Origin of the sequence: Pseudomonas cavernae, assembly GCF_003595175.1 — a bacterium.
Classification (GTDB): domain Bacteria; phylum Pseudomonadota; class Gammaproteobacteria; order Pseudomonadales; family Pseudomonadaceae; genus Aquipseudomonas; species Aquipseudomonas cavernae.
On record NZ_CP032419.1, the window covers coordinates 4325837 to 4383507 of the forward strand.

Annotated in this window: 46 protein-coding genes, 1 tRNA gene and 1 pseudogene (2 of these 48 running past the window's edge); 29 read left to right on the plus strand and 19 right to left on the minus strand. The window is 67.8% G+C overall.

Going from position 1 to position 57671, the window contains the following annotated elements; all coding sequences use genetic code 11:
• Window positions 1-643, plus strand: partial view of a 3-oxoacyl-ACP reductase gene (locus D3880_RS19690; protein ID WP_119895110.1) — the end only. It extends 713 nt beyond the left edge of the window; 643 of the gene's 1356 nt are visible here — the last part of the coding sequence; its start codon lies off the left edge, out of view; the stop codon is at window positions 641-643.
• 165 nt (window positions 644-808) lie between these two features.
• Here D3880_RS19690 and D3880_RS19695 read toward each other — a convergent pair whose 3' ends face one another.
• A complete protein-coding gene (locus tag D3880_RS19695; RefSeq protein WP_119895791.1) occupies window positions 809-1807 on the minus strand; it encodes an AraC family transcriptional regulator in 999 nt (332 codons plus the stop codon).
• A gap of 172 nt (window positions 1808-1979) precedes the next feature.
• On the opposite strand from D3880_RS19695, the gene D3880_RS19700 reads away from it, so the two are divergent.
• The 9 genes from D3880_RS19700 to D3880_RS19740 all read left to right on the plus strand — a co-directional run bounded on the left by D3880_RS19700 (window position 1980) and on the right by D3880_RS19740 (window position 7699).
• Entirely contained in the window at window positions 1980-2831 is an 852-nt protein-coding gene (locus D3880_RS19700) for a MaoC family dehydratase (RefSeq protein WP_119895111.1), read from the plus strand.
• A 380-nt stretch (window positions 2832-3211) separates the two neighbouring features.
• Window positions 3212-3517 (plus strand): nucleotide pyrophosphohydrolase, encoded by a 306-nt coding sequence (locus D3880_RS19705; protein ID WP_119895112.1) that lies wholly within the window; start codon window positions 3212-3214, stop codon window positions 3515-3517.
• Window positions 3514-4263, plus strand: a complete 750-nt coding sequence (locus D3880_RS19710; RefSeq protein WP_119895113.1) for a methyltransferase — start codon at window positions 3514-3516, stop codon at window positions 4261-4263. Before D3880_RS19705 ends, D3880_RS19710 begins: the two co-directional genes overlap by 4 nt.
• Before the next feature lie 19 nt (window positions 4264-4282).
• Entirely contained in the window at window positions 4283-4897 is a 615-nt protein-coding gene (locus D3880_RS19715) for a DUF4136 domain-containing protein (protein ID WP_119895114.1), read from the plus strand.
• Window positions 4898-4986: 89 nt separating this feature from the next.
• Entirely contained in the window at window positions 4987-5550 is a 564-nt protein-coding gene (locus D3880_RS19720) for a DUF4136 domain-containing protein (RefSeq protein WP_119895115.1), read from the plus strand.
• Window positions 5551-5577: 27 nt separating this feature from the next.
• Complete coding sequence (locus D3880_RS19725; protein WP_119895116.1) at window positions 5578-6090, plus strand: GNAT family N-acetyltransferase; 513 nt, start codon at window positions 5578-5580, stop codon at window positions 6088-6090.
• Complete coding sequence (locus D3880_RS19730) at window positions 6077-6451, plus strand: DsrE family protein (RefSeq protein WP_119895117.1); 375 nt, start codon at window positions 6077-6079, stop codon at window positions 6449-6451. The genes D3880_RS19725 and D3880_RS19730 overlap by 14 nt, the downstream gene beginning before the upstream one ends.
• Window positions 6448-6909 (plus strand): glycine cleavage system protein H, encoded by a 462-nt coding sequence (locus D3880_RS19735; protein ID WP_119895118.1) that lies wholly within the window; start codon window positions 6448-6450, stop codon window positions 6907-6909. Before D3880_RS19730 ends, D3880_RS19735 begins: the two co-directional genes overlap by 4 nt.
• A 124-nt stretch (window positions 6910-7033) precedes the next feature.
• Window positions 7034-7699: a M15 family metallopeptidase gene (locus D3880_RS19740; protein WP_119895119.1), complete on the plus strand. Its 666-nt coding sequence runs from the start codon at window positions 7034-7036 to the stop codon at window positions 7697-7699.
• Between the two features lie 35 nt (window positions 7700-7734).
• Here the strand turns inward: D3880_RS19740 and D3880_RS19745 are convergent.
• Window positions 7735-7830, minus strand: a tRNA-Sec gene (locus tag D3880_RS19745).
• A 279-nt stretch (window positions 7831-8109) separates the two neighbouring features.
• Between D3880_RS19745 and D3880_RS22895 the strand changes: the two genes are divergently transcribed.
• The gene (locus D3880_RS22895; RefSeq protein ID WP_177412185.1) at window positions 8110-8637 is read left to right on the plus strand and encodes a hypothetical protein; all 528 of its coding nucleotides are present in this window, start codon (window positions 8110-8112) and stop codon (window positions 8635-8637) included.
• 167 nt (window positions 8638-8804) lie between these two features.
• Here the strand turns inward: D3880_RS22895 and selB are convergent, their stop codons facing one another.
• The 6 genes from selB to fdnG all read right to left on the minus strand — a co-directional run bounded on the left by selB (window position 8805) and on the right by fdnG (window position 18303).
• Window positions 8805-10706 (minus strand): selenocysteine-specific translation elongation factor, encoded by a 1902-nt coding sequence (selB, locus tag D3880_RS19755; protein WP_119895121.1) that lies wholly within the window; start codon window positions 10704-10706, stop codon window positions 8805-8807.
• The gene (selA, locus tag D3880_RS19760) at window positions 10703-12109 is read right to left on the minus strand and encodes an L-seryl-tRNA(Sec) selenium transferase (RefSeq protein WP_119895122.1); all 1407 of its coding nucleotides are present in this window, start codon (window positions 12107-12109) and stop codon (window positions 10703-10705) included. Before selA ends, selB begins: the two co-directional genes overlap by 4 nt.
• A gap of 139 nt (window positions 12110-12248) precedes the next feature.
• Entirely contained in the window at window positions 12249-13184 is a 936-nt protein-coding gene (gene fdhE / locus D3880_RS19765; protein ID WP_119895123.1) for a formate dehydrogenase accessory protein FdhE, read from the minus strand.
• Window positions 13185-13555: 371 nt separating this feature from the next.
• A complete protein-coding gene (locus D3880_RS19770; protein WP_119895124.1) occupies window positions 13556-14191 on the minus strand; it encodes a formate dehydrogenase subunit gamma in 636 nt (211 codons plus the stop codon).
• Window positions 14192-14284: 93 nt separating this feature from the next.
• The gene (fdxH, locus tag D3880_RS19775; RefSeq protein WP_119895125.1) at window positions 14285-15217 is read right to left on the minus strand and encodes a formate dehydrogenase subunit beta; all 933 of its coding nucleotides are present in this window, start codon (window positions 15215-15217) and stop codon (window positions 14285-14287) included.
• Between the two features lie 11 nt (window positions 15218-15228).
• Entirely contained in the window at window positions 15229-18303 is a 3075-nt protein-coding gene (gene fdnG / locus D3880_RS19780; RefSeq protein WP_162935023.1) for a formate dehydrogenase-N subunit alpha, read from the minus strand.
• 411 nt (window positions 18304-18714) lie between these two features.
• Here fdnG and D3880_RS19795 point away from each other — a divergent pair, with 411 nt between their 5' ends.
• Both D3880_RS19795 and D3880_RS19800 read left to right on the plus strand, forming a co-directional pair.
• Complete coding sequence (locus tag D3880_RS19795) at window positions 18715-19974, plus strand: DUF1835 domain-containing protein (RefSeq protein ID WP_119895129.1); 1260 nt, start codon at window positions 18715-18717, stop codon at window positions 19972-19974.
• 177 nt (window positions 19975-20151) lie between these two features.
• Entirely contained in the window at window positions 20152-20601 is a 450-nt protein-coding gene (locus D3880_RS19800) for a DMT family transporter (RefSeq protein WP_119895130.1), read from the plus strand.
• 92 nt (window positions 20602-20693) lie between these two features.
• Here the strand turns inward: D3880_RS19800 and D3880_RS19805 are convergent, their stop codons facing one another.
• From D3880_RS19805 to D3880_RS19820, 5 genes and pseudogenes are all read right to left on the minus strand, one after another.
• Window positions 20694-22397, minus strand: coding sequence for a carboxylesterase/lipase family protein (locus D3880_RS19805; protein ID WP_119895131.1), 1704 nt, complete (start codon window positions 22395-22397; stop codon window positions 20694-20696).
• 429 nt (window positions 22398-22826) lie between these two features.
• On the minus strand, window positions 22827-23564 hold the full coding sequence (locus tag D3880_RS23460; RefSeq protein ID WP_420800883.1) for a methyl-accepting chemotaxis protein: 738 nt from the start codon (window positions 23562-23564) through the stop codon (window positions 22827-22829).
• Between the two features lie 174 nt (window positions 23565-23738).
• Window positions 23739-24758: pseudogene (locus D3880_RS23465) on the minus strand (cache domain-containing protein); the annotation flags it as partial.
• 300 nt (window positions 24759-25058) lie between these two features.
• Window positions 25059-27386, minus strand: a complete 2328-nt coding sequence (gene pbpC, locus D3880_RS19815) for a peptidoglycan glycosyltransferase PbpC (protein WP_119895792.1) — start codon at window positions 27384-27386, stop codon at window positions 25059-25061.
• A gap of 29 nt (window positions 27387-27415) precedes the next feature.
• Window positions 27416-27931, minus strand: coding sequence for a GNAT family N-acetyltransferase (locus D3880_RS19820; protein ID WP_119895133.1), 516 nt, complete (start codon window positions 27929-27931; stop codon window positions 27416-27418).
• A 92-nt stretch (window positions 27932-28023) separates the two neighbouring features.
• On the opposite strand from D3880_RS19820, the gene D3880_RS19825 reads away from it, so the two are divergent.
• Window positions 28024-28317: a hypothetical protein gene (locus D3880_RS19825; RefSeq protein WP_119895134.1), complete on the plus strand. Its 294-nt coding sequence runs from the start codon at window positions 28024-28026 to the stop codon at window positions 28315-28317.
• A gap of 231 nt (window positions 28318-28548) precedes the next feature.
• On the opposite strand, the gene D3880_RS19830 is transcribed toward D3880_RS19825, so the two are convergent.
• Together D3880_RS19830 and D3880_RS19835 are read right to left on the minus strand one after the other, a co-directional pair.
• Window positions 28549-28899 (minus strand): endonuclease domain-containing protein, encoded by a 351-nt coding sequence (locus D3880_RS19830; protein ID WP_119895135.1) that lies wholly within the window; start codon window positions 28897-28899, stop codon window positions 28549-28551.
• Between the two features lie 192 nt (window positions 28900-29091).
• Entirely contained in the window at window positions 29092-33996 is a 4905-nt protein-coding gene (locus tag D3880_RS19835; protein WP_119895136.1) for an alpha-2-macroglobulin family protein, read from the minus strand.
• Between the two features lie 445 nt (window positions 33997-34441).
• On the opposite strand from D3880_RS19835, the gene D3880_RS19840 reads away from it, so the two are divergent.
• Together D3880_RS19840 and D3880_RS19845 are read left to right on the plus strand one after the other, a co-directional pair.
• Entirely contained in the window at window positions 34442-35779 is a 1338-nt protein-coding gene (locus D3880_RS19840; protein ID WP_119895137.1) for an MATE family efflux transporter, read from the plus strand.
• Between the two features lie 161 nt (window positions 35780-35940).
• Entirely contained in the window at window positions 35941-36402 is a 462-nt protein-coding gene (locus D3880_RS19845; RefSeq protein WP_119895138.1) for a DUF2214 family protein, read from the plus strand.
• Window positions 36403-36684: 282 nt separating this feature from the next.
• Here the strand turns inward: D3880_RS19845 and speA are convergent, their stop codons facing one another.
• The 4 genes from speA to D3880_RS19865 form a co-directional block, all read right to left on the minus strand.
• Window positions 36685-38598: an arginine decarboxylase gene (speA, locus tag D3880_RS19850; protein WP_119895139.1), complete on the minus strand. Its 1914-nt coding sequence runs from the start codon at window positions 38596-38598 to the stop codon at window positions 36685-36687.
• 119 nt (window positions 38599-38717) lie between these two features.
• Entirely contained in the window at window positions 38718-39089 is a 372-nt protein-coding gene (locus D3880_RS19855; RefSeq protein ID WP_119895140.1) for a translation initiation factor Sui1, read from the minus strand.
• Window positions 39090-39395: 306 nt separating this feature from the next.
• Window positions 39396-39926, minus strand: a complete 531-nt coding sequence (locus D3880_RS19860; RefSeq protein ID WP_119895141.1) for an NUDIX hydrolase — start codon at window positions 39924-39926, stop codon at window positions 39396-39398.
• A 3-nt stretch (window positions 39927-39929) separates the two neighbouring features.
• Window positions 39930-40988 (minus strand): DUF2333 family protein, encoded by a 1059-nt coding sequence (locus D3880_RS19865; RefSeq protein WP_119895793.1) that lies wholly within the window; start codon window positions 40986-40988, stop codon window positions 39930-39932.
• Window positions 40989-41236: 248 nt separating this feature from the next.
• Between D3880_RS19865 and D3880_RS19870 the strand changes: the two genes are divergently transcribed.
• The 13 genes from D3880_RS19870 to D3880_RS19930 all read left to right on the plus strand — a co-directional run.
• Entirely contained in the window at window positions 41237-42853 is a 1617-nt protein-coding gene (locus tag D3880_RS19870) for a response regulator (protein ID WP_119895142.1), read from the plus strand.
• Between the two features lie 995 nt (window positions 42854-43848).
• On the plus strand, window positions 43849-44892 hold the full coding sequence (locus D3880_RS23470) for a methyl-accepting chemotaxis protein (protein WP_420800884.1): 1044 nt from the start codon (window positions 43849-43851) through the stop codon (window positions 44890-44892).
• A 288-nt stretch (window positions 44893-45180) separates the two neighbouring features.
• Window positions 45181-46917, plus strand: a complete 1737-nt coding sequence (locus D3880_RS19880; protein ID WP_119895144.1) for a protein-disulfide reductase DsbD — start codon at window positions 45181-45183, stop codon at window positions 46915-46917.
• Between the two features lie 112 nt (window positions 46918-47029).
• Complete coding sequence (gene aroQ, locus D3880_RS19885; RefSeq protein ID WP_119895145.1) at window positions 47030-47473, plus strand: type II 3-dehydroquinate dehydratase; 444 nt, start codon at window positions 47030-47032, stop codon at window positions 47471-47473.
• Window positions 47474-47533: 60 nt separating this feature from the next.
• A complete protein-coding gene (gene accB / locus D3880_RS19890) occupies window positions 47534-47986 on the plus strand; it encodes an acetyl-CoA carboxylase biotin carboxyl carrier protein (protein WP_119895146.1) in 453 nt (150 codons plus the stop codon).
• Window positions 47987-48003: 17 nt separating this feature from the next.
• Window positions 48004-49353 carry an acetyl-CoA carboxylase biotin carboxylase subunit gene (accC, locus tag D3880_RS19895; protein WP_119895147.1) on the plus strand — a complete coding sequence of 450 codons (1350 nt, stop codon included), beginning with the start codon at window positions 48004-48006 and terminating at the stop codon, window positions 49351-49353.
• A gap of 133 nt (window positions 49354-49486) precedes the next feature.
• Window positions 49487-50365, plus strand: a complete 879-nt coding sequence (prmA, locus tag D3880_RS19900) for a 50S ribosomal protein L11 methyltransferase (protein WP_119895148.1) — start codon at window positions 49487-49489, stop codon at window positions 50363-50365.
• A gap of 71 nt (window positions 50366-50436) precedes the next feature.
• On the plus strand, window positions 50437-51732 hold the full coding sequence (locus D3880_RS19905) for a DUF3426 domain-containing protein (RefSeq protein ID WP_119895149.1): 1296 nt from the start codon (window positions 50437-50439) through the stop codon (window positions 51730-51732).
• Window positions 51733-51900: 168 nt separating this feature from the next.
• The gene (dusB, locus tag D3880_RS19910) at window positions 51901-52899 is read left to right on the plus strand and encodes a tRNA dihydrouridine synthase DusB (RefSeq protein ID WP_119895150.1); all 999 of its coding nucleotides are present in this window, start codon (window positions 51901-51903) and stop codon (window positions 52897-52899) included.
• Window positions 52896-53216, plus strand: coding sequence for a DNA-binding transcriptional regulator Fis (gene fis, locus D3880_RS19915; RefSeq protein WP_119895151.1), 321 nt, complete (start codon window positions 52896-52898; stop codon window positions 53214-53216). The genes dusB and fis overlap by 4 nt, the downstream gene beginning before the upstream one ends.
• Window positions 53217-53305: 89 nt before the next feature.
• Window positions 53306-54913 carry a bifunctional phosphoribosylaminoimidazolecarboxamide formyltransferase/IMP cyclohydrolase gene (gene purH / locus D3880_RS19920; RefSeq protein WP_119895152.1) on the plus strand — a complete coding sequence of 536 codons (1608 nt, stop codon included), beginning with the start codon at window positions 53306-53308 and terminating at the stop codon, window positions 54911-54913.
• Between the two features lie 214 nt (window positions 54914-55127).
• The gene (purD, locus tag D3880_RS19925) at window positions 55128-56417 is read left to right on the plus strand and encodes a phosphoribosylamine--glycine ligase (protein ID WP_119895153.1); all 1290 of its coding nucleotides are present in this window, start codon (window positions 55128-55130) and stop codon (window positions 56415-56417) included.
• A 117-nt stretch (window positions 56418-56534) separates the two neighbouring features.
• Window positions 56535-57671: the 5' end (the start) of a hybrid sensor histidine kinase/response regulator gene (locus tag D3880_RS19930; protein ID WP_119895154.1), read on the plus strand. It continues 1647 nt past the right edge of the window; 1137 of the gene's 2784 nt are visible here — the first part of the coding sequence; it begins with the start codon at window positions 56535-56537; its stop codon lies beyond the right edge, outside the window.

Genomic DNA, 57671 nt, shown 5'->3' on the forward strand with positions numbered 1-57671 from the left:
CGCCGAGGTGGTGCTGCTCGACGTGCCGGCGGCCAAGGCCGGCCTCGAGGCCCTCGCCGCCAGGCTCGGCGGCCGCAGCCTGGCATTGGACATCTGCGCCGAAGACGCCGCCGCGCGGCTGATCGAGGCGCTGCCGGATGGCCTCGACATCCTCGTGCACAACGCCGGCATCACCCGCGACAAGACCCTGGCGAAGATGAGCGACGAGCTGTGGAGTTCGGTGCTGAACGTCAACCTGCGCGCGCCGCAGGTGCTGACCCGCGCGCTGCTGGACGCCGGCACCCTGCGCGACAACGGCCGCGTGGTGCTGCTCGCCTCGATCAGCGGCATCGCCGGCAACCTGGGCCAGACCAACTACGCGGTGAGCAAGGCCGGGCTGATCGGTCTGGCGCAGGCCTGGGCGCCAGCGCTGGGCAAGCGCGGCATCAGCCTCAACGCGGTGGCGCCGGGCTTTATCGAAACGCAAATGACCGCGGCCATTCCCTTCGCCATTCGCGAGGCCGGCCGGCGGATGAACTCCCTGGGCCAGGGCGGCCTGCCGCAAGACGTCGCCGAAACCGTGGCCTGGCTGGCCCAGCCAGGCTCCGGGGCGATGACCGGCCAGGTGCTGCGGGTCTGCGGGCAGAGTTTGTTGGGGGCGTGAGCGTAGCCCGTCTGCAATCCGGGGCAACTGTGGTCTTCCCGGATTGCAGACGGGCTACCACTTGTTTCGGTCTTGCCGTGTAGGAGCGAATTTATTCGCGATGACGGCAACGCGGAATTGCCCCGGTTCGCGAATAAATTCGCTCCTACAGAGGCATGGGCCAACCTACGCTTCGGCTTTCCCGCGCTTGCGAAACTCAACCGGGGTTTCGCCGACCCAGCGTTTGAACGCGCGGTAGAAGGTGCTCGGCTCGGAGAAGCCGGTGCGCTCGACTATCACCTCGATGCGCTCGTCGGTCTTCAGCAGCAGGTCCTTGGCCAGCCGGCAGCGGTAGTCGGTGATCAGGTCGTTGAAGCGCACGCCGGCCACGGCCAGGCGTTCGCGCAGGCGCCGCGGCGGCATGTGCAGGCGGCTGGCGACCTGCTCGAGGGTGGCGCCGCCGTCCACCAGCAGCTCGGCGATCAGCTCGCGCACCTGGCGCACCAAGTCCAGGCGTTCGACTTCGGCCAGTTGCCGGCGCGCCAGCGATTCGTGCATGCGCAACAGTTCCGGCGCGGCATGCCGCGAGGCCTTGCTCAGCACGGAGGCATCGAAGACCAGGGCGTAGCGCCCGGCGCCCAGCTCGGCCGGGCAGCCGTAGACCGCGGCATAGCGCTCCGCCGTGGCGCCGCTGTGGTGCATGAACTGCACGGCCCGTGGCTTGAATTCGCCTTCGGTCAACGCGCCGAACAGGCGGATCACCGCGCCGGCGAGCATCTCCGGGAAGTGCCGCGGCACGCCCTCGTTCAACCCCAGCAGCAGAATGGCCTGCTCGCCGGCAACTTCGAGGCGCGCATTCAGGGTATCGGAGAGCAGGCGCACGTAGCGCAGGGCATGGCGCAGGCCGTCACCGAAGGTTTCGCTGGAGAGGAACAGGTATTCCAGCAGCAGGCCGTGGAACGCCGGCAAATGTCCGGCCAGATGCAGGCCTACATGCTCTTCGCCGCATTCTTCGGCGGCGGCCTTCCAGAACTGGGCCTGGGCGGCATGGGGAAAGCGCCCGGCGGGCAAGCCACCTGGCGGCAGGCCAACACGCACCAATACGCGGTCCGGATCGGTTCCGCTGGCACGCAAGGCGTCGATCACCGGGCGCATCAGCGCCACATCATCGGTCAGATCACGCAGCATTTCTTGAAGTTCTTATTAGCCGTGGGCGCGGCCATCTTAGGCAGTTTTGCCGCTTTGGCTCAAGGCATACGGGGTGCAATTGACCACTCCGCCGCCACTGTGCGCCGCCCAGCCAATGCACGCCGGCGCCGGGGCGCTAAGCTGCTGGCAATTGCCCAAGGAGATTCCCATGGCCACCGACTGGCACGACCTGCCTGCCCCGACCGCCCTGCCTGGCCTGTTCCTGCGTGCGCTGCTGCGCCGCGGGGTGCAGGGCAAGAGCCTGCCGGACTTCGGCCTGCGCTGCCCGGTCAGCGTCGAGCCTCAGCACCTGGCACGTTACCGCCAGCTGTGCGGCGCCAGCGACGATGGCCTGCTGCCGCCGGCCTATCCGCACCTGCTGGCGTTCCCCTTGCAGATGCAGCTGCTGACCGACAAAGGCTTTCCGTTCCCGCTGCTCGGCCTGGTGCATCTGGAAAACCGCATCCGCGTGCTGCGCCCGCTCGGCGGTCTCGGTCCGTTCCAGGTCGGCGTGCGCCTGGACCACCTGCAGGCGCATGCCAAGGGCGCGGTGTTCAGCCTGATCACCAGCCTCGAGGACCAGCTCGGCCTGCTCTGGGAGGGCGACAGCCACTTCCTCTGCCGCGCCGTGCGTCTCGACGGCACGCCGGCCGAGCACGCCGAGCCGGCGCCGCTGCCGCTCAGCGCCATCGCCGACTGGTCGGCACCCGCCGACATCGGCCGCCGCTATGCGCGGGTGGCCGGCGACTACAACCCGATCCACCTGTCTGCCGCCAGCGCTCGCCTGTTCGGCTTCCCGCGCGCCATCGCCCACGGCCTGTGGAACAAGGGCCGCGCCCTCGCCGCCCTCGGCGAGCACCTGCCGGCGGCCGGTTACGCAGTGGCGGTGCGTTTCCACAAGCCGCTGCTGCTGCCCAGCCATGTCGGCCTGCTGGCCAGCGCCGCGGGCGAGTCCGGGCAGTTCCAGCTACAGGGTGAAGCGGACGTGCTGCATATGAGCGGCAGCTGGCAGCCGCTCTAAGAACCTGTCTCGGATCTCGCGAGCTAGAGTCAAACAAGGCAAAAACGGCTGAGGAAGCGGAGTTTACGAGTTGTAAATGAGCATTCCGAAGCCGTTTTTAACGCCGTTTGGCCGACGCGCAGCAGATCCGATACAGGTTCTAAGCACCTACGATCACGCCTACTCCCGTAGGATGGGTTGAGCAACGCGATACCCATCGGACGCCTGAGATTTATGGGTATCGCTGCGCTCAACCCATCCTACGATGCTGCTTCTCCCCTCTCCCATAAATGGGAGAGGGGAGTTCCGAGAGCGCAAACGGGCGCTAAGAGCCTGCCGTCCCGCGCGGCTTGCACCGCGCGGCAATGCGGTCGAAGCTATGCGGCTGAAAGGAGCGCCGCATGAACCTCACCGAACTCACCGAACGCCTGCACGCCATTCGCGATCGCAACGACTGGCGGCAGTTCCACAGCCCGAAGAACCTGGCCATGGCCGCCAGCGTGGAGATGGCCGAGCTGGTGGAGATTTTCCAGTGGCTGAGCGAAGAGCAATCGCGCCAGTTGCCCGCCGAGCAGCTCGAACACGCCGGCCAGGAAGTCGGCGACATCGTCCTCTACCTGCTGCTGATGTGCGCCGAGCTGGGCATCGACATGGAACAGGCGGTGCGTGCCAAGCTGGCCGACAGCGAACGGCGGTTCAGCTCATGAGCGACCGGCATTTCGACGAACTGGCGACGCGCTTCGCCGAGAAGATCTACGGCGGCGCCAAGGGCACGATCCGCCTCGCCGTGCTCCAGACCGACCTCGCCGAGGTCCTGCCGGAACGTCCGCTGCGGGTACTGGATATCGGTGCCGGCCTCGGCCACATGGCCCTGTGGCTGGCCGAACGCGGCCATCAGGTGACCCTCGCCGAGCCGGCCGAACCCATGCTCGCCGGCGCCCGCGAGCGCTTCGCCGCCGCCGGCCAGCAGGCGACCTTCATCCTCGCGCCCTGGCAGGAGCTGCTCGGCCAACTCACCCAGCCCTATGACCTGGTGCTCTGCCACGCGGTGCTGGAATGGCTGGCCGAACCGCATGCGATCCTGCCGGTGCTGCACCAGCTCACCACGCCCGGCGGCTGGCTGTCGCTGGCCTTCTACAACAAGGATGCGCTGATCTACCGCAACCTGCTCAAGGGCCACTTCCGCAAGCTGCGCAAGCAGCAGTTCGCCGGCGAACGGCAGAGCCTGACCCCGCAGCGCCCGCTCGATCCGCGCGAGTTGGCGCTGCAACTTGCCCACGACTGGCAGGTCGAAAGCACTAGTGGCGTGCGTGTGTTCCACGACTACATGCCCGCCGAGTTCCAGGCCAAGGCCGAACTGCACGATCTGCTGGAAATGGAGCTGACCTACCGCCGCCATCCGAGCTTCGCCGGCCTCGGCCGCTATCTGCACTGGATCTGCCGGCCGCTCTAGGCCGGCTCGGGAGAGCGCCATGAAGTACCGCTTCGGCCTGTCGCTACTCTGTCTTTCACTGCTGGGCCTGGCCCTGGCCGCCTGCCAGAGCCCCAACCCCTACAGCGCCAGCTCCGCACCACTGCCGCCGGCCCCGCCCCAGGCGGCCAACCAGCTCGACCTCAGCGCCTATCCGGCTGCGCCGATCGACTACGCCCGCTACCGCAGCTGGAGCTGGTTGCAGCCCCCCGTCGCCGCTGGCGGCAGCAGCCCCGAACAACTGCAGGAAGTGCTCGAAAACGGCCTCGAACAACGCGGCCTGCGCCGGGCCCAGAGCGGCAGCCCGGCCGATGTGCAGGCAAGCGCCAGCCTGCGCCTGGAAACCCGTCAGTATCAGGTGCAGGACGATGTCGGCGGCTTCTACGGCCGCGGTCCCTACTGGGGCGATGCCTATGGCATGTATGGCAGTGTGCCGCTGCTGCGCACCTACGAGCGTCAGGTACTGGTGCTGCGCATCGATTTGTACGACGCCCGCAGCGGCCAGCCGGTCTGGAGCGGCGGCGCCGAAGCCGATGCCAGTGGCAGTCAAGCGCAGCGCAGCGAGGCCCTGCGCCAGGCCGTGGGCGACGCCCTCGGCAGCTACCCGCCGCGCTGAACCCAGGGGCGGCGCTGACGCCGCAAACAGCGCTTGCCGTCGCCCCCGGCTTGCGCTTGGATAGAGGCTCTAGCATCGGAGATTCGACCATGTTCCCGCGTCTTGCATTACTGCCCGCCCTGCTCCTGCTGAGCGCCTGCCAGACCTACGACCTGCAACGCGATTACGACACCAGTCGCGACTTCGGCGCTTACCGCAGCTGGAGCTGGAAACAACCGGCCCTGGTCTACCGTCCGGACGATCCGCGGATCAAGAGCGACCTCACCGAGCAGCGCATCCGCCAGGCCACCGGCCAGCAACTCGACCAACGCGGCCTGCGCCCGGCCGCCGCCAGCGGCCCGGCCGATCTGCAGGTGCAGGCTTCGCTGATCGTGGAAAACCGCCAGGACACCTACACCACCAACTATGGGGGTGGGTATTGGGGTGGCTACTGGGGCGGCTACTGGGGCGGTCCCGGCTACAGCGAAACGCGCAGCGTCGACTACAAGGTCGCGACCATCCAGATCGACATGTACGACGGCAAGGACGGCAAACTGGTCTGGCGCGGCAGCGCCGAGCAGATGATGCGCAGCGCGCCGCCGAGCCCGGCGGAACGCGAAGCGGCGATCCGTGAAACAGTAGGCAAAGTGCTATCACAGTATCCGCCACACTGAGGTTCCCGCGCTTTGGAGCAGGTCGCCATGGAGTCGCAATCGTCGCGTTTCAGTCACCGCCCAGCCAGCGCCGCCGACCTCGGCGAGCTCGTCGGCTTCCCGCAAAGCCCAGAGGAACTGTTCTTCTGCTACCCCAAGGCGGTCTGGCCGCTGACCGTCGGCCAGCTCGCCGCGGCCATGGCCGGCCGGCGCGACAGCACGGTGTTGCTGCTCGATGGCCGGGTCGCCGGCTTCGCCAATTTCTACCAGTGGCAACACGGCGAGTCCTGCGCCCTCGGCAACCTGATGGTCGCCCCTTGGGCGCGCGGCCAGGGCGTGGCCAGCCAACTGGTGACGGTGATGGAACAGCTGGCCCGCACGCACTACAAGGCCAGGACCATGCAGGTGTCCTGCTTCAACGCCAATGCCGGCGGCCTGCTGTTGTATCCCAAGCTCGGCTACCGGGTCCGCGGCATAGTCGAGCGTCAGGATCCGACGGGCCGGCGCGTGGCGCTGATCCAATTCGACAAACCGCTGGAGCCGCCCCATGCCGCCGAGTGAGCCGCAACGCGTGCTGATCCTGGTCAGCAGCGGGCCGAGCACCCCGGCACGCTGCGCCGCGCCCTTCCACACCGCCACCCTGCTGGCCTGCATGGATGCCCAGGTCACCCTGTTCCTCAGTGGCGAGGCGGCGCAGCTGGCGCGCCGCGAAGTGGCCGACACCTTATATGCCGCGCCTGGCGGCGAACCGCTGCTGCACTTCATCCAGCAAGCCAAGGAAGCCGGCGTGCGCCTGCTGATGTGCCGTGCGCCCGGCGTGGTCATCGACGAGCAGGGGTTGATCGCCGAGCTGGACGAGATCGCCAGCGGCGGCGAGCTGGCGCAGATGATCCTCGAATACGACCGCGTGCTGAGCCTATGAAGCTGCATGGCCTGGAGTTCCCCGAAAACCTGCTGTATGCGCCGGACTACAACCTGTGGCTGCGCGAGGAAGCCGACGCCAGCCTGACCCTCGGCCTGAGCGCCTACGGCTGCGCGCTGTACGGGCAGATCTTCGCCTTCACCCCGAAACGCGACGGCCAGCATATCGACCGGGACCGCAGCTTCGGTGTGGTCGAGTTCGCCAAGGCCGCCTCGTCGGCGCGCAGCCCGTTGAGTGGCGTGCTGCTGGCCAGCAACGAAGAAGTGGTACGCCGCCCGGCGCTGATCAACCAGGACTGCTATGGCGCCGGTTGGCTGGTACGCCTGCAGGCCGACGACTGGCCGGCGGCGCGCGTCGGCTTCCTCAGCGGCGACGAGGCCCTGGCCGCCTTCGCCGAACGCATGCGCCTGGCCGGCTTCGACCCCGACGCCCCCGGCGTGCAAGCACTGCAGCCGTAATCCCCCCTCGCCCATTTATGGGAGAGGGGCCGGGGGAGAGGGCGTTGGCCATGCATGGGCAATTTGTAGGATGGGTTGAGCGCAGCGATACCCATCAAATCTGCCCACTCAGCAGGAGGGCCTGATGAAAAGACTTTTCGCCCTCGCCCTGCTGCTCTTGCTCGCCGCCTGCGCCACGCAGCGGCCCGCCGACTTCGTCTATCTCGATCAGCTGCTCTGCTGCGCCACTTACGACGCGCGCTACTACAACGGCGACAACTTCGTCGGCAGACGCATCGACGGCTACCGCACGGGCCGGGTCATCCTCAGCCGGCAAGCGGCATCGGCCCTGGCCGCGGCCGAACGGGACGCGCAACGCCACGGCCTGCGCCTGAAGATCTTCGACGGCTACCGCCCGCAACGGGCCGTGGATGACTTCAAACGCTGGGCCAGCGCGGTGCAGGACAGCCGCATGAAAGCCCGCTACTACCCCGAGGTGGACAAGCGCGACCTGTTCCGCCTCGGCTACATCGCGAAAAAGTCCGGCCACTCACGGGGCAGCACCCTCGACCTGACCCTGGTCGACGCCAAGACCGGCCAGGAACTGGACATGGGCAGCGCCTTCGACTTCTTCGGCCCAGTCGCCCACCACGACACCCCGCGCATCACCCCGGCCCAGGCGAGCAACCGCACCCTTCTGCGCGACCTGATGGTTCGCCACGGTTTCCAGCCCTACTCGGCAGAATGGTGGCACTACACCCTGCGCAACGAACCCTATCCGAAGGCTTATTTCGACTTTCCGCTGCAGTAAGCGGAGTCCCAGTCGGTTACCGGGCTCCTGCGAATTGGCGGAAGGCAGTGAGAGTCGAACTCACCCAGGAACGGCTGCCGTCCCCCACCGGGTTTGAAGCCCGGCCACGCCACCGGGCGTGCTTGCCTTCCTGATTGATGTGCACGGCTTTGTCCTGGCCTGCGTTCGGCACAGCAGCCTGTGGGTCGAAAATCACGCGACGGACCCCGGAAGCACTTCCTGCAGTTGCCCACGTGCAAGCAACGCACAGTCATCGCAAGCGTAGCCAAGATCGTTGTTGCGCGTTCCCCGACTGATGCCCTCACGCACCGCAAGTGAAACGCGCTATGGCATTTTTTCGTCAGCCCACGAACAAAGCCCGCAGAAAGGAGTCATACCGGCAATCCCCTTGATTTCCTGTGGAGGCAAACATGTTCCTGAAAAAGAAGTGCCTTATCGCCGTAGCCGCTTGCGCCATGATGCTCGGTTCGGCTGCCCTGCTCCCCAGTGAGCTTTCGTTCATGGGCTCGGCCTATGCGAAAGGCGGTGGTGGCGGTGGTGGCGGTGGCGGTGGCGGTGGCGGTGGCGGTGGCGGTGGCGGTGGCGGTGGCGGTGGCGGTGGCGGTGGCGGTGGCCATGGTGGTGGCAACGGTCATGGCGGTGGCAACGGCAATGGGCATGGTGGCGGAAGTACTGGCGGGCACTCCAACGGCCACGGTGCCGGCCTGAGCAGCGACCACGCAGGCAAGTCCACGCGCGATCACGGCGTGAGCGGCAACCACTACGGCAGCCTGCGCAACGATGACAACGGCCACGGCTCGCTGACCTCGGGCGTAGCGCATTCGAAAGATACCCGCGGCCTGTCCAAGGCCACTGCCGTCTCGGCAACCACCCCCGGCGAGCACAACGCGAAAGGCCTGAGCAACGCCGCGTCGTCCTCGAGTAAGAACGATCGTTAAGCGTTCCCCCAAAGACCTGCCGACCGGCGGCTAATGATGCGGCGGTGGGTTAACCCTAGGCGTAATCCACCCTGTTGGCTGCGGCTGTCGATGCCGGGTGGCGGGTTACGCCGCTACGCGGCTAACCCACCCTTGAAAGCCGTACCCAACACTTAACGGATAGCTCCTTAGCCGGCCAGCGCCGAGTCCTCGCGGACCCGGCGTGCGTCGGCCAGGCGCCGGGTGAAGCCGACCCGATCGAAATACTCGAGGATCTGGATGCTGCGCTTGCGGCCGACGCCGACGCGGTCGCGGAACGCCGCCGCACGAATGATCCCCGCCTCGTCCTGCAACTGCACAGCCAGCCTGGCCAGTTGGCGGATGCTCGCCTCCGGGTAGAACAGATCCTTGACCACCTGGTGCAGCAGGCCGAGCCGTGCCAGCTTGCGCAGCAGCAGGCGCACGGCGGCTTCGTCGATGGCCAGCGCGGCGGCCAGTTCACGGACCCAAGGCGGGTCGAAGCCACCGGCCTCCAGCAGCGGCCAGATGTTGGCCTTCAGCTGTTCGTCCTGGGCGCTCAGCTGCACCCGGTGCTCGGGCAGGTGCAGCCAAGGCCCGCTGCTGTCGATCCGCCCGGCGCGCAGTTCCTGCTCCAGCAGGGCGATAAACACCGGGCGTTCCAACTGCGGCAAGGCGTAGCGGCGCAGGCGGTCGCGATCCGGGCCAAGCTCGTCCGGCAATTCGCCATGGAAACGCGCCAGGCCGTCGAGCAACTGCTGCGCCAGCGCCTGCCAACGCGCTTCGGCGAACAGCCGCGGGCCGATGCGCGTGGCGACCTCCTGCACGCCCGCGGGCAAGGCCCATCCGCTGCGTGGACGATTGAACTGGCGTTCGAGCAGGAGTGGATCGAGGCCGCTGTCGGCGTAGGCCAGCAGGGTCGGCAGCGCTTGTTCCAGACCGGCGCTGCGCAGCGCTTCGAGTTGGGCCAGGCGCTCGGCCGTGCGCCGGTTGCGCGCCGGGGCGAAGGGATCGAGCACGCGGCCACCGCCGAGGGTGCGCTGCGCCGACTGGTCGCGCAGCACCAGATGGTCGCCATGCACCGCATGCACCGGCGCGTTCAGCAGCAACTGGGCGAAACCACCCTGCCCCGGCGCCAGGCTGGCGTCTGCGAGCAGGGCCACGCGCGCGGTGACGTCCTGGGCGCCGAGGTGCACGTGCAGCGGCGTCCAGTGCGCAAGGTCGCGACCTTCGCTGGGCAGCAGGCGCAGGTCGATGTCGATGCGGCTGGTCGGCGCGTGCAGGGCCGGGGTCAGCAGCCAGTCGCCACGCTGGATGTGCGTCACGGCCAGGCGTTCGCCGGCCAGGTTCAGCGCCACCCGCTGGCCGGCGTGGGCCGCCTCGGCCTCGCGGTTCTGCGCGTGCAGGCCGCGCACCCGCACATAGCGGCCGGAGGGGCTGAGCAGCAGTTCGTCGCCGACCCGCACCTGCCCGGCGAAGGCCGTGCCGGTGACCGCCACGCCGGCGCCAGCGACGCTGAAGGCGCGGTCGATGGGCAGGCGGAAATAGCCGCTGCCACTGCGCGCCTGCACGGCGGCGGCCTCGACGAGCAGCGCCGCGCGCAGTTCGGCGATGCCCGCGCCGCTGTGGCTGGAGAGCGCATGGATCGGCGCGCCGCTGAAAGGGCCGGCAGCCAGCAACTGCTCGACCTCGGTGCGCACCTGCTGGATGCGCGCCGCGTCCACCCGGTCGCACTTGCTCAGCGCCACCAGGGCGCGGCGGATGCCGAGCAGCTCGACTATGGCCAGATGCTCGCGGGTCTGCGGCATCACCCCGTCGTCGGCAGCCACCACCAGCAGCACCAGGTCGATGCCGCAGGCGCCGGCGAGCATGTTGTGGACGAAGCGCTCGTGGCCCGGCACGTCGATAAAGCCGGTGAGCTGGCCGTCGCCTAAGTCGGCGTAGACATAGCCGAGGTCGATGGTGATGCCACGCTCGCGCTCGGCCGGGCGGCGGTCGCCCTCGATGCCAGTCAGCGCACGCAGCAGCGCGGTCTTGCCGTGATCGATATGCCCGGCGGTGCCGACGATCACGGCGCCTCCACACTCAGATGCGGTAGTTGGGCGAGGAATGCCGGCTCGTCGTCGAGCTGACGTAGGTCCAGCCACAGGGCGTCGTCGTCGAGGCGGCCGAGCACCGGGATCGGCAGGCTGCGCAGGCGTTCTTCCAGCGCTCGCAAGGCACGGCCGCGCAGGCGTTTGGGCTGCTGCGGGCGCAGGCACAGGGCGGCGCTGGGCAGCCGTGCGACCGGCTGGGCGCCGCTGCCGATCATGCCGAGGGCAGGCTCCGCGGTGACCTGCCAGCCGGCGCCGAGTTGCGCGGCCACGGCCAGCAGCAGGCGTTCGGCTTGCACCTGGATATCCAGTTGCGGCCGGCTGAGCAGGCGCAGGGTGGTCAGCCGTTCGGCCAGGCGTTCCGGGTCGCGGTACAGGTTGAGCACCGCTTCCAGCGCCGCCAGTGTCAGCTTGTCGACGCGCAGGGCACGCTTGAGCGGGTTCTTCTTGATCTTGCCGATCAGCTCCTGGCGGCCGAGGATCAGCCCGGCCTGCGGGCCGCCGAGCAGCTTGTCGCCGCTGAAGGTGACCAGGTCGGCGCCGTCGGCCAGGGCCTCCTGCACCGTCGGTTCTTTGGGCAGGCCCCAGCGCGTGAGGTCGACCAGCGTGCCGCTGCCGAGGTCTTCCAGCAGTGGCAGACCGTGGACGTGGGCGATGGCCGCCAGCTCAAAGGTCGGCACCCTGGTGGTGAAGCCCTGCACGCTGTAGTTGCTGGTGTGCACACGCATCAGCAGACCGCTGCGCGAATTGATCGCCGCCTCGTAATCGCGGGCATGGGTGCGGTTGGTGGTGCCGACCTCGACCAGCTTGACGCCGGCGCGGGCCATGATGTCGGGGATGCGGAAGGCGCCGCCGATCTCGATCAGCTCTCCGCGGGAGATGATGCCTTGCTTGCGCGCGCCGAGGCTGTTCAGCGCCAGCAGCACGGCGGCGGCGTTGTTGTTGACCACGGTGACGGCTTCGGCGCCGGTCAGTTCGCAGATCAGGCCGGTGATGAGGTCGTCGCGATCACCGCGCTTGCCGCTGGCGAGGTCGAATTCGAGGTTGAGCGGATAACGCGCGGCCAGGCAGATCGCCTCGATGGCTTCCTCCGGCAGCAGCGCGCGGCCGAGGTTGGTGTGCAGCACCGTGCCGGTGAGGTTGAACACCCGCCGTACCTTGCTCGCATGCCAGGCGGCCAGGCGTTCGCCGGCACGCCCGGCGAGCACCGCGTCGCTCAGTTCGGCGGCGGCCAGTTGGCCGTGCCGGGCCGGCTCGCGCAGCTCGTCGAGCAGATCGCGCAGGGTCTTGAGCAGGGCGTCGCGGCCATAGCGCTGCTGCAATGGCGTGCAGGCCGGGCTGCGCAGCAGGCGGTCGACGGAAGGCAGGCGAAGGGCGGTCATGCACGAACCTCGCGACGATGAACCTTCTTCAGTGTAGGCAGCGGCTTGTTTGCGAGGCCCTATCGACCGAGATGCGGTTGTTGTTTTGGTTCCGTCGCCCCTCTCCCCCGGCCCCTCTCCCATAAATGGGAGAGGGGAGCTAAGAGCCTCCGCCCGGCGCCAGCAGCAGGTTGGGTGCCCGGCGCAGGTAGCCCTCCTCGCTCAGGCGCAGGTCGAGAGCGAGGCTGGCGAGGTCGTCGGCCTGGGCTTCGGCGTGGGCGTCGTGATCGAGGTAGAACTGCTTGAGGTAGCCCTGGCAACCGGGACAGGCCTCGGCGCGGATCGGCGCCTGTTCGCCCTTGAGCCCGTCGCGCTCCAGCGACAGGTAGGTGAGGTGCTTGCTCTCCTGGCAGTGGCTGCATTTGACCCGCACGTAATGCCACTCGCAGGAGCACAGCGAACAGGCCAGATAGCGCAGGCCGGCCTGCTTGCCGAGATGACGGACCATGCCGCTGACCGGCGGCGAACCGCAGGCCGGGCACAGGGTCTGGGCATCGGTTTCCGTCACCGTGTCGTTCGGCAGGGCCAGCAGCCAGTGACTGAAGGCCACTTGCAGTGCCGCGCCGAGGAAGGGCACCAGGGCCGCTGGCAGCAGGTCGAACTGGCCGTTGAGCAGGCCGATGGCCCAGGCCTTGCGCTGGCCGCTGTCGGCCTGCTGCAGCTGCTGCAGTGCCGCGCCGATGGCCGGGTTGTTGGCGGGCGCTGGGTAGGTCTGCAGCAGAGCATCCAGCGCCGGCAGCCAGTCGTCGCCACGCACCAACGCTTCGAACGCCAGCGGCGGCATGCGATGCTCGCGGCTGCGGGCCAAGGCTTCCGGGGCCGGGCCGGGCAGGCTCGGCGGCTGGTCGAGCACCCGCTGCTGGGCGCGGCAGAGGTCGGCGATCAGTTGCAGATAGCCGGCCAGCGGATGGCCCTCGGCGAGCTGTTGCAGACGCTCGGCGCGGCGCCGGAACAGGTCGCGCGCAGGCAGGTTGAGGAAGGGCGGAATGTTCGCCGCGGCTTCGATCTGCCCCGGCTCGAGAATGATGCCTGGCACCCAGGACTCCTTAGCCCCTCGGGGCGAAATGCTGTTGGGACAAGCGTAGAGCCTCGACGATTGATCTGTGCGTGCCCCCTTCCCTCACCCTAGCCCTCTCCCGAGGGGAGAGGGGACTGGCCTGCACGACGTTGAAGTCCGCGGCCCGGTCCATCCCTGGGAGATTTCGACCTGCCGCTTGTTGGGTATCGCTGCGCTCAACGCCAACCTACACGTGTACCCGTAGCGCAGGATCGTAGGATGGGTTGAGCAACGCGATACCCATCGCTGCGCTGCCAGCGGCTCACTTCCCGAGCAGAATGCTGCGCCGCCCAACCTGCCGCGCGTTGGGTATCGCTGCGCTCAACGCCAACCTACAGTCTTGCGCCCACTTACTGCTTGCCGCTGCCCTCGCCCTTGCTCACCTGCTTGTACCAGAGCCCATGGTGCTTACGCGCCCAGCCCTTGCTGACCCAGCCGGAGAGCATGGCGCTGACCGAGCCCTTGACCCAGATGCCGGCGTAGATGTGGACGATGATGCTGCTGATCAGCACGAAGGCGGCGAAGGCGTGCAGCAGCGCGGACAGGCGGATCAGCTCGATGCCGAACAGGGCGCTGAAGTACTGCCGCCAGATGACGATGCCGGTGGCCAGCAGCACCAGCATGCACAGCAGCAACACCCAGAACAGCAGCTTCTGCCCGGCGTTGTAGCGGCCGACTTCCGGCAGCTTTTCTTCATGGTTGCCGATCACGTCGCGCCATTGTTTCAGCCATTGCCTGTCGCTCTGGTCGAGGCGGTTGTGGCCGGCGAAACGCATCGCCAGCCAGATGAAGAACAGGAACATTGCCACGCCGAGGAAGGGATGGAGGATGCGCGTCCACGGGCCGCCGCCGAACAGTTCGCTCAGCCAGAACAGCGCCGGATGGAACAGCGCCAGGCCGGACAGCGCGGCGAGCACGAAGAGGATGGCCACCGCCCAGTGGTTGCTGCGCTCGGAGGCGCTGTAGCGTTGGATGTCTTTGTTCATCGTCGACTCCTGAACTCGCTCGATGCCCGAGTCTCCCCTCTCCCGCTTGTGGACGAGGGGCCGGGGGGAGAGGGCGCTAACGCGCCAGCCTCGTTACTGCGGCGCTTTGGGGTCATAGCTGTGCACCGCTGGGTCGACCTGATGCACCGCCGACTCGCCGATCACCTGCGGCCGCTCGTCCTCCTCGACCACGTTGCGGCCGACCCGCACGTAGTGGAAGAAGCCGAACAGCGCCACCAGGCCCATGCCCAGCAGACCCAGCGGCTTGCTCACGCCCTTCCACAGGCCGACCAGCGGGCTGATGTGCGGATCGTCCGGCAGGCCGGCGTACAGCGACGGCTGGTCGGCATGGTGCAGTACGTACATCACGTGGGTGCCGCCGACGCCGGGCGGGTCGTACAGCCCGGCGTGCTCGAAGCCGCGCGACTTGAGATCCTTGATGCGCCCGTCGGCGTGCTCCTTCATGTCCTCCTTGGTGCCGAAGACGATGGCGCCGGTTGGGCAGGTCTTTACGCAGGCTGGCTCCAGGCCCACGGCGACGCGGTCGGAGCACAGCGTGCACTTGTAGGCCTTGTGGTCGCGCTGCGAGATGCGCGGGATGTTGAACGGGCAGCCGGTGATGCAATAGCCGCAGCCGATGCACTTGTCCTGGTCGAAGTCGACGATGCCGTTGGCGTACTTGATGATAGCCCCCGGTGCTGGGCAGGCCGCCAGGCAGCCGGGCTCGGCGCAGTGCATGCAGCCGTCCTTGCGGATCAGCCATTCCAGCTTGCCGGCCTCGCTCTCGTGCTCGGTGAAGCGCATCAGCGTCCACGAATCGGCGCTGAGATCCGCCGGGTTGTCGTAGGTGCCGTGGTTGTGGCCGACCTCGTCACGCAGCTCGTTCCACTCCGAGCAGGCGACCTGGCAGGCCTTGCAGCCGATGCACTTGGACACGTCGATGAGCTTGGCGACTTCGTCCATCTCGCGGATCGACGGCATCGGCGTGGTGGTGGCGGAGCGGGCAATGATGTCTTGTGTGGCCATGACTCAGCTCCTCATGCCTTTTCCACGTTGACCAGGAACGCCTTGAACTCCGGGGTCTGCGTGTTGCCGTCGCCGACGAAGGGGGTCAGGGTGTTGGTCAGGTAGCCGTTTTTAGCCACGCCGGTGAAGCCCCAGTGCAGCGGGATGCCGACGTGGTGCACGGTCTTGCCGTCCACCGTCAGCGCCTTCAGGCGCTTGGTCACCACCGCCACCGCCTTGATATGGCCGCGGTTGGACGACACCTTGACCCGCTCGCCGGCGACTATGCCCAGCTCCTTGGCCAGCGCCTCGCCGATCTCGACGAACTGCTCCGGCTGGGTGATCGCCGCCAGCGGGCAGTGCTTGGTCCAGTAGTGGAAGTGCTCGGTGAGCCGGTAGCTGGTCGCCACATAGGGGAACTCGTCGGCCTTGCCGAACAGCTCCATGTCGTTCTTGAACACCCGCGCCGCCGGACTGCTGGTGGCTTGCGGCTGGTCCGGGTGCAGCGGGTTGCGGCCGATCGGCGTCTCGAACGGCTCGTAGTGCTCAGGGAACGGTCCCTCGGCCATCTTGTCGACGGCGAAGAAGCGCGCCACGCCTTCCGGGTTCATGATGAACGGGCTCATGCCCGCCTCCGGCGGCAGGTCGGCCTTGTAGTCGGGCACGTCGGTGCCGGTCCAGGCCTTGCCGTTCCACCACACCAGGCGTTTCTTCACCGGATCCCAGGGTTGGCCCGCCGGGTCGGCCGAGGCGCGGTTGTAGAGAATCCGCCGATTCGCCGGCCAGGCCCAGGCCCAGCCGGCGCTCTGGCCCATGGCGTAGGGGTCGGAGTTGTCGCGACGGGCCATCTGGTTGCCCAGCTGGGTCCAGCAGCCGGCGAAGATCCAGCAGCCGCTGGCGGTGCTGCCATCGTCACGCAGCATGGCGAAGCCCGGCAGTTGCTCGCCGGCCTTGAGCAGCAACGCGCCGCTGGCCGGATCGACCAGATCGGCCAGCGCCTTGCCGTTGAACTCGCGGGCCAGCTCGTCGGGGCCTGGCTCGTCCGGGCGCAGGTAGGGCCAGTCGAGGCCGAGGATCGGCGCGGGGAAGGCGCCGCCTTCCTTGGCGTAGAGTTTGCGCAGGCGGTGATACAGACCGGCCATGATGGCGATGTCGGTACGCGCCTGGCCGGGCGGCTCGGCGCCCTTCCAGTGCCACTGCAGCACGCGCCCGCTGTTGACCAGCGAGCCGTCCTCCTCGGCGAAGCAACTGGTCGGCAGGCGGAACACCGTGGTCTGGATGCTCGCCGTGTCGACCTCGTTGAACTCGCCGACGTTGCGCCAGAACTCCGAGGTATCGGTGGCCAGCGGGTCCATGATCACCAGGAACTTGAGCTTGGCCAGCGCGGCGCTGACCTTGGCCTTGTTGGGGAAGGCGGCGATGGGGTTGAAGCCCTGGCAGAAGTAGCCGTTGACCTTGCCCTGGTACATCAGGTCGAAGTACCTGAGCACGTCGTAGGCCGGCACGTCGAGCTTCGGCAGCCAGTCGTAGCACCAGTGGTTCTCGGCGCTGGCCGACTTGCCGAACCAGGACTTCATCAGGCTGACGTGGAACTTGCCGTAGTTCTGCCAGTAGGACATCTGCCCCGGGCGCAGCGGCTTGCTCGCGCGCTTGTCGATGTAGGTCGCGTAGTCCTGCTCGGCCTCGCCGGCCAGCGTCAGGTAGCCGGGCAGCGAGTTGGAGAGCAGGCCGAGGTCGGTCAGCCCCTGGATGTTGGAGTGACCGCGCAGGGCGTTCATGCCGCCGCCGGGCATGCCGATGTTGCCGAGCAGCAGTTGGACCATGGCGCCGGTGCGGATCATCTGCGAGCCCACCGAGTGCTGGGTCCAGCCCAGGGCGTACATGATGGTCATCACCTTGTCCGGCCGCGAGGTCTCGGCGATCTCCGCCCAGACCTTGAGCATCATGTCCTTCGGCGTGCCGCAGATGCTGCTGACCAGGTCCGGGGTGTAGCGGCTGTAGTGCTGCTTCATCAGGTTGAACACACAGCGCGGGTGGCTGAGCGTCGGGTCGACCTGGGCGAAACCATCCGCGCCCAGCTCGTAGTTCCACGCCGATTTGTCCGGGTAGCTGCGCTTCTCGGCGTCATAGCCGTTGAACAGGCCGTCGTCGAAGCCGAAGCCTTCCTTCACGATGAACGACACGTCGGTGTAATTGCGCACGTACTCGTGCTGGATCTTGTCATTCTCCAGCAGGTAGTTGATCAGCCCGCCGAGGAAGGCGATGTCGGTGCCGGTGCGGATCGGCGCGTAGTAGTCCGCCACCGAGGCCGAGCGGGTGAAGCGCGGATCGACCACGATCAAGCGGGCGTTGTTGTGCGCCTTGGCTTCGGTGACCCACTTGAAGCCGCAGGGGTGGGCTTCGGCGGCGTTGCCGCCCATGATCAGGACCAGATCGGCATTCTTGATGTCGGTCCAGTGATTGGTCATGGCGCCACGGCCAAACGTCGGGGCAAGACCTGCCACCGTCGGGGCGTGTCAGACACGTGCTTGGTTATCAAACCCCAGCATGCCGAGGGAACGCACCACCTTGTGGGTGATGTAGCCGGACTCGTTGCTTGATGCGGACGCCGCGAGGAAACCGGTGGTCAGCCAACGGTTGACCGTCTGGCCTTCGGCATTCCTCTCGATGAAGTTGGCGTCGCGGTCGGCCTTCATCAGCTGGGTGATGCGGTCGAGCGCCTCGTCCCATTCGATGCGCTTCCACTGGTTGGAGCCGGGCTCGCGCACCTCGGGGTATTTCAGGCGGTTCGGGCTGTGGATGAAGTCCAGCAGGCCGGCGCCTTTCGGGCAGAGGGTGCCGCGGTTGACCGGGTGGTCGGCGTCGCCCTCGATGTGGATGATGTTCTGCACGACGTTCTTCGCCGCGTCGCCCTGGCTGTACATGATCAGGCCGCAGCCGACCGAGCAGTAGGGGCAGGTGTTGCGCGTCTCGAGGGTGCGCGCCAGTTTGAAATGGCGCACCTGGTCGGCGAAGGCTGCCGGGGGTGCGACCCCCAGAGCCGCCAGGCTCGATCCTCCAAGGCCTACGGCACAGACCCTGAAGAACTGTCGACGGTTCATGTCCATCGTTGTTCTCCTGCATCAGGCAGTGGATATCCGGCGCGTGGCCGGATACCTCACCGAGAAAGGTTAGTCGCCCTTTAGCAATCTGCCACAGGGCGCGACGGTGAGCGGGCCGCGGATATCCCGATGGGCGCCGGCCCACCCATCGGCTATAGTCGGTCCCGGCGCTCGCCGCGCGCCCCGTCCGCGGAAAGGGCTGCGCCCAGGCTGGATGACGCCGATTTCGTCATACGACTCCCGGCCTGAGAGCCCGTCCAATATCTGCTGCGCTTGGTCATGCTGCGTTGAAAACAGGCTCGGACTGCTCATTTACAACTCGTAAACTCCGCGTCCTCGCCTGTTTTCGCCTTGCCTGACCTGCGCTCGCGACGATCTTGAACAGGCTCTCGCGGACAAGGCCTGCAAGGAGTTCGTATGTCCGCTACTAGCCGTTTCGCCACGCCCAGCCGCGATGGCCGCATCAACCTCGAACAGCAGCGCAAGCGCGCCAAGGAGCTGCTGCGCCGCCTCAAGCAGAATGATCCGGACGCCTGGCGCGCCATGCGCGCGCAGGGCGCCAGCTGCACCGCAATGACTGTGCAGTTGGCCGATGCGCAATGGCTGATCGCCCGCGAACTGGGCTTCGTCAGTTGGCCCCGGCTCAAGGCCCATCTCGACGCCATCGCCTTCGCTGCCCGCCACCCGACGTTCAGCGCCGACGATGAGGCCAGCACCCTGCACCTGCGCTGTGGCAACGACATCAGCCATACCCTGCAGCTGGCCGGCTTCCAGGGCGAGTTCCAGAGCTTCATCGACCCGCTGGTGATGGGCCCGGTGCCGGACCTGCCGCTGGCGGACTATTTGGCCGTGCGTGCCGAGTTCGTCGCCGCGGCGTTCGATCTGGATGCCGCCGAGGTGCTGGCCGGCTCGCAGCGCGAATACGCCCTGCTCGGACGCCTCGCCGACTACCCGCGCGTGGTGTTGTGGTGCGAGGCGGATGCCTATGACCAGCTGTTCCTGATCCGCGTGCTGGCCGGGCTGCAGCCGCCGCCGGCGCGCCTGGAATTGATTGAGATCGACCGGGTGCCGGGGGTCGAGCGCTTCATCGGCATCGGCCAGCTGGCCCCTGACCTGCTCGCCTGGCTGTGGCCGCAGCGCCGCGTGCTCGGCGAGGACGCGCTGGAACTGGCCCGCCGCGCCTGGAGCGCCTACAGCAGCGCCGACCCGCGCGCCTGGGCGAGCCTTGCCCATAGCCCGACGCCCGCTTTGCCGCTGTTCGGCCCGGCCCTGCGCCGGCAATTGCAGGAGTTGCCGGGCAGCCGCGACGGTCTGTCGCTGAGCGAACGCCTGAGCCTGCAGATCGTCCACGAACTGGGCGCGCCGACCTTCGGCCAGGTGTTCGCCCACCTGATGGGTCGTCACGAACCGCTGCCCTACCTCGGCGACCTGATGTTCCACGCCCTGCTGCGCCCGCTGATCGATGCCGAGACGCCGCTGCTCTACGAGGAACAGCCTGAACTGCTCTGGCCGCAACGGCCGCTACGGCTCACCGAACTGGGCCGCCAGGTGCTGGCCGGCGAACGCTACTGGCTGGATTGCGCGGCGCCCGAACGCTGGGTCGGCGGCCTGCGCCTGCGCGCCGGGCAACCGCACTGGGCGCTGGATGACGGCTTGCAGCCGGTGTGGCGCGCCTGACCGTAGCGTGCGCGAATCCTAGGCTGGCTGTCGCTTTTCCCAGCCACCGGCTTTGGGTGGCAAACACTGCGCGGTTTTCCACCCTACGAAGCGGAGCTGATCGCCAAGTCATCTGTATACAAGAACGCGACCTTTTGCCGGCATACTGGCCGCCTTTTTCTGCCTGGAGATTGCCCCATGCCCGCCCCTGTCTGGTGGCTGCTCGCCCTGCCCCTCGTCGCCGGCGCCTGCCTGCCCTTGCAGGCCGGGATCAATGGCCAGCTGGCCAAGCATGTGTCCAGCGTGCTGGCCGCCGGGCTGATTTCCTTCACCGTCGGCAGCCTGGCCCTGTTGCTGGTGGTGCTGGTGCAACGGGAGGCGCCGAGCTTCGGCCTGCTGCGCGGGGTGAGCTGGTGGCAATGGTGCGGCGGCTTTCTCGGCGTGTTCTTCATCGTCACCGCCGCCTTCGCCGGGCCGCGGGTCGGCGCGCTGCTGTTCATGGCGCTGGTGATCGCCGGCCAGCTGGGCATGGCGCTGACGCTGGATCATTTCGGCTGGGCAGGGTTTCGCGAGGCACCGATCAGCGCCGGCAAGCTGCTCGGCGTACTGGCGATCGGCGTGGGGATCTGGCTGATTCGTCGCGGCTGACGAACGCGGAGAGTGAACGTGGCGGCGACACGCCGCAGCGACAGCCAGAGCCCGGCTACGGGCAAGCGCCTGTAGCCGGGCTGTCAGTGGCGTTACATCACCACCGGTACGAACGGCGTGACGGTATCCCAGTAGTCGCAGTGGTGATCGTCGTTGAAGTCCTTCACGACAAGGCTGTCGTAGGTCATCCCGACATCACCCGGGCGGAGCTTCATCAGGCCCTGACGCTCGAGGCCCAGCCAGTTGCCGTTGGCATCGAACGGTTTCCAGCTCGGCAGGCCGCTGCCGTTGGGGTTGCCGCTCTTGATGAAGTTGGTCCAGTAGCGAACCATCTGCCCGGACATCGCCTGCTGCGCGGCATTCAAGGTAACGCTGGTGCCAAGTGCCGTGTGGCGGTTGAACAGGAACGGCAGCTCGTCGGTGTGGCCGGAGCCCAGCACGTCCGGAGTGCCCGCCGGGCCGAGCAGATCGGCGCCCATGCCGGACGGCGAGTTCGGATCGGCGAACTCGTAGCCGTAGACGGTGGTGCGCCGGTACATGCTCTTGCGCAACGTGTTGGCCGGGCAGGAGAACGTCGAGTCGCTCAGCAGCGCGCTGCCCGCTCCTGCCGGGGTGCCATAGGCAATGACCGGGTAGAGGGCGCGGAGCGCGACCCAGGTAACGCTCGGCGCCATGTTTTGCAGCACCTGGTTGTACTCGTCGCTGGTCATCCGGTGCCCGGTCACGAACTGGGCCACCGCGAACATCGGCTTGGCTTCGGCCTGGTTGGTGCCGATGATGACCGGTACCCGCTGGAAATTGCCCTTCATCAGATTGGCAGCCGGGTAATCGGGCAGCACCACCCCATCGACCACTGGCGCGAACGGCAGCATCGTGCTGGTGCTTAGCGACAGGGCGCTCCAGGCCATGCGGCTGGCGGCCTGCACCTGGCTGGCGGGCTTGCCACGCAGGCAGTCCAGCTGTTGCCCGGCGCCGGCGGTACAGCCGAGGTTGGCGGCGAAGCGGTTGCCCTTGTCGATGGCCGTGGTGAGCGATGGAACCACCCCGCCCTCGCCCATGAAGATCGGGCTCTCGGCGATGGCGCGCTGATACAGCCCGCTGGTCTGCGGGTTGGTCAGATGCATCAGAACGCTCATGGCGCCCGCCGACTGGCCCGCGATGGTGACATTGCCCGGATTGCCACCAAACGCCTTGGCGTTCTTCTGCACCCAGCGCAAGGCCTGCACCTGGTCCTGCAGGCCATAGTTGCCCACCGAGTGATCGGCAGACTCGTTACGCAAGGCCTCGAGAGCCAGGAAGCCGAAGGCACCCAGCCGGTAGTTGACGGAAACCACCACGACGCTCTGCTTGGCCAGTTGCGTCGCATCGTAGTGGCGCGCCGAGCCTTCCATGAAGGCGCCGCCATGAATCCACACCAGAACCGGCAGGTTGGATGCCGCCGTGGCGTTGGGCGGGGTGGTCACGCGCACCACCAGGCAGTCCTCTTCCCCCATGTCCTGGGAAATATCCGAGCCACCCTGGGCACACACCTTGTCCGTGCCAACCGCCGGCAGCACGCCACTCCAGGGGCCGGCCGGCTGCGGCGCTTTCCAGCGCAGCGCACCGACGGGCGGCTGGGCGTAGGGGATGTTGATGAACAAGCGGGTGTCGTTGACCAGTGCACCTTCCACCCAGCCATCGGCAGTCTGTACCTGTGGGCCGGCCTGCACGGCTCCGGCCATGGCGGCGGATAGCGAAAGCCCCGCCAGACCGGCGCACAGCCAGCGGGGGAGATTGGTTCCAAGGAGTTTCTGCATGACGTGTCACCCTTATGTTTATTCTCTGCGGCGGCCGGCCTCAGTGGCCCGGTAGCGGAACCGCGATGCAACGGCAGGGGACAGCGGACTCCCAATCGCGGGGCGCCAGTACATTCAAGCCGGAGCGGCGCGTCGATGCCCCCGAGGGGGTATTCGTGCCCCGCCGCCGGATTGACCAGCTAGGCCACGGGCCCGCACGATAGCGACCATAATCCGACTTATCGGTCACAAAACGCACCGAAATACCACTTTCAGGCTATGTCTTGGGCAGCCCGCAAAATGCGCAGCCGTTCTCGGTCTCGCGCGCCATGGCGCAGGCAGATTCCGACGGACGGCGACATGCGCGCCGCGAATCACCGCTCCAGGCGCCTCCAGCCGCGAGCGGCGGCAGCTGTTCCGCACGCACGGGCGAGCAGCAGGGTAAAGGCGTTACAAACGGAAACTGCCCATCTGCCGCGCCAGGTCGTCGGCCAGCCGGCGCAGGCTCTGGCAATCCTCGCGGCACAGCTCGACTTCGGCGGAGGTGGCGTGGGCCAGATCGGCGATGCCCTGCACGTTGCGGTTGATCTCCTCGGTCACCGCCGACTGCTCCTCGGTCGCCGCCGCCACTTGGGTGTTCATGTCGCTGATGCGCTCGACCTGAGCGCCGATGGCGGCGAGCGACTGGCCGGTGCGCTGGCTGGCCTCGACCCCGGTGCCGGTGGCCGCCTGCCCGGCGTGCATGGAGGCGACCGCGGTTTGCGCACCCGCCTTGAGGCGCTGGATCATCTGCTGAATCTCGCCGGTGGACGCCTGGGTGCGGCTGGCCAGGGTGCGCACCTCGTCGGCGACCACGGCGAAACCACGCCCCTGCTCGCCGGCCCGCGCCGCCTCGATGGCGGCATTGAGGGCGAGCAGGTTGGTCTGCTCGGCGATCCCACGAATCACCGCCAGCACCTGATCGATCGAGGCGACTTCCTGCGCCAGCGCGTCGACCGCCGTCGCCGCAACGCCGATCTCGCCGGACATGGTCTCGATATGGCGGATCGAAGTGCCGACCACCTGCCGCGCGCCCAGGGCCTCCTCGCGGGCGCTGTGCGACACCTGCGCGGCGCTGCTGGCGTTGCGCGCGATCTCCTGCACAGTGAGGCCCATCTCGTGCACCGCGGTGGCGACCATATCGGTCATCTCGCGCTGCTGGCCGGCACGCCCGGCGGTGTTTTCCACCACCTGCGCCACCTGGCTCACCGCGCCGCGCAGACGCTCGCTGGTGGCCAGCACCGCGCCGATCAGGCTGCGCTGGCTTTCCAGGAAGCGGTTGAAGCCGCGGGCCAGATCGCCCAGTTCGTCGGCCCGCGACTCGTCCAGGCGACGGGTCAGATCACCGCCGCCGCCACCGATCTCCACCAGCGCCGCGGTGACCTGGCGCAGCGGCCGCACCAGGCCGCGCGCCAGCCAGGCCACCAGGGCCAGCACCAGCAGCGCCACCAGCAGGCCGATCAGGCCGCTGCTGAGCAGCGCCTGGTGCGCCTCGGCGTAGATTTCCGCCTCCGGCACCTCGCTGACCAGCAGCCAGCCGAGGCTGGGCAAGGGCCTGGCCAGCGCCAGGTAGGCCTCGCCAGCGCGGGCGAAGCGCACCGCCTTGCCGCCGCCGGCGAGCAGCCCGGCGGCAGCTTCGGTGCCCGTCAGGTCGGCCAGCCTGGCGGCGCCGCTCAGCGCGGAGTCCGGGTGTACCTTGACCGCGCCCTGGGCGTCGATCAGGTACACCTGGCCACGCTCGCCGAAACGGAAGTCGCTGATCATCTTCGACATCGCCGCCAGGTCGTAGCCGAGGCCGGATACACCAAGGGTCTTGCCGCCCTGCCGGATACGCTGATTGATGAACAGCGTCGGCCGACGAGTGGTCTTGTCGATGTCGATCTCCAGCACCCGGTCACGGCTGCCATCGACCAAGCGGTAGAACCACTGGTTCTCCGGCTGGCTGCGGTCGATGGTGCGCGCCAGGCCCTTGGCGGTGATGTAGTGACCGCTGGCCAGGACGGCGATGGAGGTAGTCAGCGCGTTCTGCTGGACGCGCACCCCCTCCAGGTAGCGGGCGAACTCATCGCGGCGCACCGGATCTTCGCCGCCGGCCAGCCACTCCTGCACCAGGCTGTTTTCGGCGATGCCGGCGTTGGCGGTGACCGGCGCGGCGAGAATCCGTTCGAGGTCGTTGCCGATCGCCGTGACGCTGGCCGGCAGGGCGTTGTCCACCAGCGCCCGCTCGGCCAGGCGGTTGACCACCCAGGCGTAGACGCCGATGACGATGAGAATGCTGAGCAGCAGGGCGGCGCCCATGCTGAGGGTCAGTTGCCATTGAATACTGCGTTGCCAGAGGCGCATGAGCGGCGGTCCTGGAGTGCGGCGCGGCAGAGTGGAAGACCCGGCCGCGTACAGATGAAGGTTGTGTGACACAGGGGAATATCGACCGTCGGCGCGCGAAACTTTAGCTTTGTATACAAAAATCCAGGCAAATAGGTACAACCGTACCAGCCACGCCTCAGAGCCTGTTTACGATCTCGCGAGCTAGAGCCAGACAAGGCAAAAATGGCCGAGGGAGGGGAGTTTACGAGCTGTAAATGAGCATCCCGAGGCCATTTTTAACGCCGTATGTCCGACGCGCAGCAGATCGTAAACAGGCTCTCAGTCCGACACGCTGAACTCGACCCGCGCGGTCTGCCCGGCGGCATCGATCACGCTGAGCTGATAGCGACCGCTGCGCCCCAGGACCTGCTGGAATGCGGCCTGGCTCAGGCTTTCGGCCACCGGCGCGCCGTTCAGGAACCACCAGCGCCGACCGCTGCCCCCCAGGGCTGACAATTGCAGACGCAAGGGCTCGGCGCTGGAGGCCGGTCGACGCAGCTGATCGCCGGCGCGCACGCCGACGATCGCCAGCGGCGTCGGCGCCGGGCCGAGGCGCGCCGGGCACTGCGGGTCGAGGGCCGGCAGCCGCACGCTGCGGCGTTCGCGGCGCGGCAGCCAGGGCTCCAGCGGCGCCGGCCAGAACGCCAGCTCATGTGCCGTGGCGCCGGCGCAACCGGCCTCCGCCAACCGGCCCTGCGGGCTGAGCCAGACCGTCTGGCGCAGGCCGAGGCCGAGCGGCTGCGCCTCGCCCGCCAGGGTCGGCGGCGTGGTGGCGTCGAGGGTCCAGGCGAAGCGCTGGCGCCGACAGTTCGGATCGTCCTTGGCCAGCGGCTGGCCCAGCGGCCAGCAGATCGCCGCCACGCCGACGCTGGCCGGCACCGCCTCGACCGGCGGGGCGATGCCGCGCTGGCTGTCGCGGTTGACCAGCAGATCGTGCACCTGCAGCAGCAGCGGCGCCGCCGAAGCCAGGCCGAACTGGCCGGGCACCGGGGTGCCGTCCGGGCGGCCGAGCCACACGCCGATCAGGTAGCGCGGGCCGACGCCCAGCGCCCAGGCATCGCGAAAGCCGTAGCTGGTGCCGGTCTTCCAGGCCAGGCTCGGGCGCTGCACCAGCTGCGCACGCGGGTCGCGGTCCGGGCGCGCCTGGCCGCTGAGGATGCGCCGCACTATCCAGGCCGCGCCGGGCGACAGCAGGCGCCGCTCGTGCAGCGCGTCCTGCGGTTGCAGGCGCGGGCGCGCGGCCAGGCCGCCACGGGCGAAGGCGCTGTAGCCGCCGAGCAGATCCTCCAGGCGGCTGCCGGCGCCGCCGAGGATCAGCGCCAGGTTGGGCTCGGCCAGCGCCGGCAGGGCCAGCGGCAGCCCGGCATTGCGCAACTCGCCGGCGAAGCGCTTCGGCCCGTAGGCCTCCAGCAGCTGCACGGCCGGCAGGTTGAGCGAAGTGGCCAGCGCCTCGCTGGCCGAAACCGGGCCGCTGAAGCCGCTGGAGAAATTGCCCGGGCGGTAGTCGCCATACAGGCGCGGCACGTCCTGCAGCAGCGACTCGGAGTGGATCAACCCGGCATCCAGCGCCAAGCCGTAGAGGAAGGGCTTGAGCGTCGAGCCGGGCGAGCGCAGCGCCTGGATCATGTCGACGTGGCCGAAGCGCCGCGCATCGCCGATATCCAGCGAACCGAGATAGGCGCGCACCGCCATGCTCTGCGCCTCGACCACCAGAATCGCCGCCGAGCTGTGCTCCGGCAGGCGCGCGCGCCAGCCGAGCAGCAGGTCTTCCAGGCGGCGCTGCAAGGCGGCGTCAATTGTGGTGCGGATCAGTGGCGGACTACCCGGCCGGTTCAGGCGCCGCGCCAGCAGAGGCGCCAGATTGGGTTCCTGGCGCGGGGCGAGCAACACCGGCTCCTCCAGCGCTTCGTCGACAGCCGATTGCGGCCACACCCGGAACTCGGCCAGGCGCCTGAGCACCTTGTCGCGCGCCGCCTGGGCGCGTTCGGGATGGCGGTCCGGGCGCAGGCGGCTGGGCGCCTGCGGCAGCACCGCGAGCAGCGCCGCCTCGCTGCGGGTCAGCTGGCTCGGCGGCTTGCCGAGGTAGGCCCAGCTGGCCGCCGCCACGCCCTGCAGGGTGCCGCCGAACGGCGCGCGGTTGAGGTAGAGGGCGAGGATCTCGTCCTTCGACAAATGCCATTCCAGCTGCGCGGTGCGCCACAGCTGCTTGAGCTTGCCGCCCAGGCTGCGCTGGTGTGGGTCGAGCAGGCGCGCGACCTGCATCGACAGGGTGCTGCCGCCGGACAGCACGCGCCCGCCGCTCAGGTTCTGCCAGGCGGCGCGCGCCAGGGCCAGCGGATTGACCCCGGGATGGCGGTAGAACCAGCGGTCCTCGTAGGTCAGCAGCGCGTCGAGGTAATAGGGCGACACCTCGCTGACGGCGACCGGGTAACGCCACACGCCGTCGTGGTCGGCGAAACGCCACAGCGGCGTGCCGTCCTCGGCCAGCACCACACGAGCCAGGTCGTCGCCGGGCAACGGCAGCGGCAACAGGCGGTCGGCGCCCCACGACAAGGCCACCAGCAACAGCGGCGCGAGCAGCCAGGGCCGGCGGATCAGCCGGCGCAGACGCTTGCCAACGCGCTCAGCCAAGTGCCCTAGTCCTCAGTGATGCGCAGGCCGAGGATCAGTAGATCGCGCTCGACCCCATCCAGCACCGCCACCCGCGGCAGCTGGCCCCAGCGGGCGAAGCCGAAGCGTTCGAACAGCGCCAGACTCGGCTGGTTGTGGCCGAAGATGAAGCCCAGCAGGGTATCCAGCTGCAGCCCCGGCGCGGCGGCGATGGCCTGCTCCAGCAGATAGCGGCCGAGCCCCTGGCCGCGCCAGGCTTCATCCAGATAGATGCTCACCTCCGCCGTGCGCGCATAGGCCGGGCGCCCGTAGAAGTTGGAAAAGCTCAGCCAGCCGGCGATCTGCCCGCCCTGCTCGACCACCCACAGCGGCCGCTCGCCCTGGTGTTCGGCGAACCAGTGCTCGCGGCTGTCCACGCTGACCGGTTCGAGGTCGGCGGTGACCTGGCGCGAGGCGACGGTCGAGTTGTAGATCGCGACGATGCGCGGCAGGTCGGCACGGGTGGCCGGGCGGTGTTGCCAGGATATAGGCTGCCAGGACATGAAGAACTCCAGCGGAACGGTCAGGGAACTCGCGACAGGCGCGCAGGGCCCAAGTGAGACAGGCCCCCGGCATGAGTGTAAGGACAGATAGGATGCGCGTAGAAAGCTTTTTCGAATGGCTCGGCGAGACGCTCGGCGCCATCATCCGCTTCATCGTCGAAGCCCTCGGCGGCTTCTTCGCCCTGCTCGGCCGCGCCGGCGCCAACTTCATGGACGGCCTGTCGCGCTCGCTGGGCATGGACCCGAGCTGGCTTGGCATCGCCGCGCTGATCCTCGGCCTGCTGTTGCTGTTCAGCGCCATTCGCGCCTTCCTGCGTGGCGCGCTGATCTGGGGGCTCATCCTGCTGCTGGTGGCCTTGTGGTTGTTGAGCCTGTTGATTGCCTGAAGCGCTGCCCTCTCCCCCGGCCCCTCGACTTTGGCTTCCTGCGTCGCCCTATCTCCTGCATCCATGCAGTCGTCTCCCGTAAACGGGCGAGGGGTGACTATCGACCGACCTTCGGTGTCGGCCGGCACTGACCAATTCGCCTACCCCGCGGGCAGCCCCCTCGCCTATTCATCGGAGGAGCTTGGACGCGCGTTGATGTTTCCGAAATGCACGGACAGCCCCCTCTCCCGTTTACGGGAGAGGGTTGGGGAGAGGGCCGATGGCCAGACGGATCGCCTCCAGAACCGCATCCGTTTGCGCCAAGACCTCATGATTCCAGAAGCGCAGCACGCGATAGCCCCTCTGCTGGAAATAGCGATCCCTGATGCGATCTTGCTCTGCCTGCTGCTGATGCTGGCCGCCATCCAGCTCGATGATCAAGAACTGTTCCAGGCAAATGAAGTCGACTATGTAGGGGCCGATTGGTTTCTGCCGTTTGAATTTCAACCCGAGGAAACGATGGCCGCGCAGGTAATACCAGAGGCGCATTTCCGCCTCGGTCATTTCAGTGCGCAGGCGTTTGGCGTTGTCTCGCGGAGTCATATGGGGCCTCCTTGCCCGATTGCCCTCTCCCCAACCCTCTCCCATAAATGTGAGAGGGAGCTGTCCGTGCAGTACTCACCATCAGGTGAAAGTCACCCCTCTCCCGTTCACGGGAGACGACTGCATGGATGCAGGAGATAGGGCGACGCAGGAAGCCAAAGTCGAGGGGCCGGGGGAGAGGGGGCTTTGGCTTTACCGCCCCTTCACCACCAAGCGCGCCGGCGTCTCGCCGAGCGCCTGCCAGTTCGGCCGGTACATGGACTCCACCTGCGGCGGCGGCACGCGGTAAGTCCCCGGGGTCACCGCGCGGGCCAGGTAGAGCAGATGGGTGGTGCCGTAGCCGCCGACATCCAGGGCGGCGACGTAGCGGTCGCCGCGGAATTCCTGGTGCTTGAGCGAAGCGTTCTGCATCGACTTCAGCCAGTCCTTCAGCGCGCCGCTGGCGTCCGCCAGGCTGGCGGTGCTGCTGGCCAGGTTCTGGTTTTCCAGCTCCAGCCCGGCCGGCAGCAGGTCGACCACCAGCGCGTCGGGCACCCGCTGCTGGCTCTCGATCGCCAGGTGCACCAGCACCAGTTCGCCGCTCGGCAGCGCCTCGAGATCCAGCGGCTCACCGTTCATGCCCAGGTAGTCGCGGTGGATCTTGAGGTTGTCGCCGCTGGCCGGCGGCGGGCTGCTCGGGTAGCCGGAGATGCTCAGGCGCTGGTACAGCGCCTCAGTGCCGAGATTGCGCAGGCTCAGCGGCTCGGCCAGGGCCGCACCCTCCAGCTTCAGCGCCGGCGCGGCGTTGCTCAGCGCGCGGCTCTGCCCGGCCACCCACAGCTCGGCCTGCCAGTCGCGCTCGGGCTGGCCGAGCAGGCCGCGGCCGGCGAGGAACAGCGCGTTGCGCTCCTGGGTCGAGAGGTACTGCTGGCCGGCCAGTTCGTCGGCCAGGCCGAACAGGCGCTCCTCGCGACTGCCGGCGGCCAGGTCGTGTTCCTCCAGCAGGGCGAGGATCAGCGCCTGGTCGCGCAGCGCGCTGCCGTAGTCGGCCAGCCAGGCGTCGCCGTCGCGCCCGTGGGCGAGGCCGGCGGCCAGGGCATCGTCGGCGCGCGGCTGGTCGCCCATCAGCTTGAGCGCCACCGCCAGCTGCACCAGCGGCAGGCCGGAGCGCGCGTCGCTGCGCCGCTCGTACAGGCTGCGCAGGGCGCCGAGCGGCGCCTGCTGGCTGCGCGCCAGGACGTAGCCGGCATAGGCCTGCACGGCGAAGCGGCTGTGCGCGGCGCTGTCGCTGTAGGCGACCTCGATCAGGTTGCGCTCCTGCAGGTAGCGCAGCAGCCGCGCGCTGGCCTTCTGCAGCGCTACGGCCGGCACGCCGAAGCCCTGCTCGCGGGCGCGCAGGAGGAAGTCGGTGACGTAGGCGGTCAACCAGTACTCCTCCTCGCCGTCGGCGCTCCACAGGGCGAAGCCGCCGTTGTAGCGCTGCATGCCGAGCAGGCGTTCGATGCCCAACTCGATCTTGCGCCGCCGCACCTCGTCCGCCTCGCCCTTCAGGCCGAGGCGCTGCAGGCTGGCGGCATCGGCGTACAGCGCCGGATACAGGCCGCTGGTGGTCTGCTCGGCGCAGCCGTAGGGATAGGCCTCGAGCGCGCGGATCTGCTCGGCGAGGTTCAGCGGCGGACGGCTGGACAGTTGCAGCAACGCCTCGCGCCCGGCCGGCTCGAAGGCCTCGAGGGTGCCGACCGGCAGGCTCCAGGGCTGCTCCTTGAGCACCGCGCGGAAGCTCTTCACTAGCGCCGGATAGGCCGGGCGGATGCCCAGGGTCCATTCGCGGCTGTAGGCCGGCAGGCTCTCGCCGGGCAGTTCGAGGCCCTGGACCAGGACCTTGAGCTTGCCCTGGCCGTAGCCGCCGAGCGCGCGCACCGGGATGCGCAGGGTGGTGCGCTGGCCCTTGCTCAGTTGCAGCGGCACGCTTTGCCCGCCGTTGCTCTGGCTCAGATCGAGTTGGCCCTCGCTACTCAGCTGCACGTCGAGCCGCTGGGTCTGCTCGGTGAGGTTGCGCAGGTCCAGGGCCAAACTGGTTTCGTCGCCGCCGGCGAGGAAGCGTGGGGTCGACAGCTCGGCGATCAGCGGCGCGGCGACCAGGGTCTTGGCCTCGGCCACGCCGTAGCGCTCGTCGCTCCAGGCCTGTGCCATCAGGCGCAGTTCGCCGTTGAACTCGGGGATGTCGAGGCTGACTTCGCCCTCGCCTTGCGCGTCCAGACTCAACGCCTGGCTCTGCAGCGCGACTATGGTGACGCTGGTCTCCGGACGCTTGCCGCCGCCCGCCAGCGCCGCGTCGCCGCCGAACGCCAGGCTGGCGAGACGCCCCTGCCCGGCCTCGATCAGCTGGCCGTAGACGTCGAACTGGTCGGCGCCGTAGGCCTTGCGGCCGAACAGGCTGGCGAACGGATCGGGCGTCTGGTACTCAGTGATGTTGAGGATGCCGACGTCGACCGCGGCGACCAGCACCTGCACCTGCTGGGCCGGCGTGCCGTCGGCATTGTTGGCCTGCACGCGCACCTTCAGCGGCTGCTTGGGGCGCATCTTCTCCGCCGCCTGCAGGCTCAGCGCCAGCTTGCGTTCGCCGCGCTGCAACGGCAGATGCAACAGGCCGACCGCGCGCTTGGGCGTGACGTTGGCCTTGCGCTCGCCGGGGCGGATCACCAGGGCGCTGACGTACAGGTCGTGGCGCGCCCAATCCTTGGCGATCGGAATGCCGAAGCTCTTGCCCGCCGCCGGCACCTCGATGGCCTGCCACCACAGCGGACCGTCGCTGGACTCGACCAGCAGGTAGCCGCTGCCGGCGGCCGGCGGCGTGACCCTGACCTTGGCCGTGGCGCCGGCGCCGTAGGCCGGCTGGTCCAGCGCCAGCTTGACCTGATCGGGGCGCACCGCGCCGCCTTCGGCGTTGTCCTGCCAGCGGTAGCCGGCCCAGAAACGCAGGCTGCTGACCAGACCGGTCTGCGGGTCTTCGACCTCGACCCGGTACGGGCCCCACTCGACCGGGAAACCGATCTTGGCGGTGCCGCCCTCCTTCACCGCCACAGTCTCTTCGCTGAGCTGGAGGAACTTCTCGTTGTAGTGGTAACTCCAGCCGTCGCTGTCCGAGAAGTTCCAGTAGTAGTCGCGGCGCTCGCGCACCAGGCGCACCTTGAGGCCGTCGGCGGCGAGCTTGTGGCCCTCGGGGTCGGCGACCAGCAGTTCGAACTCGGCCAGGCCGTCGGCGTCCACGCTGTCGCCGTCGAACAGCCCGCGCACGCCCGGCAGGCGCGCGGCCGGCCACACCGGCTGGACGATGCGCCGGGTGATCGGGCGGCCGCCGGACTCCTGCAGGCTGGCCTGGAGGATCAGCTTGAGCGGCGACTTGGCCTCGGCCCAGCGACTCTTGATGGCCAGGGTGGCGTTGCCCTCGGCGTCGAGGCTGGTTTCGTCGAGGTCGAAGTTCTGGCTCAGCTCCTCTTCGGTCACCGAGCCGAATTGGTAGCCCGGCAGGCTCGCCACCGCGTCACGTAGCGGGCGCACATAGACCTGGCCGCTGAGGCGGTTGCCGGACGCCGGCGCGCCGTAGAGATAGCGACCGTTGACGCCGAACTGCGGGTCGTCGGCCGGGGCGAAGGGCTTATCGCGGCCCTTCAGCTCCAGGGCCAGGCGCTCGGGCAGGAAGTCTTCGACGAGGAATTCGTACAGCTGCGGCTTGCCGTCGCCGAGGTCGAACAGCAGTTGCCAGCGCCCGGTCGGCGCCTCGCCGGCCAATTCCAGCTGGTACTGGTAGAGGCCGTTGGCACCGGCTTCCCAGACGAACTTGCGGCTGACCTGCTCGTCCGGCCGGCGCACTTCGACACTCACCGGCTGGGCCTTGACCGCGCGGCCGTCGGCGTCGCGCAGCAGGGCGTTGAGCAGCACGGTCTCGCCGGGGCGATACAGATCGCGCGGGCCGAACACGAAGAATTGCAGCGGGTGCGCCTGCGGCCCGGCGATGTCGAATTCGGCCAGGTCCAGCGCCGCGCTATTCAGGCGCAACAGGCTGGTCTGCGCGCCCTGGCGGGCGAGCAGCACTTCGGCCTTGGCCGGCAGCGTCAGTTCGGCGTGGCCGGCGCCGTCGGTCTTGCCGCTGGCGAGGCTGCGGCCGTCGCCGTCGAGCAGTTCGAGGTCGATGCCGGCCTGCGCCTTGCCGCCCTCCAGGGCCTGGGTGAACACGTCGAGGCGGTCGCGGTAGCGGTGCGCCGACAGGCCGATGTCGCTCAGGGTGAATAGCGTCGCCGGCTGCGAATAGCTGTAGCTGCCGGCCTCGCGCAGCACCGCCAGGTACACCCCCGGCTGCTTGAACGGCTCCAGTCCGGCGATCGGCAGCAGCAGGGTTTCGCGGGTGTTGCGCGCCGGCTTGAGGTCGAAACGCCCGCCGTACACCAGCTCGGCCATGGGCAGGAGCTGGCGCGCCTCCCAGGTGTCTAGGTTGCTGCTGCGCCCCCACTTGGCGAGGAAGGCCGGCAGCGACTCCGGTTTGATGCGGAAGAACTCGACGTTGACCTTGTCGACGTTCAGGGCGATCACCGGCAGCCCTTCGGCCAGGCGGGTCGGCAACAGCGAACCGCGGCTGGCGAAGCCGACCGTGGCCTGCAGGTCGCGGGTCTGCAGGCGGCTGACGTGCTCCTTGGCCAGCTTGGCATCGTTCACCGCGCGCAGCCCGGCGTCGACGGTGAGCACCAGCTTGCGCTGCGGTTCGAGGTGGCGCAGGCGCAGCTCCATCAGGTTGTCGGCCAGCTCCCAGGCGCCGTCGACCTTGCCGCTCTTGCTGTCGACCAGATGCAGCTGGTCGGCGAAGTTCTGCTGCGGGTCGAGCGGCACCGAGAAGGTCACCGCCAAGGTGCTGGCGCCGTCCAGCTGCACTTCCGAGACATCCACCACCGCCAGTTCGCGGCCGGCATAGCGCTGCGCCAGGGCCTTAGTGTCGGCCGGCGGGCGCGCCGCCTGCTGCCCGGCGGCCGGTGGCGCGGCGCCTTGCGGCGCCTCGGGGGTGGAGGAATCGCAGGCGCTCAAGAGGGTGAGCGCCAGGGCCAGCAACAATCCCTTGTACGGCATGACAGGCTCCCAGAATGGGTGGTGCGGAGGTTGGGAACTATAGCCGAGGGGGTTGGCGGGCGCCGTCTGGCAAAGCCCGTTAGCGCGATGCGTGGTGCAGGCCGCTGGGCTGGAATGGTGTAGCCAGGATGCAATCCGTATATGGACTCCTCCCCTCTCCCACTGGTGGGAGAGGGGCCGGGGGAGAGGGGAAAAGGCCGCTCGCCCTCTCCCTAACCCTCTCCCGTAAACGGGAGAGGGGACAAAAGCGCTAACCGATCAGCTTGTAGGATGGATGTCGCTGTGCACATCCACCGCGCCGCTGGTGGAAAACGCTGCGCGGTTTTCCACCCTACCGGGCTGTCGATGGGTATCGCTGCGCTCCACCCATCCTACGGTGGATTGGCGTGGCGCTATGGTCGTCACAGTCGCCCCGCTACACTGGCGCGCCTGCAGGGAGTAGTGCATGTCCTCGATCCGCGACGCCTGGCGGCACGCCCCGACCCACCGCAAGGTGTGGGCGCTGGCGCTGCCGATGATCCTCTCCAACCTGTCCGTGCCGCTGGTGGCGCTGGTCGACAGCGCGGTGGTCGGCCACCTGCCGCACGCCCACCAGCTCGGCGCGGTGGCGGTCGGCAGCACGCTGTACACGCTGATCGTCGGCACCCTCGGCTTCCTGCGCATGGGCACCACCGGCTTCGCCGCCCAGGCCGCCGGCCGGGACGATGGCGGCGCGCTGCGGCAGATCCTCCTGCAGGGCCTGCTGCTGGCGCTGGCCCTGGCGCTGCTGCTGGGCAGCCTGGCGTTACCGCTCAGCGGCCTGGCGCTGGGGCTGATGAACCCCTCGGCCGAGCTCGACAGCCTGACCCGCAGCTTCTTCCATATCCGCCTGCTCGGCCTGCCGGCGACCCTGGCCAACTACGCGCTGGTCGGCTGGTTCCTCGGCAGGCAGAACGCCCGCGCGCCGCTGGCCATCCTGCTGACCACCAACCTGCTGAACGCCGTACTGAGCGTCACTTTCGTCCTCGGCCTCGACTGGGGCGTGGTCGGCGCCGCGCGGGCGGCGGTGCTGGCCGAATGGAGCGGCGCGCTGCTCGGCCTGGCGCTCAGCCGCGGCGCTCTGCGTCGCCATCCGGGGCGGATCGACTGGCCGGCGCTGCGCCGCTGGATCAGCTGGCGACCGCTGCTGGCGGTGAACCGCGACATCTTCATCCGCTCGCTGGCGCTGCAGGGGGTGTTCTTCCTGCTCACCGTGCAGGGCACCCGCCTCGGCGATGCCACGGTGGCGGCCAACGCCCTGCTGCTCAACGGCCTGCTGCTCACCGCCTACGCCCTCGACGGCCTGGCGCATGCCATGGAGGCGCTGTGCGGGCATGCCATCGGCGCCCGCGACCGCCTGGCGCTGCGCCGCGCGCTGACCGTCACCGGCCTCTGGGCGCTGCTCGGCAGCCTGGCCTTCGCCCTGCTGTTCGGCCTCGGCGGGCGGCTGTTCGTCGAGTTGCAGAGCGATATCGCCGCGGTGCGCGCGGTCGCTTACGTCTATTTGCCCTATCTGGCCGCGCTGCCGCTGGTCTCGGTGTGGAGCTACCTGCTCGACGGCCTGTTTATCGGTGCCACCCGCGCGCGGGAGATGCGCGACGCCATGCTCATCGCCGTGCTGCTCGCCCTGCCGCTCGGCTGGCTGCTGCAAGGCTTGGGCAACCACGGCCTGTGGCTGGCGTTCCTGGCCTTCATGCTGATCCGCGGCCTCAGCCTCGGCGCCTTCGCCTGGCGCCTGAGCCGCGCCGACGCCTGGTTCCGCTAGCGACTGTCGCGCAGGAGCGGCTAAGGTTTGAGGCGCAGCAGGACGGTTCTGCACAAAGTCGTTCTCCGGCGGTCCCGCCTGCGCGGGGGGATGACGACTACCCCAGGCGTGTCCTAGAGAACAATAACTGACCCCAACGTGCTGACCTGAAAGGAGTTCCCATGGGCCAAGCCATCGCCGCCTACCTGCATTTCCTGTCGATCTTCGTGCTGTTCGCCCTGCTGACCACCGAGCACGTGCTGTTCAAGTCGGCGCTGGCGGATGTCCAGCGCGCCCGCAGCCTGGTCCGCATCGACATGGCCTACGGCCTGAGCGCCGGCCTGGTGCTGCTCACCGGCGCCGTGCGCGTGCTGTGGTATGGCAAGGGCATGGACTACTACCTGCACAACGGCCTGTTCCACGCCAAGGTCGGCCTGTTCATCCTGGTCGGCCTGATCTCGATCCTGCCGACCGCCACCTTCCTCAACTGGCGCAACGACCTCAAGGCTGGCCAGCTGCCGCAGCTCAGCCCGGCGCAGGCCACGCGGGTGATCATGACCATCCGCCTGGAGCTGGTGCTGCTGGTGCTGATTCCGCTGCTGGCGGTGTTGATGGCCAGCGGCTATGGGGTCATCGGCAGCTAGCTGCGGCGCTGAGCGACATGTAGGAGCGGATTTATCCGCGAACATGGGCAACTCCGCGCGCTCCCATCGCGAATAAATTCGCTCCTACAAAGCTGCGTAGGATGGGTTGAGCTTGCGATACCCATCGAAGCGCAATCATGGGTATCGCTGCGCTCAACCCATCCTACGGGCTACCTCCCTCTCCCACTTGTGGGAGAGGGACAGAGGCAACGCAGCCCGAGTGCAAGCCGGGACAACAAAAAAGCCCGCTCACGGAAGCGGGCTTTTTCATTCCCGAGCGGCTCAGGACGCCAGATAGGACGAGCGCGTCAGCCCGAGGCGCAGGGCGTCGAGGAACTGGGTGCGTTCGCGGGCGCTGATCTTCGCGCTGGCGACCTTGTCGCGGTAGTGGGTCATCAGTTCCTCGGGCGACAGGTGCACGTAGCGCAGCATGTCCTCGATGGTGTCGTGGGTCTCGATGCCGGCGTGGTACACGCTGCCGTCCGGGTTCTGGTAGAGGTTCACCGAGTCGGTGTCGCCGAACAGGTTGTGCATGTCGCCGAGGATTTCCTGGTAGGCGCCGACCAGGAACACCCCGAGCAGGTAGTCCTCGCCGTCCTTCAGCTCGTGCACCGGCAGGCTGGTCTCGATGCTCTGCTCGTCGACGTACTGCTTGATCTTGCCATCCGAGTCGCAGGTCAGGTCCTGCAGCACGGCGCGGCGCAGCGGCTCCTCGTCCAGGCGGTTGAGCGGCAGGATCGGCAGGATCTGGCCGATCGCCCAGGTGTCCGGCAGGCTCTGGAACACCGAGAAGTTGCAGATGTACTTGTCCGCCAGCTTGTCGTTGAGCTCGTCGAGCACCGCGCGGTGCGAGCGCTGGCGGGCCTTCAACGAGTTGTGCAGACGGCGGCAGACGGCGAAGTAGCACTGCTCGGCCAGCGCCTTCTGCTGCAGGCTGAGCTTGCCTTCGGCGTACTGCGCGGCGACGTCGCCCATGTAGTGGGTGGCGCGCCAGTAGGTCTCGGTAACCATCTCGATGTCGGTGGGGCCGAGCAGCTCGGCCAGCCAGCGCACGGTTTCCGGCAGGCTGGCGAGGTCGTCGATCAGCGGCACCGCGTCGTTGTGGCGCTCGACGTCGGTGACCTGCATGACCAGCACCGCGTGGTGGGCGGTCAGCGAGCGGCCGCTCTCGGAGAAGATGTGCGGGTGCGGCAGGCCCTGGGCGTCGCAGAATTCCTTGAGCATGCCGACCACCACGCCGGCGTAGTCGTCCATGTCGTAGTTGATCGAGCTGGCGTTGCGCGAGTGGGTGCCGTCGTAGTCGACGCCCAGGCCGCCGCCGACGTCGATGTGGTCGACCGGCAGGCCGAGGCCGCGCAGCTCGCCGTAGTAGCGGATGGCTTCCTTGAAGCCGTGCTGGTAATCGGCCAGGTTAGCGATCTGCGAGCCCATGTGGAAGTGCAGCAGGCGGATGCCCTGGTCCAGGCCGGCGGCGCGGAAACGCTCGACCACCGACAGCAGCTGCGCGGCCGACAGGCCGAACTTGGACTTCTCGCCGCCGGTGTCCGCCCACTTCGACGAGGCCAGCGACGACAGGCGCACGCGCAGGCCGATCTGCGGGGCGACCTTGAGCTCGGCCGCCTCCTCGATCACCAGCTGCACCTCGGATTCCTTCTCGATGACGATGAACACGTTGTGGCCGAGCTTCTGGCCCATCAGCGCCAGCTTGATGAACTCGCGGTCCTTGTAGCCGTTGCAGACGATGGTGCCGCCCTTAGGCGCCAGCGCCAGCACGGCCAGCAGTTCGGGCTTGGAGCCGGCTTCGAGGCCGATCGAGACGTCCTGGGTGGCGATGATGTTTTCCACCACCGCTTCCTGCTGGTTGACCTTGATCGGGTACAACGCGGTGTAGCGGCTCTGGTATTCGAGGCGCTCGATGTTGGCGTCGAAGGCGCCGGTCAGCTGGCGCACGCGGTCCTGCAGGATGTCCGGGAAGCGCACCAGCAGCGGCAGCGACAGGCCGCTCTGGCGCAGCTCGTCGACCTGGGCGAACAGGTCGATCGGCGCGCTAGCGGCGCCATTCGGGCGCACCTCGACGCGGCCTGCGTCGTTGATGGCGAAATAGCCGGCGCCCCAGTGGCGAATGCCATAGACGCTGCGGCTGTCCGCGACTGTCCATTGGCTACCGTCATCTTTACGTGTGCGTCGTACGGACATCGGGGTCCCCCTGTCGGAAATGAATAAGCGCCGCCCGGCTCATGCAGGTTGGCGGGCGCAGATGACGATTGCAGGAGAGTGAACCCACGCTCCTGCGTTGAAGTTTAGGAAGAGGCTGCTCAGCCGCCGGATTTCTTGGCTTTAAAGCCGCGCTTGAGCAGTTCGCCGAGCAGCAGCTCGACATGGTCGCCCTGGATCTCGATGATCCCGTCCTTCAGCGCGCCGCCGGTGCCACAGCGCTTCTTCAGCACGCTGGCCAGCTCCTTGAGCGGCTCCTCGGCAAGCGGCACGCCGCTGACGGTGGTCACCGTCTTGCCGCCACGGCCCTTGGTTTCGCGGCGCACGCGGGCGATGCCATCGCCTGCGGGAATCAGGTTCTGCTTGCAGATGCAGGCGTCCACCGGCTGGCCGCAGTCGGGGCAATGCCGACCGCCATCGGTGGAATAGACCAGGCCGCTGAGGGCGGCGAATGACGAAGCTTTCTTGACCACCGGCTTTTCCTCTTGGGTTGGTCAGGATAGCGACTGGCTGATAGCTATCAGCCGCGAAGCCCCACTCTGGCAGGGGCAGCGCAAGCCGCGCCGGGGAAGGCGCGGGGGGGCGCAGTGTACCGGCAAAGGCAACGCCTGCTAAGTGCACAATTGCGCCATTGATCGACGGATTGGCGACGCCGTTCGGCATGTCGCACGGCGGCGGTTGGAAATCCTGCACAAGCGGCGAGCTGTGGCTTTGTAGGATGGGTTGAGCCTGCGATACCCATCAATGCGCGGCGATGGGCATCGCAGGCTCAACCCATCCTACGAACGTGCAGCCAGATAGCGCTGCAGCGCCGCCAGCGAATCCGGGCAATAGGGTTTGACCCGGGTTTCCGCGAGGGCTTCCGTCAGCGGGATAAAGCGCGCCTCCAGCACTTCTTCCGGCTGCAGCACCAGCGGCGCGTCGGACACCGCCGAATAGGCCATGCACCACAACCGGCTTTCCGGGGCGTCGTAGAGGAAGTGCGCGTGCTCGACCAGCTCGACCCCGCTGATGCCCAGCTCCTCGGCCAGCTCGCGGGCGGCCGAGTCGGCGTAGCTCTCGCCTTCCAGCACCATGCCGCCGGCGGCCACGTCCCAGTAGCCGGGGTACAGCGCCTTGCTCAGGGTGCGCCGGTGCACGCACAGCTCGCCGGCGCTGTTGAACAAGAGGATATAGGTGCCGCGGCCGATCAGCCGCCGCGCGCGCAGCTCGGCGCGCGGCACGCCGCCCAACGGGCGGTCGTGCTCGTCGACCCAGGCCACCCGTTCGGCATCCGAGGCCGCCCGGTGGGCCGCTTCATCCGGCGCCATGCCTCAGCCCTGGCTCAGCAGCTGGCGCAGGTCGATCACCGCGGCGTTGGCGCGCGAGATGTAGTTGGCCATCACCAGCGAGTGGTTGGCGAGGATGCCGTAGCCGCTGCCGTTCAGCACCATCGGGCTCCACAGCGGCTCCTGCGCCGCCTCCAGCTCGCGGATGATCTGCCGCACGCTGACCGTGGCGTTCTTCTTCGCCAGCACGTCGGCGAAGTCCACCTCGATGGCGCGCAGGATGTGCGACAGCGCCCAGGCCTGGCCACGCGCCTCGTAGAACACGTTGTCGATCTGCAGCCAGGGGGTGGCCACGCGCTGCTCGCTGAGGGCCGGCGCCTCACCGGCGGCAGACGGTGCCTGGTCGGTATCCAGGCGCACCCGGCCGACACTGGCGGACAGCCGCTGCGACAACGAACCGAGGCGGGTGGCGACATCGCCCAGCCAGTTGTTGAGGTTGTCGGCGCGCGCATAGAACTGCGCGTTCGGCTGATTGGGATTGGCCAGGCGCACGAGGTAGCGGTCGAGGATCTTGACCCCCTCGCGGTACTCCGACTCGGAGGCCGGCAGCGCCCAGCTCTTGTTGTCGAAGTTGAAGCGCGGCTCGGCCTTGGACAGGTCGGCGTCCTCGGTGGACTGCGACTGCGAACGGGCGAAGTCCTTGCGCAGCGCCCGCGACAGGTCGCGTACCTGCACCAACACGCCGTATTCCCAACTCGGCATGTTGTCCAGCCACAGGCCGGGCGGGGCCAGGTCGTTGGACAGGTAGCCGCCGGACTTGTCCAGCAGGGTGCTGGCGACCTGCTTGAGGGTTTCCACCGTGGTGTAGCCGGTCACCAGTTGGCGCTGGGCCTCCTCGGCGGCGACTTTGGCATGCTGCTGCACCGGGAACAGCTCCGGCTCCTGGCTCCAGTACCAGCCGACCACCAGGGTCACCAGCAGGTACAAGCCCACCAGCACGCCCAGGGCGCGGCTCCACAGCCCGGCAAAATAGCTGCGCGCGCCCTCGACGGTATCGGCGGTGCGCGCGCTGGCGCCAGTCGCGCGGTTCTTCCAGTCCAGCATGGCCATGTCCTTTCAATCAGCGAATTCAGAGTTCTGACCACAGCCCCGCGGCGGGGTGCCGTCAGCCCAGGCACTATAAGGCAAGCAGGCGGCGATACGCAGCCGCGGGCGGGCAAACTTTGAGTGGGCGCGGATGGCGCCAGCGACAACCGCACAATTCAGTTAAGGCACTATCGTACCGTCTCGACATCAGTGATAGCATCGAGCCATCATCGCATCAGCCCGGCCACAGAATAAGAAGTCAAACCATGACCGAAGCCGAAGACCCCAGCCACAACCGCCTCAAGCATCACTTCGCCCAGCGCGTGATCCACCAGGCGCGCCAGGTGCTGGAGGTCTGGCAGCGCCTGCAGCAGCGCGAGTGGAACACCGCCGACATGGCCGCCCTCAATGACGCCAATCTGGGTCTGCTGCGCTATGCCGAGCGCTTCGGGCAGGCCGAGCACGCTCGCCTGGCCGGCGACATCGACCGCAGCCTGCAGGCGGTGCTGGCCAACCGCGGGCGCCTGAGCAGCGACCTGATCAGCGCCCTCAGCCAGGCCATGCAACGCCTGTCGCGCACCGGCCTACGGCATGGCGACCAGTTCGAGCAGACCTTCCTGCCACCGCTGCGCAAGCCGGTGTACCTGGCCCTGCAGGATCTCGAGCGCGCCGAGCGCCTGGCCCAGCAGATGGAGTCCTTCGGCCTGATCGCCCAGCCGCTGGACAGCGCCGCGGCGTTCCACTCAGCCATGGCCGAGCGCCATCCGGCGGCCATCGTCATGGACGTCGACTTCGCCGGCCGCGGTTGCGGCCTGCAACTGGCGGAAACCCTGCAACAAGGCCTGGAGCAGAAGCTGCCGCTGCTGTTCTATAGCCACGAGGATACCGATGCGCCGACCCGCCTGGCCGCCGTGCGCGCCGGCGCCAAGGAGTTCTACTCCGCCAGCCTGGACGCCTCCAGCCTGATCGAACGGATCGAGATTCTCACCCACGCGGCCCACTACGAGCCCTACCGGGTGCTGGTCATCGACGACTCGCGAGCCCAGGCCTCCCACACCGAACGGGTGCTCAACAGCGCCGGGATCGTCACCCGCACGCTCACCGAGCCGATCCAGGCGATGCTCGAACTGGCCGAATTTCAGCCCGACCTGATCATCCTCGACATGTACATGCCCGAGTGTAGCGGCACCGAGCTGGCCAAGGTGATCCGCCAGCACGACCGCCATGTCAGCGTGCCGATCATCTACCTGTCCGCCGAGGACGACCTCGACAAGCAGCTCGATGCCATGAGCGAGGCCGGCGACGACTTCCTCACCAAGCCGATCAAGCCGCGCCATCTGATCGCCACCGTGCGCACCCGCGCCGCCCGCGCACGCAGCCTCAAGGCGCGCATGGTGCGCGACAGCCTGACCGGCCTGTACAACCACACCCACACCCTGCAGTTGCTGGAAGACGCCAGTTCCTGGGCGCGCCGTGACGGCAAGCCGCTGAGCTTCGCCATGCTCGACATCGACCACTTCAAGAAGGTCAACGACACTTACGGCCACCCGATGGGCGACCGGGTGATCAAGAGCCTGGCGCTGTTCCTCAAGCAGCGCCTGCGCAAGAGCGACCATATCGGCCGCTACGGTGGCGAGGAGTTCGCCGTGGTGCTGCCGGACACCGACGCCGCCACCGCCGCCCGCCTGCTCGACGAGATCCGTCGGCGCTTCGCCGCGATTCACTACCCGGCGCAACCGCACGACCTCAGCTGCACCTTCAGCGCCGGCATCGCCGAGCTCGGCGCGGGCGTGCACAGCAGCAGCCTGGCCAAGTGCGCCGACCAGGCGCTGTATGCCGCCAAGCATGGCGGGCGCAACCGCGTGGCGATCTTCGCCGAATAACCCACGGCGTCATCAGCCTGCAACAAAATCGCAATAGGCTCAGGGACTTATCATTAGGCTGTCGATGAAGTCCCATGCGCCTGAAAGCCCTTACCAACCTCAACACCCTGTTGCTGGTGGCCGTCTGCCTGGCCCTCGGCACCACCCTCTGGTGGTCGCAGCGCGCGCTCGAGCGGCCGTATCAACTGCTGGCGCAGTACCTCGGCCTGTCGCAGCAGTTCCAGCAGCAGGTGGCCGGCAACATCGAGGCCTACCTGGGCAGCGGCGACGCCCTGCGTCACAGCGGCGCCAGTCAGGCGCTGGAACGCCTGGCGAGCGAGTTCGAACAGCTGCCGCCGGCGCTGGCCGGACAACTGCGCCCCAGCCTCGACGAATTGCGTCAGTTCAGCAGCGACGAGTTGCTCGCCGCCGGCAAGCTCGCCGGTGATCCGCAGGGCCTGCTGCTGCAGGCCGAGCGCGACATGGCCGGCAGCCTCGAGCAACTGCTGCAATACGCCGAAGCCAGCACCAGCGTCAGCGCCGCCGACTACCGCGCACCGCTGCTGCGCGCCGCCCAGCACCTGCTGCGCGTGAGCCATGCGCGCGACAAGCTGGTCAGCAGCGGCCGTGGCGAACTGCTCGCCGACCTCGAACGCGAACTGGCCGCCCTCGGCAAGCAGGCCGCCAGCCTCGACGCCCTGCCCTTGCTCGGCGTGCAGGCCAGCAGCGCCTCCGCCAGCGACGACTTCGCCGCGCTGATGGGCCTCGCCGACGCCGCGCAGAGCCAGCAGGCCGAGGACCGCGGCATCGCCCTCAAACGCGACTTCGCCAGCCTGCTCAAGCGCTACCCGGCGGAGCTGGCGCGCACCCGCGAGCTGATCCAGCGGCGCGGCGCACTGGCCGCCAGCGCCGCGGCCAAGGTCGCCGCCCTGCAGCAGGCGCTGCTGGCCGGCGAACCGGCGCTGCGCGCCGAACACACCCGCATCCAGAGCGAGGTACGCCTGCTGCAGGGCCTGATGATCGGCCTGATCCTGCTCATCGCGCTGACCATCGACCGCATTCAACGGCGTCTCGCCCGCCTCCTCGGCCAGCTGGTGCCGGCGCTCTCGGCCTGGGCCGAGGGCGACTTCGCCGCACCCATTCAGCTGCCGACCCGAACTCGCGAACTGCGCGATATCGAGGAGTCGCTGAACCGCCTGCGCCATTACCTGGTCGAGCTGGTCGGCACCATCCGCGGCCATGCCGAACAGGTCGCCGACAGCAGCCGCACCCTCGCCGACCTGAGCCACGGCCTGCACCGCGGCGCCGAACGCCAGGTCGGCGACACCGCACAGATCCGCGACGCGCTCGGCGAGCTGGAGGCCACCATCCAGCAGGTCGCCGGCAACGCCAGCCAGGCCGCCGCCGCCAGCCGCGACGCCGATCGCGCCCTGGAACAGGGCCAGCAGGTCATCGGCCACAGTCTCGATGGCCTGCAGGCACTGGTCGGCGAGGTGCAGGGCAACGCCCAGGCCATCGAACGCCTGGCGGCGGAAACCGCGACCATCGACCAGGTATTGACGGTGATCCGCGGCATCGCCGAGCAGACCAACCTGCTCGCCCTGAATGCCGCCATCGAGGCCGCCCGCGCCGGCGAGATGGGCCGCGGCTTCGCCGTGGTCGCCGAGGAAGTGCGCTCGCTGGCCCTGCGCACCAGTGGCGCCACCGGCGAGATCCAGCAACTGATCGGTCGCCTGCAACAGGCCGCGCTGCAATCGCTGGCGGCCATGCGCAGCCAGGTCGCGCATGCCGAAGCCAGTGCCAGTCAGGCCGAGGCCGCCGACGGCGCCCTGGACGAGATAGTCGCGGCGATCCGCACCATCGCCAGCATGGCCGAACTGATCGCCGCCGCCACCGCCCAGCAGAGCGGCGCGGTCAGCGAGATCCGCGACCACAGCGAACGCATCCACCAGCTCGGCGGCGCCAACCTCGAACGCATCGACCACGGCCGCGGCCAGGGCGAGCAACTGCTGCAACTGGGCAGCCGACTGCATGCGGCGGTGCAGGCGTTCCGCCTGTAACCGCCCTCACCCATTGGGGAGACGCCTGCATGGATGCAGAAGCCGAAGTCTCACGTAGGCTGGGTTAGCCGAAGACGTAACCCACCAACCGGCCGCCAGGCCGGCAATGGCGGAAGCATCGATGGTGGGTTACACCGCTACGCGGCTAACCCACCCGGAAAAACTGCAGCGTGCCGAAAATGCGCAGATCGGGACGACGACGAATGGAAACATCCTGCGCCCAATCGTCACCCCCGCCGCCGCGGCGACTTGGTTATCATGCCCATACTCTCGCCGCCTGGACCGATCATGCGCCGCCTGCTGCCCCTGCTTCTGCTGTTGCTCGCCCTGCCCGCCACCGCCGGCCTGTTCGACAAGCGCCCCAACCCCGAGCTGGGCGCGCCGCTGAACAACAGCGCCGACTTCCTGCCGGTACGCGAGGCGTTCCGCCTGAGCCTGGTCGAGAGCACGCCGCAAGCGGTGAAGCTGCGCTTCGTCGCCGCCGACGGCTATTACCTCTATCGCCACCGTTTCCAGTTCCGCGTCGAACCCAGCGACCTGGCCGCCGGCACCGCGCAATTACCGCCCGGCGAACCCAAGACCGACCAGTACTTCGGCGATGTCGAGGTCTACCATGGCGTGCTGGATGTCGAACTGCCGCTGAACAACCCCTACAACCTGCCCTTCAGCCTGCGCGTGACCTACCAGGGCTGCGCCGACAAGGGCCTGTGCTATCCGCCGGAAACCGAAGTGCTCAACGTCGGCGACGTCGCCAGCGCCCCGCCCGCGGCGTCCACCGAGCAGGCGGGTTGGAGCTGGCACAGCCTGGCGCTGTTCTTCCTCGCCGGTCTCGGCCTGACCTTCACCCCCTGCGTGCTGCCGATGCTGCCGATCCTCTCCGGCGTGGTGCTGCGCGGCCAGGTCGGCGGGCTGCGCGGCTTCAGCCTGGCGCTGGCCTATGTGCTGCCGATGGCGGCCTGCTTCGCCCTGCTCGGCGCACTGATGGGCGTGTTCGGCGCCGAACTGAACCTCCAGGCGCGCCTGCAGTCGGCCTGGGTGCTGGTGCCGTTCGCGGCCTTCTTCGTGCTGTTCGCCCTGGCCATGTTCGGCGTCTACGAACTGCGCCTGCCGCGCGTCATCCGCGAACCGCTGGAACGCCTGGCCGGCCACACCGGCGGCAGCTCGCTGTGGGGCGCGGCAGCACTCGGCGCGGTCTCCAGCCTGCTGGTCTCGCCCTGCGTATCGGCACCGCTGGCCGGGGCGCTGCTGTATATCAGCGCCAGCGGCGATGCCCTCGGCGGCGGCCTCAAGCTGCTCGCCCTCGGCCTCGGCATGGGTGCGCCGCTGGTGCTGTTCGCCAGCGGCGGCGGCGCCCTGCTGCCGAAGAGCGGCAGCTGGATGGTCGCGGTACGCAACGCCTTCGGCGTGCTGCTGCTGGCGGTCGCGGTGTGGATGCTCGAACGCGTCCTGCCCGGTCCGCTGACCCTGGCGCTGTGGGCGCTGCTGGCCGCCGGGGTGGCGCTGTTTCTCGGCCGCTGGGCCTTGTGCCAGCGCACCGGCCGGCGCACCGGCGCTCTGCTGTGCAGCCTGCTGTTGCTCGGCTATGCCGGCGCCGCCAGCTTCGGCGCCGTGCGCGGCGGCTCCGACCCGCTGCGCCCCTGGGCGGCAGCCTTGCCGACCGGCGCCTGGCAGACCCTGAGCAGCCCCGCCGAACTGCAGCGCAGCCTGGCCGCGGCCAAAGCCGCCGGCCAGCCGCTGCTGCTCGACTGGTACGCCGACTGGTGCATCAGTTGCAAGGTGATCGAGCGCGAGGTGTTCGGCGCCGCCCAGGTCAATAGCCAGCTCGGCGGCTATCGTCTGATCCGCTTCGACATGACCGCCAGCACGCCGGAGCAGCGCGCCCTGCTCGACCGCTACAAACTGTTCGGGCCGCCGGCCATCCTGTTCTTCGCCGCCAATGGTGACGAATGGACGGATTTGCGTGTCGTAGGTGAGATCGATGCCGACGACTTCGCCGCCCGGCTGCACAAAGCCGCGGCGCGATAGTCATAGTTTTGCGATAAAAAGCAGCTATCGTGTCGGCTACGGTTGACAACTGGACAGTCTTTTCCAGTCTCCGGCATAGTCCGGCGCAGCCTGCACACTAAGGAAACAGCTGATGGCCACCCTATTGGTCCTCCATGGGCCCAATCTCAATCTGCTCGGCACCCGCGAGCCAGGCGTCTACGGCGCAGTCACCCTCGACCAGATCAATCAGGATCTCGAGCAGCGTGCCCGCGCTGCTGGCCATCATCTGCTCTATCTACAGAGCAACGCCGAGTACGAGCTGATCGAGCGAATTCACGCCGCCAGAAGCGAAGGTGTCGACTTTATCCTGATCAATCCCGCCGCGTTCACGCATACCAGCGTTGCATTACGTGACGCGTTGCTGGCGGTGAGCATCCCATTCATCGAAGTGCACCTGTCCAACGTGCACAAACGTGAACCTTTCCGCCATCACTCCTACTTCTCCGACGTTGCGGTGGGAGTGATCTGCGGCCTTGGCGCCAGTGGTTATCGACTGGCCCTGGAGGCCGCCCTGGAACAACTGGGCGCTTCGTGAAAACAGTTTTCCAATAGACGCCGCGAACACCCCTGAACAGACCTTGGGAGTTGATGCTTAATGGATATTCGTAAAGTCAAGAAACTGATCGAACTGCTGGAAGAGTCCGGTATCGACGAACTGGAGATCCGCGAGGGCGAAGAGTCCGTGCGCATCAGCCGCCACGGCAAACAAAGCTACGCGGCCCAGCCGGTGTACGCCGCCCCGGCCCCGCTCGCCGCCCCGGTTGCCGCCGCTCCAGCCGCCGAAGCCGCTGCGCCGGCTGCCGCCAAGCTGAACGGCCACGTGGTGCGTTCGCCGATGGTCGGCACCTTCTACCGCGCCGCCTCGCCGACCTCGGCCAACTTCGTCGAAGTCGGTCAGAGCGTGAAGAAAGGCGAGATCCTGTGCATCGTTGAAGCGATGAAGATGATGAACCACATCGAGGCGGAAGCCAGCGGCGTGATCGAATCCATCCTGGTTGATAACGGCCAGCCGGTGGAATACGACCAGCCGATGTTCACCATCGTTTGATGCGCGGGGAGCCTGCGATGCTGGAAAAAGTACTGATCGCCAACCGCGGCGAGATCGCCCTGCGCATCCTGCGCGCCTGCAAGGAGCTGGGCATCAAGACCGTGGCGGTGTACTCCACGGCCGACCGCGACCTGATGCACCTGGGCCTGGCCGACGAGACGGTGTGCATCGGCCCGGCGCCGGGTGCGCAGTCCTACCTGCACATTCCGGCGATCATCGCCGCCGCCGAAGTCACCGGCGCCACGGCGATCCACCCGGGCTACGGTTTCCTCGCCGAGAACGCCGACTTCGCCGAGCAAGTGGAGAAATCCGGCTTCGCCTTCATCGGCCCGAAAGCCGAGACCATTCGCCTGATGGGCGACAAGGTGTCCGCCAAGGACGCCATGAAACGGGCCGGCGTGCCGACCGTACCGGGCTCCGACGGGCCGCTGCCGGAAGACGAAGAAACCGCGCTGGCGATTGGCCGTGAAGTCGGTTATCCGGTGATCATCAAGGCTGCCGGTGGTGGTGGTGGTCGCGGCATGCGCGTGGTGTACGACGCGGAAGAGCTGATCAAGTCGGCCAAGCTGACCCGCACCGAAGCCGGCGCGGCGTTCGGCAACCCGATGGTCTACCTGGAAAAGTTCCTCACCAACCCACGTCACGTGGAAGTGCAGGTACTGTCCGACGGCCAGGGCAACGCCATCCACCTCGGTGATCGCGACTGCTCGCTGCAACGCCGCCACCAGAAGGTCCTGGAAGAAGCGCCAGCACCCGGCATCGACGAAGGCGCCCGCCAGGAAGTCTTCGCCCGCTGCGTCAAGGCCTGCATCGACATCGGTTACCGTGGCGCCGGCACCTTCGAGTTCCTCTACGAGAACGGCCGCTTCTACTTCATCGAGATGAACACCCGCGTGCAGGTGGAGCATCCGGTGTCGGAGATGGTCACCGGCATCGACATCGTCAAGGAAATGCTCAGCATCGCCGCCGGCAACAAGCTGTCGATCAAGCAGGAAGATGTGGTGATCCGCGGCCACGCCCTGGAATGCCGGATCAACGCGGAAGACCCTTCGACCTTCATGCCGAGCCCCGGCAAGGTCAAGCACTTCCACGCCCCGGGCGGCAATGGCGTGCGCGTCGACTCACACCTGTACAGCGGTTACAGCGTGCCGCCGAACTACGACTCGCTGATCGGCAAGCTGATCACTTACGGCGCCACCCGCGAGGAAGCCATGGCACGCATGCGCAATGCCCTGGACGAGATCGTGGTCGACGGGATCAAGACCAACATCCCACTGCACCGCGACCTGACCCGCGACAAGGGTTTCTGCCAAGGCGGCGTCAACATCCATTACCTGGAAAAGAAACTGGGTATGGACAAGCACTGAGTGCTGCTCCGCTCCACCCCACGGGCTGCCTTCGGGCGGCCCGTGTGCTTTGTAGCGGCGCCGCCGGTAGCCGCTCAGCCGACGCTGCAGTAAGCTTGCCCGCCTTCGGCCATACGCGTTCATGAGGTTGCCCATGCCCTGGTTACAAGTCCGTCTCGCCATCACCCCGGAGCAAGCGGAAACCTACGAAGACGCCCTGCTCGAAGTCGGCGCCGTGTCGGTGACCTTCATGGACGCCGAAGACCAGCCGATCTTCGAGCCGGATCTGGGCACCACGCCGCTGTGGACACACACCCATCTGCTCGCCCTGTTCGAGGCGGACACCGATGCAGCCAGCCTGCTCGCCCACCTGCAGCTGCTGACCGGTGCCGCGCTGCCGGCGCATCAGGTCGAGCGCATCGAGGACCAGGACTGGGAACGCAGCTGGATGGACAACTTCCAGCCCATGCGCTTCGGCCGCCGCCTGTGGATAGTGCCGAGCTGGCACGCGGCGCCCGAGCCAGAGGCGGTCAACCTGCTGCTCGACCCCGGCCTGGCCTTCGGCACCGGCACCCACCCGACCACCGCGCTGTGCCTGGAATGGCTGGATGCCCAGGACCTGAACGGCCGCACCGTGATCGACTTCGGCTGCGGCTCCGGCATCCTCGCCATCGCCGCCCTGTTGCTGGGCGCGCAACAGGCAGTCGGCACCGATATCGACCCGCAAGCCCTCGAAGCCTCGCGCGACAACGCCGGACGCAACGGCATCGAGCCGGCCCGCTTCCCACTCTATCTGCCCGCCGACCTGCCGCCACAACCGGCGCAAGTAGTGGTCGCCAACATCCTCGCCGGCCCGCTGGTGCAGCTGGCCACGCAGATTACCAGCCTGGTGCAGCCGGGTGGTTTGCTGGCCCTGTCCGGCATCCTCGCCGAACAGGCCGAGGAAGTCCGCGCCGCCTACAGTCAGGCCTTCGACCTCGACCCCACCGCCGAGAAAGACGGCTGGGTACGCCTCAGCGGCCGCCGCCGCTGAGGCTCCATCCGCCCAGCGCCTTGAGTTAGACTAAACGCCGCAATTTGCCCCTCTGGACCGCCGGAACACCGATGATCGACAGCTTCGTCACCCAATGCCCGCATTGCAGCACCAGCTTCCGCGTCACCCGCGCACAGCTCGGCGCCGCTCGTGGCGCCGTGCGGTGCGGGGCCTGCATGCAGGTGTTCAACGCCGGCCAGCAATTGCTGATCGACCAGCCAGGCGTGCTCGCCGAGCCAGCGCCGCTCAATCCGCCGGTGCCCAAGCCGGCCGCTCCCGCCAGCCCGGCGCCGGGCAGCAAGCCGCAGCCGCCCGCCGGCAAGAAGCCCGACGACACCCTGTGGATTCACGACGACCTCGATCTCGACAGCCTCGATCTCGACGAGGAGCTGGCCAAGCTGGAACGCCAGGAGCTGCAGCTGTCCCAGGAGTTCGTCGCCCTCGAGCGCGCACCCAAGCCGGCCGGGCGCCTGCTCGAGCCGCGCGAGGAAAGTGCCAGCGCGGCAGACGAAGCCTGGGCCGAGGCCCTGCTGCGCACGGAAAACGCCGGCAGCCCAGCGCCGCCAGCGACCAACCCGCCCCCCAGCAGCGCGCCGCCCGCCCTACCCGCCGCCGGCGAGGAGGCCGACGCACAGCCCGAGGTCAGTCGCCAGGAGCCATCGCTGGATCTGGATGCGGCGCCGGCGGAGGACGCCGACGAGCCAGCCCTCGGCCTCAGCGCCGCCCGCGACGAAGCGCAGGACGACGAAGAACTGGCCACGCAAACGCCGTTCTCGGCCCTGCCGCCGCCGAGCACAGCCGATCGCCAGCCCGCGCTGCACCACGGCAGCCTGAACAACCTCAGCGACGAACCGCTGCAGTTCGACTGGCAGCCGCCGAAAAAGCCCTGGGGCCGCTGGATCGCCTGGACCCTGCTGACCCTGCTGGGCGCTGGCGCCCTGGCCGGTCAATACATCGCCTACCACTTCGATGAACTGGCCCGCCAGGACCAGTACCGCCCCTGGTTCGAGCAGTTGTGCCCGGACCTCGGCTGCAGCCTGCCGTCGAAGGTCGACATCGAGCTGATCAAGAGCAGCAACCTGGTGGTACGCAGCCATCCGGAATTCGCCGGCGCCTTGGTGGTCGACGCCATCCTCTACAACCGCGCGCCGTTCTCTCAGCCCTTCCCGCTACTGGAAATGCGCTTCGCCGATATCAACGGCCAACTGCTCGCCAGCCGCCGCTTCAAACCCAGCGAATACCTTTCCGGCGAGCTGGCCGGACAGGCGGAGATGCCGCCGCAGACGCCGATTCACATCTCCTTGGACATCCTCGACCCGGGCACCCAGGCGGTGAACTACAGCCTCAGCTTCCACTCCCCGGAATAGCGCGGCGCCGTGCGCCGCGGGCGCTTGCCTACGCTTAACAACTGCTGGCAATAAGTCCTCAGCTGTTCAGAATTTGTTCAAAACAGCCTTTATCCAGTCAGCGAGAGTGGGTATCATGCCCACCCTTTTCGCACTCAACAGATCCGGCCCCACAGGCAGGGAAGACCCATGTCGGCGGTACGCATCGGCCCCCATACATTGCCCAACCAGTTGATCCTCGCCCCGATGGCGGGGGTCACCGATCGCCCGTTCCGCCAGCTCTGCCGCCGCCTCGGCGCCGGCCTGGTGGTGTCGGAGATGGTCACCAGCGATGTCAGCCTGTGGAACACCCGCAAATCCAGCCTGCGTCTGCTGCACGGCGGCGATCCCGAGCCGCGCTCGGTGCAGATTGCCGGCGGCGACCCGCAGATGCTGGCCGAGGCCGCACGCGCCAATGTGCAACTGGGCGCGCAGATCATCGACATCAACATGGGCTGCCCGGCCAAGAAGGTCTGCAACAAGGCCGCCGGCTCGGCGTTGATGAAAGACGAGGCGCTGGTGGCGGAGATTCTCAGCGCCGTGGTCAAGGCCGTGGACGTGCCGGTGACCCTGAAGATCCGCACCGGCTGGGACCGGCAGAACAAGAACGGCATTAACGTGGCGAAAATCGCCGAGCAGGCCGGCATCCAGGCGCTGGCCGTGCACGGCCGCACGCGCGCCGACCTGTACACCGGCGAAGCCGAGTACGACACCATCGCCGCGATCAAGCAGGCGGTGTCGATTCCGGTGTTCGCCAATGGCGATATCGATTCGCCGGAGAAGGCCCGCCGGGTCCTCGATGCCACCGGCGTCGACGCCCTGCTGATCGGCCGCGCGGCCCAGGGCCGGCCATGGATTTTCCGCGAGATCGAGCATTTTTTGCGCACCGGCGAGCATCTGCCGGCGCCAACCTTGCATGAGGTGGAACGCATTCTGCTAGGGCATCTGGCCGAATTGCACAGTTTCTACGGCGACGTGATGGGCGTACGCATCGCCCGCAAACATGTCGGCTGGTACCTCGCAACCCTGCCGGGCGCCAGGGAGTTTCGTGCCCAATTCAATCGTCTGGAACACACGGACGTGCAGTGCGCCAGCGTTCGGCAATTTTTCGCCGAGCGTCATAACGGGGGAGAAGGGGTGGCCGCATGACGATGATGACTGAGACATTAGTGAGTGGAACCGCACCTGTGAGTGACAACGTCAACCTGAAACAGCACCTGAATACGCCGAGCGAAGAAGGGCAAACCCTGCGCGGCAGTGTGGAGAAGGCGCTGCACAACTACTTTGCTCACCTGGATGGGCAGGATGTCTCCGACGTCTACAACCTGGTGCTTTCCGAAGTGGAAGCGCCGCTCTTGGAAACCGTGATGAACTACGTCAAGGGCAACCAGACCAAGGCCTCCGAACTGCTCGGCCTCAACCGCGGCACGCTGCGCAAGAAGCTCAAGCAGTACGACCTGCTGTAAGCACGCATTCATACGAAAAGGGCGGCCCCCAGACTGATCGGACGGCCGCCCTTTTTCGCTGATTTCTCTGCTTTTAGATGGAAACCGAGATGACCGACCAAACCACCCGCCTTCCCGTCCGCCGTGCGCTGATCAGCGTCTCCGACAAGATCGGTATCGTTGACTTCGCTCGCGAACTCGTCGCCCTCGGCGTCGAGATCCTCTCCACCGGCGGCACCTTCAAGCTGCTCAAGGACAGCGGCATCGCCGCGGTGGAAGTCGCCGACTACACCGGTTTCCCGGAAATGATGGACGGCCGGGTGAAGACCCTGCACCCGAAGATCCATGGCGGCATCCTCGGCCGTCGCGACCTCGACGGCGCGGTGATGGCGCAACACGGCATCAAGCCGATCGACTTGGTGGCGGTCAACCTCTACCCCTTCGAAGCCACAGTCGCCAAACCGGACTGTGACCTCGCCGACGCCATCGAGAACATCGACATCGGCGGCCCGACCATGGTCCGCTCCGCGGCGAAGAACCACAAAGACGTCGCCATCGTGGTCAACGCCGGCGACTACAGCGCCGTCCTCGACAGCCTCAAGGCCGGCGGCCTGACCTACGCCCAGCGTTTCGACCTGGCGCTCAAGGCCTTCGAGCACACCAGCGCCTACGACGGCATGATCGCCAACTACCTGGGCACCATCGAGCAGGCGGCCGCAACCCTGTCCACCGCAGACCGTGCCGCCTTCCCGCGCACCTTCAACAGCCAGTTCATCAAGGCGCAGGAAATGCGCTACGGCGAGAACCCGCACCAGAGCGCGGCGTTCTACGTCGAAGCGAAGAAGGGCGAAGCCAGCGTCTCCACAGCCGTGCAACTGCAAGGCAAGGAACTGTCGTTCAACAACGTCGCCGACACCGATGCCGCGCTGGAGTGCGTGAAGAGCTTCGTCAAGCCGGCCTGCGTCATCGTCAAGCACGCCAACCCCTGCGGCGTCGCCGTGGTGCCGGACGCCGAAGGCGGCATCCGCCAGGCCTACGAACTGGCCTACGCCACCGACAGCGAGTCGGCGTTCGGCGGCATCATCGCCTTCAACCGCGAGCTGGACGGCGCAACCGCCCAGGCCATCGTCGAGCGTCAGTTCGTCGAAGTGATCATCGCGCCGAAAATCAGCGCCGCCGCCCGTGCGGTGGTGGCGGCCAAGGCCAACGTACGCCTGCTCGAATGCGGCGAATGGCCGGCCGAACGCGCCGCCGGCTGGGACTTCAAGCGGGTCAACGGCGGCCTGCTGGTGCAGAGCCGCGACATCGGCATGATCACCGAGGCCGACCTGAAGATCGTCACCCAGCGCGCGCCGAGCGAGAAGGAAATCTACGACCTGATCTTCGCCTGGAAAGTGGCCAAGTTCGTCAAATCCAACGCCATCGTCTATGCCAAGAATCGCCAGACCGTCGGCGTCGGCGCCGGCCAGATGAGCCGTGTCAACTCGGCGCGCATCGCCGCGATCAAGGCCGAACACGCCGGCCTCGAAGTCAAAGGCGCAGTGATGGCCAGCGACGCCTTCTTCCCGTTCCGTGACGGCATCGACAACGCCGCCAAGGCCGGCATCACCGCGGTGATCCAGCCGGGTGGCTCGATGCGCGATGCCGAAGTGATCGCCGCGGCCGACGAGGCCGGGATCGCCATGGTGTTCACCGGCATGCGCCATTTTAGGCATTGATTTCGGCCGCACTGAAACCGGCATCTGCAGTGTTGCCCAAGGTTCCGCCAATGCTCATTGCCACTAGGCAACTGCGCTTGTCGAAACCTTAGGCGCCTTGCATCTACCGGCTTCATTGCGACCCACCTGCTGAGTTGCCAAGTTTTTGTAGGGTGGATAACGCTCTGCTTATCCACCGAAAGGGCCAAGGGCCCGCCTCCATGAGGAGACAACAATGAACGTACTGATCATCGGCAGCGGCGGTCGCGAACACGCCCTGGCCTGGAAAGTGGCGCAGGACAAGCGCGTGCAGAAGGTCTTCGTCGCCCCGGGCAACGCCGGCACCGCCACCGAGGCCAAGTGCGAGAACGTCGCCATCGACGTGCTGGCCATCGAGCAACTGGCCGACTTCGCCGCGCAGAACGTGCAGCTGACCATAGTCGGCCCGGAAGCGCCGTTGGTGAAAGGCGTGGTCGACCTGTTCCGTTCGCGCCAGCTGGACATCTTCGGCCCCACCGCCGCCGCCGCTCAGCTGGAAGGCTCCAAGGCCTTCACCAAGGACTTCCTCGCCCGCCAGCAGATTCCCACCGCCGACTACCAGAACTTCACCGAAGTCGAGCCGGCGCTGGCCTACCTGCGCGAGAAAGGTGCGCCGATCGTGGTCAAGGCCGACGGCCTGGCCGCCGGCAAGGGCGTGATCGTCGCCATGACCCTGGCCGAAGCCGAAGACGCGGTGCGCGATATGCTCTCCGGCAACGCCTTCGGCGACGCCGGCGCGCGGGTGGTGATCGAGGAATTCCTCGACGGCGAGGAAGCCAGCTTCATCGTCATGGTCGACGGCAAGCATGTGCTGCCGATGGCCACCAGCCAGGACCACAAGCGCGTCGGCGACGGTGACAGCGGCCCCAACACCGGCGGCATGGGCGCCTATTCGCCGGCCCCGGTGGTCAGCGCCGAGGTGCATCAGCGGGTGATGGACGAAGTGATCTACCCGACCGTGCGCGGCATGGCCGAGGAAGGCAATGTCTACACCGGCTTCCTGTATGCCGGGCTGATGATCGACAAGGCCGGCAAACCGAAGGTCATCGAGTTCAACTGCCGCTTCGGCGATCCGGAAACCCAGCCGATCATGGTGCGCCTGGAGTCGAGTCTGGTGCTATTGGTCGAGGCCGCGCTGGCCAAGGCGCTGGACAAGGTCGAGGCGACCTGGGACCCGCGCCCGACCGTCGGCGTGGTACTGGCCGCCGGCGGCTACCCGGGCGACTACGCCAAGGGTGATGTCATCGAGGGTTTGGACGCCGCCGCCGCCCTCGACGGCAAGGTGTTCCATGCCGGCACGGCGCTCAAGGACGGTCAGATCGTCACCGCCGGCGGCCGCGTGCTGTGCGCCACCGCCATTGGCAACAGCGTGGCCGACGCCCAGCAACAGGCCTATCGCCTGGCGGAGAAGATCCGCTGGACCGGCTGCTTCTACCGCCACGACATCGGCTACCGCGCCATCGCCCGCGAGCGCGGCGAAGCCTGACCGCCAGCACGTGATACTCATGCCCCCGCCAGTCAGATGGCTGGCTGCCGGGGTCATGGTTCTTCGTTGGCGGGCATGGCTATAATCGAGCCACTCACCATACGAAGGGATTTCGCCGTGCGCGGGCTCAGGATCGCCATAGGACTGATTGTCGGCTTGCTGCTGGCGGCGCTGGCTGCGCTCAGCCAGGCCGCGGAAAGCGCGCAGTGGTCCGCGCTGATCGAGCGGCAGGCCAGCCTGCAGTTCGACGATATCCGTACGCCGCGCTACCGCAGCCAGTTCAATCATGTCGACAGCGAACAGCTCCTGGTTCCCGGGGGCTCCGGCGCCGTGTGGCTGCACTATCGCCTGCCCGCGCAGGAGCACGAGCAGGTACTGCGGGTGTTCGCGCCCTATCTGAATCGCCTCGATCTGTATGTCCTGCGCGGCGACCTCCTCCTCGCGCAGACCAGCACCGGCAGCCAGCTGCCGCCCTCCAGCCGGCCGCTGCCCAGTCGCGACTTCCTCCTGCCGGTGCCGCTGGCCCAGGAGCCGCTGGACCTCTACCTGCGCCTCAGCGCGGAACACGCCCTGCGCCCGAGCATCGAGATCCAGTCCGCGCTGCTGATGGCCAGCGATGACAGTCGCGCGCTGCTGTTCGGCATCCTGTTCGGCGCCTTCGGCGTCGTGGTGCTCTATAATCTGGTGCGTTTCGCCTATGCACGCACGTCCGCGAGCCTGTGGCTGGCCGGCTGCCAGGCCTGCCTGCTGGTCACCGGCCTCAGCCTGCTGGGCATCAGCTCGCCCTGGTTGAGCGCCTGGCCAGCCGCCCAGGCGCAGCTCGGCAACCTGTCGATGCTGCTGGCGATGCTCTGCGCCCTGGCCTTCACCGCCAGTTTCTTCGCCAAGGTCTGTCCGACCACCGCGGTGCGCCACCTGCTGTTCGGCGAAGGCGTGCTGATCGGCCTGACCTGCGGGTTGCTGCTGGTCGCCAACGAGCTGCACTTCAATCAGGCGGTGTACCTGATCAGCCTGGTCACCATCCTCAGCATCTTCGCCGTCGCGCTGTTCCACTGGCAGCACGGCTATCGCCCGGCACGCCTGTTCAGCCTGGCCATGCTGCTGTTCAGCCTGGCCTTCGTCGGCGCGCTGCCGGCGCTGTTCGGTTACTGGGTGGTGCCTTCCGACTGGCTGGCCTTCGCCATCCTGTCCATCGCCTGCCTGAGCGGCTTCATCCTCAGCATGGCGCTCAGCGAACGCCAGCAGCGCATTCTC

Excerpts from the sequence above, each read along its gene's own strand:
- D3880_RS19700 (WP_119895111.1), top strand. The coding sequence starts at position 1,980 with ATGGCCACCGACTGGCACGACCTGCCTGCCCCGACCGCCCTGCCTGGC.
- purH (WP_119895152.1), top strand. The coding sequence starts at position 53,306 with ATGACCGACCAAACCACCCGCCTTCCCGTCCGCCGTGCGCTGATCAGC.
- fdxH (WP_119895125.1), bottom strand. The coding sequence starts at position 15,217 with ATGGCCACACAAGACATCATTGCCCGCTCCGCCACCACCACGCCGATG.
- D3880_RS19795 (WP_119895129.1), top strand. The coding sequence starts at position 18,715 with ATGTCCGCTACTAGCCGTTTCGCCACGCCCAGCCGCGATGGCCGCATC.
- D3880_RS19730 (WP_119895117.1), top strand. The coding sequence starts at position 6,077 with ATGCCGCCGAGTGAGCCGCAACGCGTGCTGATCCTGGTCAGCAGCGGG.
- speA (WP_119895139.1), bottom strand. The coding sequence starts at position 38,598 with ATGTCCGTACGACGCACACGTAAAGATGACGGTAGCCAATGGACAGTC.
- D3880_RS19725 (WP_119895116.1), top strand. The coding sequence starts at position 5,578 with ATGGAGTCGCAATCGTCGCGTTTCAGTCACCGCCCAGCCAGCGCCGCC.
- D3880_RS19720 (WP_119895115.1), top strand. The coding sequence starts at position 4,987 with ATGTTCCCGCGTCTTGCATTACTGCCCGCCCTGCTCCTGCTGAGCGCC.
- D3880_RS19905 (WP_119895149.1), top strand. The coding sequence starts at position 50,437 with ATGATCGACAGCTTCGTCACCCAATGCCCGCATTGCAGCACCAGCTTC.
- D3880_RS19830 (WP_119895135.1), bottom strand. The coding sequence starts at position 28,899 with ATGACTCCGCGAGACAACGCCAAACGCCTGCGCACTGAAATGACCGAG.
- accC (WP_119895147.1), top strand. The coding sequence starts at position 48,004 with ATGCTGGAAAAAGTACTGATCGCCAACCGCGGCGAGATCGCCCTGCGC.
- D3880_RS19740 (WP_119895119.1), top strand. The coding sequence starts at position 7,034 with ATGAAAAGACTTTTCGCCCTCGCCCTGCTGCTCTTGCTCGCCGCCTGC.
- selA (WP_119895122.1), bottom strand. The coding sequence starts at position 12,109 with ATGACCGCCCTTCGCCTGCCTTCCGTCGACCGCCTGCTGCGCAGCCCG.
- D3880_RS19880 (WP_119895144.1), top strand. The coding sequence starts at position 45,181 with ATGCGCCGCCTGCTGCCCCTGCTTCTGCTGTTGCTCGCCCTGCCCGCC.
- D3880_RS23470 (WP_420800884.1), top strand. The coding sequence starts at position 43,849 with ATGATCGGCCTGATCCTGCTCATCGCGCTGACCATCGACCGCATTCAA.
- D3880_RS19805 (WP_119895131.1), bottom strand. The coding sequence starts at position 22,397 with ATGCAGAAACTCCTTGGAACCAATCTCCCCCGCTGGCTGTGCGCCGGT.
- D3880_RS19835 (WP_119895136.1), bottom strand. The coding sequence starts at position 33,996 with ATGCCGTACAAGGGATTGTTGCTGGCCCTGGCGCTCACCCTCTTGAGC.
- D3880_RS19710 (WP_119895113.1), top strand. The coding sequence starts at position 3,514 with ATGAGCGACCGGCATTTCGACGAACTGGCGACGCGCTTCGCCGAGAAG.
- D3880_RS19770 (WP_119895124.1), bottom strand. The coding sequence starts at position 14,191 with ATGAACAAAGACATCCAACGCTACAGCGCCTCCGAGCGCAGCAACCAC.
- D3880_RS23460 (WP_420800883.1), bottom strand. The coding sequence starts at position 23,564 with ATGACCGATATGGTCGCCACCGCGGTGCACGAGATGGGCCTCACTGTG.
- D3880_RS19715 (WP_119895114.1), top strand. The coding sequence starts at position 4,283 with ATGAAGTACCGCTTCGGCCTGTCGCTACTCTGTCTTTCACTGCTGGGC.
- D3880_RS19870 (WP_119895142.1), top strand. The coding sequence starts at position 41,237 with ATGACCGAAGCCGAAGACCCCAGCCACAACCGCCTCAAGCATCACTTC.
- D3880_RS19735 (WP_119895118.1), top strand. The coding sequence starts at position 6,448 with ATGAAGCTGCATGGCCTGGAGTTCCCCGAAAACCTGCTGTATGCGCCG.
- fis (WP_119895151.1), top strand. The coding sequence starts at position 52,896 with ATGACGATGATGACTGAGACATTAGTGAGTGGAACCGCACCTGTGAGT.
- D3880_RS19860 (WP_119895141.1), bottom strand. The coding sequence starts at position 39,926 with ATGGCGCCGGATGAAGCGGCCCACCGGGCGGCCTCGGATGCCGAACGG.
- D3880_RS19705 (WP_119895112.1), top strand. The coding sequence starts at position 3,212 with ATGAACCTCACCGAACTCACCGAACGCCTGCACGCCATTCGCGATCGC.
- purD (WP_119895153.1), top strand. The coding sequence starts at position 55,128 with ATGAACGTACTGATCATCGGCAGCGGCGGTCGCGAACACGCCCTGGCC.
- dusB (WP_119895150.1), top strand. The coding sequence starts at position 51,901 with ATGTCGGCGGTACGCATCGGCCCCCATACATTGCCCAACCAGTTGATC.
- D3880_RS22895 (WP_177412185.1), top strand. The coding sequence starts at position 8,110 with ATGTTCCTGAAAAAGAAGTGCCTTATCGCCGTAGCCGCTTGCGCCATG.
- D3880_RS19840 (WP_119895137.1), top strand. The coding sequence starts at position 34,442 with ATGTCCTCGATCCGCGACGCCTGGCGGCACGCCCCGACCCACCGCAAG.
- prmA (WP_119895148.1), top strand. The coding sequence starts at position 49,487 with ATGCCCTGGTTACAAGTCCGTCTCGCCATCACCCCGGAGCAAGCGGAA.
- D3880_RS19865 (WP_119895793.1), bottom strand. The coding sequence starts at position 40,988 with ATGCTGGACTGGAAGAACCGCGCGACTGGCGCCAGCGCGCGCACCGCC.
- D3880_RS19820 (WP_119895133.1), bottom strand. The coding sequence starts at position 27,931 with ATGTCCTGGCAGCCTATATCCTGGCAACACCGCCCGGCCACCCGTGCC.
- accB (WP_119895146.1), top strand. The coding sequence starts at position 47,534 with ATGGATATTCGTAAAGTCAAGAAACTGATCGAACTGCTGGAAGAGTCC.
- D3880_RS19825 (WP_119895134.1), top strand. The coding sequence starts at position 28,024 with ATGCGCGTAGAAAGCTTTTTCGAATGGCTCGGCGAGACGCTCGGCGCC.
- aroQ (WP_119895145.1), top strand. The coding sequence starts at position 47,030 with ATGGCCACCCTATTGGTCCTCCATGGGCCCAATCTCAATCTGCTCGGC.
- D3880_RS19800 (WP_119895130.1), top strand. The coding sequence starts at position 20,152 with ATGCCCGCCCCTGTCTGGTGGCTGCTCGCCCTGCCCCTCGTCGCCGGC.
- D3880_RS19845 (WP_119895138.1), top strand. The coding sequence starts at position 35,941 with ATGGGCCAAGCCATCGCCGCCTACCTGCATTTCCTGTCGATCTTCGTG.